Here is a 57,671-nt window from a genome sequence, read left to right as displayed (position 1 = left end):
ACTATTGACCATCAACTTCATCATGCCAACGATTCCGCCTGTATTGCAAACTTATATCAACGCGCATGCCGTCTCGCGATTTAGCAGAGCCTGTTGATTTTACTTGAACACATGCAGACACACTGCTAACCTAACGAATCAAAATTACCCAATTTTTCTAACGCATTGACCATGAAAATCCTAAAGCTTATCACTCTCGCAGCTACAGTGCTGTGCCTAGCCAACGTTGCATCTGCACAAGAAAAGATCGGCGTCATCAAGGCCTTCCTCGTCAAGGGGCAGGTTCAGTTGGTGAATAATGCAACGGGCGCTGTGACACCTCTCAAGCGTGGTCAGGAATTTTCGGAAGGCAACACCGTCGTCACGGGAGACAACTCCACCGCGTTACTGCTCTTCTCCAACGGTGCATCCATCAACGTTACGCCAAATTCTAAGTTCGACGTAACCACCTTCGAGCAAGCATCTTACGACCCTGCCCTTGGTTCTTTCCTCCGCCTGGAAAAAGACCCAAGCCTTTCCACCACCAACACCAGCCTTGGTTATGGTCAAATTATTGGCGAAGTCCGTAAGCTCGATCTCGACGCTGGCTCCAGCTTCACCATCAACACTCCAGTCGCATCGGCCGGTATTCGCGGCACAGTCTGGGTTGTCGAATACAATGCGGAAACAGGCGAATTCTCCAGCACCAACATCACAGGTGATGTCGTTGTAGTCCTTGCTGATGGCACCGTTGTTCCAGTGGCCGAAGGCGAAACTTACACGATCTTGAACATCAATGATCCAGGCAGCAGCGCTCCCGCGAGCCCTGAAGTTCTCGCCAAAGCGAATCAGTTTGTGGCAACTCTGCCAAATGCGCCTGCTATTAGCACCGTGACTAACCACTCCACGATCGTCACCACACCTGAGATGACCATCATTTCGACTGGCACAGGTGTAGATCCCTCCGGCAGCGTGCCGATCGAGACTACTGAGACCACCGAAGAAGAAACTAATGACGGTGGCGTTACAATAACCACTGGTAGCCTTGATTCAATCGGCGCATAACGCCAACTGAACGACTTTTTCCAAACCCCGGCGACTGCCGGGGTTTTTTGTTGTATCTATAAAAAAAGCAAGGCTGTTGACAGGGCCCGTATTCCCTCACAGCCTCCCAACATGAGTGAAAAAGTAGCTCCCTTGCTAATCATTTCCTGCAGCCTGAACCCCGGTAGCCGCAGCCGTATCATGGCGCGTGCAGCCCTGGAAGACCTCCCTGGCGCTGAGCTCATCGACTTAACGGAAAACGAACTGCCGCTCTGCGATGGCGGCGCCGCCTACGGTCACGAAAACGTCTCAGCACTCGCGCAAAAGATCAAGGCAGCCAAGGGCATCCTCATCGCCACGCCGATCTATAATTACGATGTCAACGCCGCCTTGAAGAATATGCTCGAACTCACCGGGCGTCACTGGACAGGCAAAGTCGTCGGCTTTCTCTGCGCAGCGGGGGGCGACGGCAGCTACATGTCAGTCATGGCCGTTGCGAATAGCCTGATGCTCGACTTCCGTGCTGTTATCGTGCCACGCTTCGTTTATGCAACCGGGCGCCACTTCGAGGGCCCCAGCATCGCGGACGCCGATCTGCGCCATCGCATATCAGCCCTTTGCCGCGACATGAGTAACTTCAGCAATGCACTGGATGGATTCACCGAGAAAATGGACGCGTAACGAAAAGTTTGCGTAATGGCCACTAAGCCGATTCATTGAGGGCGACTTCTTTCCCGATGAAACGCGCCATCATATTCAACATACTGGGGATCGTTACAATCCTTGCGGTTACCCTGACTGGCTGTGGCGACAAGCAAACGGCGCCCAAAACTCAGTCCTCCAAACCAACAATTTGGACCTGCTCCATGCACCCGCAAATCCAGCAGGATAAGCCGGGAAATTGTCCGATCTGCGGCATGGATCTCATTCCCATGAAGTCTGGCGATTCCGCAGACCCGCGCGCCCTCTCGCTATCCGATGCGGCGCAAGCGATCGCCGACATCACCACGACCACCGTAAAACGTGAGCCAGTGACCCGAGACATTGATCTCTTTGGCGTCATTGCTCCAGATGACACCCGCGTCGCCACCATCACTGCTCGCTTTCCCGGCCGCATCGAACGGCTCTTCGTTAATTTCGTGGGCACCCAAGTTCGCAAAGGCGAACATTTGGCGGAGATTTATAGCGACGAATTAGTCGAAGCCCAGAGCGAGCTAATTGGCGCACTCCGCTATGACAACGACGCCTCGTCAGCCGAAGGCATTAAGGAGCGATTGCGGCTATGGGACATCCCCGAGGATCAGATAGAGCTGATCGACAGCACCCGCAAACCAGTCTACCAAGTGCGAATCGACTCCCCAACCGGAGGCGTTGTGACCAAGCTGGAGGTGCGGGAAGGCGATTACGCCAGAACGGGTGAACGGATGTTTGAGGTAACCGACCTGAGCAAGCTATGGGTCCACTTCGACGCCTACGAGACTGACCTCCCCTGGTTGCGTTACGGCCAGCAAGTAGAAATTCACGCCAAGGCTTTTCCTGGGGATAAGTTTTCGGGCGCCATTGCATTCATACAACCCATTCTGGACCCCAGCACCCGCACAATCAAGGTTCGCGTAAACGTCGATAACCCCGAGAGTAAACTGCGCCCTGGCATGTTTGTGCGCGGTAAAGTCGAAGCCCATCTCGGTGATGGCGGAAAAGTTGTGGCGCCGGAATTCGCGGGTAAATGGATTGGGCCCATGCACCCCGAAATCGTGTCCGACGAACCAGGACAGTGCCCTATTTGCGGCATGGACCTCGAACCAGCGGAACAACTCGGCTACGCCGCATACAACAGTGGCGAAGCCCCGCTAATCGTTCCAGCTTCCGCAGTCCTGCGCACCGGCAAGCGGGCCGTCGTTTACCTAAAGACAGGGAAAGGTGAATTCACTGGACGCGAAATCGATCTAGGACCACGGGCAGGTGATTACTTTGTGGTGCAAAGTGGCTTAAAAGAAGGCGACATTGTCGTAACCAACGGAGCTTTCCGCCTGGACAGCGAGCTGCAGATCAAAGCCAAGCCTAGCATGATGAACCCAGGCAACGCCGAGCAGGAAGCCAGCTCGCAAGACCACGCACCTGATGCAGCATCAGATGAGCCCGTCGACATTTACTCACTCCATAAAAGCATCCCCCTGCAATTCGACACCGGAGAGCCATTCAACAATGCGCTTAGCTCTGTGATGCAAAGTTACTTTGCGCTAGAAAGTGACTTTGACACGAATAATTACGACGATGCAAAGAGCAAGGCAGCCCAACTGGCGAGCATCATAGAAGCCATGCCAATGAAAGGCTTATCGGCAGAAGCAATGCCAATCTTCATGGAAGATCGGGCCAATGCCCTCAGTAGCGCCCAGACTATCGCACAGAATGCCGAAGCCAACCGCGCCAACAACATCGACATGCTTTCCGAAGCACTCATTGCCTTGGTGCAAACGTTCAAATGGCGTGGCGGTGAACCACTTTACCTGATGCACTGCCCGATGGCTCATGGCGATACCGGCGCACGCTGGCTACAAACTTCACCAGACGTCTCCAATCCCTATTTCGGACCGGACATGCTAACCTGCGGTGAAGTGCTCGCGGTTTGGAACGCCGATGAAGCCCACTGGGATGACTACGAATAACCACCTCCCAGATGATTAACGCACTCATCCACTGGTGTCTTCACAACCGACTCGTTGTGGCGCTGATTGCAATCATGCTGGCAGTTGGCGGCGTCCTCGTCGCTCCGTTTGACTGGAGTATTCCGGGCTTCACACGCTCTCCGGTCGGCGTCGACGCCATCCCCGACATCGGTGAGAATCAACAAATTGTTTTTACGGAATGGTCTGGCCGTTCCCCGCAAGACATTGAAGACCAGATAACCTACCCGCTGACGACTGCCCTCCTCGGCCTGCCAGACGTAAAGGCGATTCGCAGCAACAGCATGTTTGGCTTCTCGACTATCTTCATCATCTTTGATGACTCAGTCGACTTCTACTGGTCGCGCAGCCGCATTCTCGAAAAGCTCAATAGCCTCACTCCAGGCACATTGCCTGACGGCGTGCAGCCTACGCTCGGCCCCGATGCGACCGGGCTGGGCCAAGTGTATTGGTATACGCTGGAGGGTCGCGATCCCAATGGCAAACCGGTGGGCGGCTGGGACCCGCAAGAGCTACGCAGCATTCAAGACTGGATCGTTCGCTACGCCCTGCAAAGCGCACACGGCGTGGCTGAGGTCGCCTCGATTGGCGGCTATGTCAATGAGTATCAGATCGACGTCAACCCGGACGCCATGCGGGCCTATGACATTACCATTGAAGACGTCTTCAATGCCGTCCAAAATTCCAACGACGAAGTTGGCGCCCGCACGATTGAGGTCAACAAAGTCGAATACGTGATTCGTGGCCTTGGCTGGATAAAGTCACTCGACGACCTACGACAAACTGTCGTCAAGGCGCATGCCGGCGCCCCCATCACCCTCGATCAAGTGGCGGAGATCGAACGCGGGCCGGCGCTTCGCCGCGGCGTGCTGGACAAGGATGGCGTCGAAGCAGTGGGCGGCGTAGTCACTGCACGTTACGGCGAAAACCCATTGGGCGTCATCAAAAACGTGCATGATAAAGTGGGCGCCATTTCCCGTAGCCTCCCGAGTAAAACACTCGCAGACGGAACGGTGAGCCAGGTGACGATTGTGCCGTTTTATGATCGCACTGGCCTCATCCTGGAAACGCTCGGCACTTTGGAAGATGCGCTCAGTTTGGAAGTATTGGTGACTGTCCTTGTCATCATCCTGCTGGTCTGGCGATTGCGCAGCGCGTTGATTATTTCGTCCGTCCTGCCACTGGCGGTGCTGATTACTTTCATTGCAATGAAGCTGACGGGCATTGATGCGAACATCGTCGCCTTAGCCGGCATTGCGATCGCAATTGGCACCGTAGTTGACATGGGCATTGTGCTTTGTGGCAACATTCAGGAAAAACTGGATGAAGCCAGCCCCGGTGAATCGCGCAGTCAGATTGTCTGGAGCGCCAGTAGCGAAGTCGGCGGCGCAGTCCTGACAGCGGTCATGACAACAGTGATTGGCTTCCTCCCCGTCTTTTTCATGACCGGAGCAGAGGGCAAAATGTTTCGCCCGCTCGCATTCACCAAAACCTACGCGCTGATCTCCTCAGTCATCGTCAGCCTGACACTGGTGCCTGTCCTCGCTCTGCTCCTCTTACGCGCCAGCAAAAAAAGCGCGGAGCTGGCGCCGACAGAGCGTAAGTTTTTCAAGCGCACGCTCCCCTGGCCGACCTTGCTGCTCAATGGCGCCATCGCGTTCGTCGTGGCGATATTCCTATCGGCAGCATGGAAGCCACTGGGTCCCACTCATACCATTGGCAATGCGCTTTTTGTGATCATTGTGGTCGGAGGCGTGTTATTATTTTTTCGGACGCTGGTATTCTTTTACGTGCCGATCTTACGCATCCTTCTGCGATTTAAGGCGCCATTTCTAGTCAGCGTTTTAGGCGTCATAGGATTAGGCGGCATCTGTTGGATGGGGGGGCCAGGACCGCTGCGCGGCACTTTTCCCGGACTGCAAAAAGAGTTCATGCCAGCGCTTGATGAAGGATCATTCCTCTTCATGCCGACGACCATGCCTCATGCGTCGATCGGCGAAGCCACTGAAATTCTTTCCCTGCAAAACCGCGCGATCAAGGCAATCCCTGAGGTGGAAAGCGTCGTCGGAAAAATTGGACGAGTGGACAGTCCACTGGACCCTGCGCCGATCTCCATGGTCGAAACCATCATCAACTACAAGCCTGAGTACGAGCGAAACCAAGACGGCGAACTCGTTCGATTGTGGCGTGATGAGATCAAGAGCCCGGATGACATTTGGGACGAAATTGCCAGTGTCACACAAATGCCAGGCGTCACCTCTGCGCCCAAGCTACAACCGATTGAGACCCGGCTGGTCATGCTGCAAACTGGCATGCGCGCTCCGATGGGCGTGAAGGTATTCGCCGCAAACCTGAGTGAGCTTGAGGAAGCCGCGCTCACCATCGAAGAGCAGCTCAAAGACATACCCGGCATCCGACCAGCCAGCGTATTCGCCGACCGCGTAGTGGGCAAACCGTATTTAGAGATCACTCCCAGTCGTAGCGAACTCTCGCGCTACGGACTGACCGTCATGGACGTCAACGACATCATCGAAGTCGCCGTCGGTGGCAAAACGATTACGACTACCGTGGAAGGCCGTGAGCGCTATCCTGTCCGGGTTCGCTATCCGCGCGAGTTACGCGATAACGAGGAAAGCTTGGCGGAAATATTGATTCCCACTTCCGATGGCGCGCAGATACCACTGGAGCAGGTTGCCGAAATCGACTACGTCCGCGGACCGCAATCAATCAAGAGCGAAGATTCCTTTCTCACGGCTTATGTGATCTTTGATCACGAGCCAGGCTACAGCGAAGTCGATCTAGCCAAAACGGCACAGGCAATTCTGGAAAAGAAACAGGACGAAGGAGTGTTCACCCTTCCCCGCGGCGCGTATTATAAATTTACTGGAACCTACGAGAACCAAGTCCACGCCATGGAACGCATGCGCCTCGTTCTGCCACTGGCGCTGATGATGATTTTCCTGCTGATTTACATGCAGTTCAAACGCGTCGGCATGAGTTTCCTGGTGTTTAGCGGCGTGTTTGTTGCCTGGTCCGGGGGCTTTATTTTAATTTGGCTGTATAACCAGCCTTGGTTCCTGGATTTCGGCCTGTTTGGTTGGCACATGCGGGAAATTTTCCAAGTGCAACCGATCAGCCTAAGCGTAGCAGTGTGGGTCGGCTTCCTCGCGCTGTTTGGCATCGCCACAGATGATGGCGTGCTGATGGGCACTTACCTCCAGGAACGTTTTCAGAACGAACCTCTGGATAAAGCTGGTGTTCGGGAAGCCGTCTTGGAAGCCGCCAATCGGCGAATTGGCCCGGCATGCATGACCAGCGCAACCACGATTCTTGCGCTGTTGCCCGTCCTAACCTCATCGGGGCGCGGCTCAGACGTCATGATTCCCATGGCGATACCCACCGTTGGCGGCATGCTCGTGGCGCTCATCACCGTGTTCGTCGTGCCAGTCGTCTACAGCGCCATGAAGGAACGTGGTAAATCTTAGCCATCACGCATTTATAAATTCCAAACATACGCTTGCTTGATTCATGTCAGGCGCTGCCCTAAGATCACTCTTTATGTTCCCCTTTCAGTCACTGCGCGTGCTCGCCATTACCTCAATCCTCGTCCCATGGATTGCCGTGTCGCTGCAGGCTCAAGCCGCTGACGAACCACAGCCGGAAGAAGTGATTTTAGTCGGTCCGGGCTACATCACCAAGGGCTATAAGATGATCGTAAACGGACAAGTGGTGCAGACCACGGATGGCCGCACTTACGACACCCCCGACACCAACCCACAACCCGGCACACAGCCTCCCCCCCCGGCGCAACCTCCCCTAGCCCCACAAGGCAACTGGCCCGAAGTTGTGACGGTGATAAATGGCCAGATCGTTGATCCCGACACCCAAACGCCAGTCAACAATTTGCCTCCGGAAATTGAGTTGATACCTCTTGGCCTGCGCAAAATCACAACCCCTGTCACCCGTGAAGATGGTCAAAGCGGGCACACGGAAACCACGGTTCCCTTTTTCCGCGTCAAAGTAAAGTCCCCTGAAGCACTCCCCGCCCCCCCAAATAATACACACCCCGCATCCATGGAGCCGGAAGCGGGCCCTGACTTTTCCGGTTTGCTCGCCGCACAGGAGGAAACCGATACAGCGGAAAGTGAAGAAGCGGATAAAGACGAGGGTGGCGGCCTCTTCGATTTTCTCTTCAAGAAAACCGAAGCAGACGAAGAGGCAAAAAGCGATGAGCTGGTCATTGATTTAAACAAACCACTCACTCAGGCGGAAATGGAAGCCTTGCAACAGAGCCCCGAGTTTCAGCAGTATCTGAGTAAGCAATCCAAAAGCAATACGCGTAATTTTTACTCAAGCAAAAGCCGAGGCCGCAGTGTCAGCACGCCTAAGCCTCCGCAAAAGGTCGTCATCGAGAATTTTAACCCAGAAGACTGGGTAGAAGAAGCACCAGTTAATCCAACGCCCAATATGGCAATCGGAAAGCTTGTGTCGGTGGACCTCAACCGAGAGATCGCGGTGTGCTGGCTACAGACCCGTTACATACGCGCCAACCTGCCCATGGTCACGCGTAATCATGAATTGGAAACCACCAGCGTGCTGATGCCCTCTGGCCAGCAAGACGGACGCGCCGCCGGATTCTGGATCGCCGAAGGCAAGCCCAACCCGGGCGATGAAGTGATTGTGCCTGGCCCCGATTATCAAGGCCTGATCGAGCCATGGGTCGACGTGCTAACCACCAAACAATAGACCTCAGCTTGGGTGCGGCCTTGCCAACTTATTCGCTGTAGACAACGATTAAAGGCAGGCATGAAACCTCTCCGTCTCCTAATCGCACTTCAGCTCCTCCTCTGGCCGACACTTGCATTGGCATATACCTTTACGGACACTCAGGGGCGCACGCTTGAAGCCGAGATCGTGAACTATCAGGGCGGCGACAGCGTTACGATCAAACGCGCCGACGGCCAAGTGTTTGACTTGCCCCTCGAACGGCTCTCTTCTGTAGATCAGGAATACGTGCGGAATTGGTCGCCCGAGGAAACGACCGGCAAAGAAGTATCCAGCGACGAGATTCAACGAATTAATGAACTGGTTGGCGCTGAGCTATTGGCCGATGACAATTTATGGGACGACGCTCCGGGCGATGTCGCCAAGCGGCTAAATTGGCCTCAGGAATCGCAAACCGATACACAAGCAAGCTATCGCATTTACCAGGGACCTCAGGCGAAATTGTTTGGGGCGCGCCCTTACTCATCCGTCCTCTACGCGAAGGATGGGCGAGTGGAAATGATCTCGATCATCTTTGCTAACAAAGGCGATTCCATTGGTTCGACATTCATCAGCCCCAAAGAAGCCGACGACCTGATTTCAACTGCAATCAACACCGATGGCGACGCCATCAGCCAGCGGCTCAGCGTATTGGGAGAGCCAGAGCAGCTCACTACGGCAACCGGGCGAAAAATGAAGGAGCGCCTGAAAATTTGGGAGTGGAATGGCCACGTTTTCAGTCTGGCTGTTCAGGATGGTGAATACGTTGCCCTACGCATTATACCGCCCGAACTCGCCGCTAACCGAGGGCGACCGGAACGCATTGCAAGCTCCACTCTGCGCGAACAAGCCAAAGCGAATGTCGTGACGCGCCCCAATCGCGACGTGGTCATAACCAATATCCCAATGGTCAACCAGGGTCCCAAAGGCTACTGTGTCCCGGCGACTCTAGAGCGCGTGCTACGGTACATGGGAGTGAGCGCCGATATGTATTTGCTAGCCATGGCGGGCCAAACCAACATTGGCGGCGGCACCAGCCTGAACAACCTGATCGAGGGCACCGAAGGCTACCTAAAGAGCGCTGGTCGCGAGATGGAGCGCAAGAAATTTAAGCTGAAAACGAACAATATTGCCAAATACATCGACGAGGGTCAGCCGATCTTATGGACCATGTATTCGACAAGTGAATTCAACACGCTGGCCAACGCCAATACCGTGAAACGGACGCAGATCGAGGACATCAAAGCTTGGAAGGATTCACTGAAGAACACTGTTCGGGAAATTAAGGAGTTGAGGCCCGATTACGAAACTGCACACATCTGCATGATCATCGGCTACAACGCAGAAACTGATGAAGTTGCGATCAGTGATTCTTGGGGACCACAATACCAGGAACGCTGGGCTCCTGCTGAGCTCGCGGAAAACATATCCCAAGGCGGCTTCTACATTGTCGATTTCTAGAGCACCTTTCATCTAGAGATCGGATTCACGGCTGCAGCGTTCAACAATGTGGGACTTGGAGTTGCCAAAACAGGTGAATTGATTTGTCTGCGTTGCCGTTAGGTCCATCGTTAAATCATTGAATCAGAATCCCGACAACGCCGCGACAACGTATCGCTATGATATTTGGCGCGCTCCTTTCCAAGGAGTGTGTGAGTCGACTGCGGCAGTGGCCACACTCATCGCGATCCGTGGTTTTGGCGCCGAAGAAGGCGGCGCCGCTGACACCATCAAAAGCCTGCTCAATGCCGCCCCATTCATTGGTTTGCTCTTAACGACTGTGTTCCTGGCGATTGCCGGGCGCACTGGTTATCGCGCCACCAGCATAGTGGCTTTTTACCTGACGATCTGCGGAGGTTTATTAATTTTATCCTCGATGGCTGGCGGCATCATTGGCTTCACTGCGTGCTTTGTTGGCGCCTACATCATCTTTACCCAGCAGGCGCCCATGATGATTCGCGCCTATTCCAACAACTACACACCATACGAACGTGGACAGCGGGTCTCCACTGTCCTGCTGATCGGTTCGGGCAGCAGTGCGGCGTTTTCATTTCTAGGCTCACGACTACTGGACTGGAAATTTGATTGGTTTCCAGTGATTCTGATCTTTTTAGGCGTAGCCTGCCTGGTGAATGCGGTGCTGGTCAGGAAGATCCCGTCACCGCCCTTAGAACATGCTGAAACAGGGAATCCGCTGCGCAGCATCAAACTCGCCTGGAAAGACCAGCTATTCGGATGGTTGCTGGCGAGTTGGATGCTGATGGGCTTTGCCAACCTGATGACGATCCCAATCCGTGTGGAAATTCTGGCCAATCCCGAATACGGCATCAATGCCAGCAATGAACAAGTCATGCTGGCCACGATGGTTATTCCGCAGATCGCTGGTCTCATCAGCGCAAAGTTCTGGGGCGCGCTCTTTGATCGCATGAATTTCATTTTCTGGCGACTCTGTGTGAACACCTGCTTCTTTGTCGGTATGCTGCTTTACTTCAACGGTCCATCCCTCTGGGTCGTCTACCTGGGCGCGACATTACTCGGCATGGGCATGGGCGGAGGTCGCATAGGCTGGAACTTATGGGTTACCAAAATCGCGCCCCTGAATAAAGTGTCCGCCTACATGAGCATACACACGATGTTGACTGGCGTCCGCGGCGTGTGCGCGCCCTTCATTGGATACGTGGTGCTGACGGCATTCTCGCCTCCAGCAGTAGGCTGGCTCTCAGCTAGCCTTATATTCTTGTCGAGTGCTATGTTTGGCATGTTGCGTCGTAATGAACGCTTCAACAGAGTGCTGTAAAAAAAGCTCCCCGCGACAGCAGGGAGCTTTTTGAGCAAAATAAAACTGGTCTCAGCTTAGGACTGTGGCGTGTGCGCCGTGATGTGCAGGACCATGCGTGCGAGGATGCGGCGCTGCAGTCGCTCACGCTGAGTGAGCTCACTTTCCGGAGTATTGATTAACTCCTCCAGCTTGGTGTCCATCGCAACGAGTGACTGTAGTAGATTTTCATTGAAGTAGTTCACACCCTCACCTCCAGTCGCCTCACGCATACGGATGTCAATTTGAATGGCCATTTCGCCCATCATCTGGCGAGTGAACTCTTCGGCAAACTCCTCACTGTCATGCTGAGCAGCGAACTCCTTTAATTCTTCCTGATTTGAAAGGATGTAGGACTTCACCATATCCGCAAATTCTTCGCTCAGGTAAGGGATATGGTCTTCATACGCCATATCGATTTTTTCCTTACCCGTCTCAGCAAATTGCGGCACGAGCTTTAGAAAGCGGTTACTGACCTGCATGGCGGCCTTCGGCGCATTGTCCGCCAAGGCCATTTCACCATTACGTATCATGTCTGGCACGGCGGCTTCCACTTGCTGACGGACAGCGATTGCCAGGAACTCACCATCGGTCGCCTGCTTCACCATCGTCAGGATAAAGGCCATGTAGCCAGATACCAGCACGGCGGCAATGATGCCAAAGAGGTAAGTCTGCCCTACGCCCTTGCGTGTCCGGGAAATCTCTTCCCGCATAAAATCAATTAGCTTCTTTTCGTTGCTCATCGTTTTTTAATTTCGGGGTTAAGATTCTGCTTCGATTTCGGACGCTTCCTGAATCTCCAGGCCAAGCAGCTCCAACAACAGCCCAAGCGTGAACTTTACATCCGTGGGCTTTAGCGACTCTTCTTCTTCGGCAATCTGGTTGAGCTTGTTGATGATGTCCTGACTCACCTCTAGATTGACCGCAAACTTGCCTTCCATGTATTCCGCCAAATAGTTCTCCAGCGCCTCGTTGTAATAGATGCTGAGATTGGCGAGCTTATCGCGCGGAATGAATTTCGACAGCTCTGCACTGGCAGTTTCCTCCTGCTCGATAACGAGTTTCGCCAAGGCCTCCTCGATCTTGGGCCACGCCGCTTGAGCGTGAAGCTGGAGTCCAATGTATTCGTCGGAAAGCACCTCGTAATAAAGCTCTTCGTTTTCCTCGAACACCTCTACAAACGCCGCCTCATAAGCTGGAGCCAGGCGATTAAAAGCATCGCTTAAGTCCTGCCCAATTTTAGGGGCCATTTGCGAGACTTCATCTCCCAGAGCCAGCGCAAAATCATCCAGCTCTTCCTCCTGAAATTCGTTTACTTCCTGAATGCCCAGGAAAATAAAAATCACCACAACGATCAAGACCAGCGCAGTCATTATATTACGCGCATTACGTCGATCACGTTGAGCAGATTGCAGTTCTTCGATCAGACGATCCACGAGTTCGCCTTCATTCGTACCGTCGCTCATAGTTGAATAGCAGTTGGGATTAAATTAGCAGTCCTAAAACGTAGTCAATCTACCCTAGACTTTTTGTCACAACAAGCAACCTTTAACCTTAAGCCGCCATTAAATATTCTTTTAGCAAATCTCAAAGCACGCTCACCAACGCCTGAATCAGGCATAGCTTGTGAGATTTAGCGTTGCCAAAGGCCGGTTGAGCCCCCTTCCCTATCGGCGTGAAAAGCAAGCGCACCATTCGCATCGGAATCCTGGGTTTTGGCACCGTTGGCCAAGGCGTCTGGAAACACCTGCAAGCCGACCTCTCCGCCCTCGAATATCGACTCGGAGCCAAGCTCGAGCTCGTCAGCGCATCCGCGCGCGACATCAGCAAGCCGCGCGCTGTCCAAACTGCCCCAGGACAATTAACTGACGATAATTTCAGCATCGTTAACGACGATCGCATTGACATTATATGCGAACTAATCGGCGGCGTCACCCTAGCCCGGGAGCTCACGCTCCAAGCATTCAAGAACGGCAAAACCGTCGTCACCGCCAACAAAGCGCTCATCTGCGAGCATGGCGAGGAGCTCTTCAATGCCGCGCGCGATCACAACACGCATTACTTTTTTGAGGCCAGTGTCGCCGGAGGCATCCCGATCATCAAAGCACTGCGCGAAGGCCTCGTGGCGAATCGTTTCTCGCTGATCTATGGCATCCTCAACGGTACGACAAACTACATGCTCACACGTATGGAGCGCGAGGGCATCAGCTACGAGGACGTGCTCGGCCAAGCCCGCGAACTTGGTTATGTCGAGGCCGATGAAAGCCTTGATCTCGATGGATGGGACGCCGCACACAAAGCCGTCATTCTCGCCTACCTCGCTCACGGAAAATGGGTCAAACTTGATGACATGGTCGTCGAAGGCATTCGTGAAATCACCACGGGTGACATCGCTTACGCCAAATCACTGGGCTATAAAATCAAGTTGCTCGCGGTCATACGCCGCGACTTTAAGCAAAACGCCGTATCTGTGCGTCTCCACCCGGCGTTGATTGCCAAAAACGAAATCATTGCACAAGTCGACGAAGTCTTTAACGGCATCAGCCTCACGGGCGATGTCGTTGGCGAGACAATACTGGTCGGCCGTGGCGCGGGCCAAGACGCGACCGCGAGCGCAGTGATCAGTGACATCGCAGACGCCGTAGTCGCGCTCCTCGGCGCCCCACCGCCCGTCATTTCCGAAGAAGACGAAGAGACTTACAAGGCGCTCGCCAACGAAGTGCAATTAGCTGGCCCAGAGTCTGTCAGCAGCCCATACTACATTCGCCTTCGCGTGAAAGATCAGCCTGGGGTTCTCGCCAAGATCGCACAAGTTTTTGCCGACCACAGCATCTCAGTCGCCACCATGATTCAGGAAGAGGAAGCCGGTTCCGCCAGCGCCCGCTTGATTTTCACGACGCACACGGCCAGCGAATCTAATATAGAAACAGCTCTGGAAGTCATCAGCCAGCTCGACATCTCGCTCGACGTTCCCTTCCGACTCCGCGTTTTCAAACCGCTCTAATAGAGCCAACTCACGGGCGTGCTTACGGCAGTGGGTAATCAGTAATGACCCTGAAGTCGATTGGGCTCGCGTGCGAATAAGGCGAATCAGCAACCATAATCAAATAGCGATGGTGCTCCGAGTGTTGCCACTTATTCGTATACAGCGGCTCGACGCCTTCAGGACTGTTGATGACAAACGCCACTGGATACTCGACATTGTCAGTGAAGGGCTGCGGCAGGACGGAAGTTTGCTGAGAGTTTAGCGTCAGCACAATATCTCCCATGCGCGCTTTCAGGTTTTTACTGGTTAGATTATAAAATCGATAGCTGCCAACCGGATACTTCGAAAAACTGTCTTCAATACAGGCGATGCGGTAATTGGCGCCATTTTGAATGAAGAAAAAAAGCGGCTGCTCCACTCCGGGACTCACCCCAACCTGAGCCGCTGGCATGTAAATCGTTTCTCCATCTTGCCCCTTCGCTTTGCGGTAGAACACAACCGGATTTGCCCCCACATAATCCACCTCGCCACTGCGCTTCATATTGTGAATTTTTAATGGAATGTATTCACCTCCGGACTTCACATACAGTTCTTCCTGAATCGGACGCTGCCAGCTAATGCAACGAAACTCCGTGTTCAGTAGCTCCGCATCCTGCGCTCTGCCTTCAGCCACGACGAACATGGCCAAACCAAGAAACGTCAGTAAAATCCTCATACCTCTATATATCATTTTCAGTTAACCAGCGAAAGCCAGTCACCACAAAACGGCGGCCAAAACTTTGGTTCTCACTAGTCAGATTATCAATATCATCCCAAGGCTCGTTTTGCGCTGCATTCACATAATCTGAAACACGCTGAACCTTAACTTCGCACCAAGCCTTTGCGTTCACATCACCGGTTAAAGGGTCCGACACTTCACCATATGAACGAATAATGAAAGTATCGGAACGAGCGGACAAATATGGCGCTAACGGAGTAAGCACATCGGCCTGCGTTAACCATCCAGGGATGCCGGCAGCCGTGTTATCGAGCGTATTTTCATCCAAGAAATCACTGGAAACATCAAAGCCTTCGTAGGCATCGATTCCATGATCTTCGATGGACCCGTTCAGATTTGCCGCATCAATTGCTGACGCCAGTGCGCCGCTTCGTTGCTGATTCGCATCAGGAGATAATGGACGTCGGTTGACGAAATCCGCCAAACTTAAAAAAGGTCCACGCGCCTTCACCTCATCAACCATTGCATTAGCAAGCGCATCAATTTGAGTCTCATTCAGCTCAATGGGAGCATACCAGTCATCTTCAGTTATCGCAGCAGAGGCCACCCCAGAATTGGGTAAAGCATAGCGCGAATATAATACGTTACTAGCAGTAGCCGTATTGATTGAATTGCCATCAAAATAATCAAACTGCCGGCCTAAATGAGCACTGAGAAAAGCTTTCCAGGCAGTAACCGAAGTGGAATTTACGTTGAAGCTACCTTCAGGGGCCCAGTATGCCGCGGTTTTTCGGTAAGCGTCATCAGTCAAGAGTTCGGTAACGATATCCGCTGGCTCATCCTCAAGACCCGTCAGCGTAAAGCGACGATTGGGCAATTGAAACTCATCATCATTGGTTTGGTAAGCTTCCAATTCATTTTGCAAGCGCTCAGCGACATCTGCCTCGTCTGTATACGGCGCCAAGCTCGAAAAGTAAAACGAGTCAAAGAGCGCTTCGTTACTAAAATAGGATATATCGTAGAGCGAAGGTTTGAGTTGCCAATCTCCCACCGCTTCTTGCAAGTCATCGTCGTCAGTCGCAAAATAAGGTGAGGCCTGCGCATTGCCGATCGCATTGCGCGGCAAATAAGCCGAACGCGAGATATTGGCGTGCTGCATGGAACCCAGGGACCACAGCGGGGTCGTCGGAGTTTCCTGCAGAACTGTCTTCGACGAGCCATCAGATACTGAATAACTATAGCCGAAGTATGTGTTCTCCTTCGCGCCATTGAGGGTGATCTCTGGCTTTATTTCGTGATAAGTTCCGCTAAGAGGTTTCACGTAAAGCTGATAACGGTCAGCAGTTTTTCCTCCCCCCTGAAAAGCCGACCCAAGTATGCCGAATGGGTTGGTGTTGCCGAGCATTTCCATCGGGCTTCCCTGAACCGAATTCGCGGGGTTTAGGCTGATTTCCAATGCCATAAATGGATAGACACCATTGGAAAAATGAATGTCAGCAGGCGTAATTTCTAATCCGCGTATCCCACTGTCAAAAGCATCCTGAATGTCTGACGGATGACTGTAAGAAGCACCAATAGAGCGTAACTCATAATCGTCGGATTCACGGTCGCCGCCCTCTGCAATGCTGGCAATATCCGTCAAAAGATAATCAGCCAAACCCGTCCCTTTTTTCGTGCTATTCAAGCGAATCAATTTCTTGTTGTAGAGGCGGTTACCATTATCAGCTACCCAGAATACGTCGTTGATCGTGATCGGGTAGTTGCCAGCAGCATTGGTCGAGTGAGGAAACTCATAGGGAATATTGTCAATCTCAGCCGCTTGCCCTTGATAGGTGTAGCGCTTGGCGGTGTCTGGCTTCCGATACAAGAGCAGCCCCCCATCCGTGTGCCAGCCTTCTTCAAGGAAGAGAGCTTCACCTTGTGTAATGACATCCCCCAAATGCATTTTATCTGACGCGCTAAAAATACGCTGCTCCCCTGGCTCAAGCACGATCGGGTTATTGCCGTCTGGAGGATCGCCTATCATGAATTCAAAGTAGCTAAAGTCATCATTGCGCAGGCTACCATCGGCATTGTGGTTTTGAATAGAGGCGCCGAGCATCATGCCAAGAGTAGCCAAATAGCCTCGGCTTGCTGTTGTGCTATTCAACTCCTCAGGCCAAGAAATATCGAAGGCCAAGAATGGCTTATCCAGAACGACCTTGTAGGCGTTAAAAGAAATTTTGACGTTATACGGATTCCAAACAACCGCCACCGGTTGAATCATCACAGCCGCGATATCGCCAGATCCCGTGGACTCCAAACTCCAGTTATTGCTGCCACTGGACGTAGGCACGCCATTCTCATCCCGATGAATGCGCAACACATCATCGAGGCTGACACGCGCAAAGCTAAAGATAAGGTAGATACGCACGGCTACAGGAGCCACTTCATGCGCGGTCAAGCGGGGCACGTCGACTTCCGAAGCCCAATCCGGCGGCTTCACCCGGGTATTCACGAAATTGTTCCCAGCCAGAGGCTTCCCATTATCACGCCCATTCATGACGTTAACATAGCCGGAGAAACGACCATCAGCGCCAGCGCCATTGACCGCATTGAAATCGATCGTGTTAGGGCGATAGGCGCGTGCGGCAATCTGTGGATCGCCTTCAGCATTATCAATGTCTTTATAGAGCCGATAATAACTCCGCAGGAAGTGCCAGGTAGGCCCTCTCAGATAGGCAGTATCTGGTGTCTCTACCGTCGCTTCCTTTTTAAATAAATAGCTCACTTGAGTTTCAGTATACGCATCTATGTAGCTGTCCCCATCGGTTGGTGGATCATCACTGCGACCCGATGGCGTCCCGCCATAAGGGGTCAATGCGAATTGCTCATCATCCATTTCAAAGAGTAAACTCAGGTCTTTTTTCAAGCCGCCATTGCGAACATCTGTCTGCAAGCCCATGGAGCCTACACTAAAATCATGATAGTTCGCCTGTAGAAATTGATTCCATTGCTGCATGTCGCTGCTATCGGCGATTAATTGCGCATCCGGGAATTCAGATATGCGCCAACGTTTTTCGGCGACACTTAAATCCGTCAGTGGGTATGCGCTCCACTCCTCGAATGCTTGCAAACCAACTTTCTCCGGAGCCATTAAATCTAACCGGGATTGAAAATCGACAAGCTCATCATCGCCAACTCCGGTAGCGGAGAGGTAACGTTCATCAACAAGATTCATTGGGGCCTTCGTCGCCTCATCGGCAATCCAGTAGGCATAGGCGTTTCCAGCGTCTGCTGCAGTACCTAGGTATACCTTGGGAGCCACGATGACATCTTCTGCATTGTTGGCGCCGACCGTCCGAGGCCCTGCCAGTAAAGCCAAACCCGGATCGACTGGCTGTAGTTGGCTATCGAGATCGATGGTGATATCCGGCGACAAGCCAACGTAATTATCCAGTCCTGAAACCAACCACGCTAAATGCTCAGCATTGGGATCCTGCACCCAGTCCATGGCGTGCTCATCACCGTCTTGCTTGTCGGCGGCATTCCACACGCCAACCCAATTTCGACGCGGATCACTGTCTGCAAAAACCGGCTGAGTCGGATCATCCGCAAATTTAAATAGCAAACCAGGCGCCGAAACTCGCTGATCTGGCCCCAACTCTCTCTGCAGTTGGCCAATCGCAACGCTCAGGCCGAGTAGAGCGTTTTGACGCGCCATGTTTTCGGTATTCATGGCTGCGGTGGTCGCCAACTGAACTCGCGTCAAAGTAGATATGCTGAGCAGCAACAGCACAATGAAGCCCATCAGCATAATCGCAATGATCAGGGTAAACGCCTGACGCTTCATCATGTTCAGGGGCACTTTGCTTTGTGTATTTCGAAGGGGCTGCATGATCTCAAAAAATGGGGGGTAACTTACATCAACAAGCCGAGGCGCAACTGCCGGAATTTTATACTTCGAAAGCTTAAGCTTTCCAGTCAAACTTCGCAAACGTCAATTCGCTCCCGACGCCCTGAAGTGGTATGATTATTTGGAGTCCGCATCATTAGAACGAATCATCTGGATTCGATAATCAGCGCGGTCCAAGTAATATAGATTGACCGAACTGGGAGTGGTCGGATCCCCATCACACCAGAACGCATAGAAGTCATCCTGCGCATTGACCGGTCTGCGCACATAAGAATGGTTGCGCAAACTGTTCTCAGTAATCGCCTTAACCAGCTTCCAATTCCTTCCCTGATCAACGCTTTCCCAGACCTCAATTTCCCCACCTTGTCCCCACTGCTGAGGGCCAGTGCCCGTCGGGGCGATGATTCGCCAAAGGTCACCTTCGACATAGAGTGAACCCATGTCGTAATTGTGCGTCGACTGCGTCACCACGCTAAACTCCCAGTCTTTCCCCGTCCAGTGAGCCACTTCCCAATTTCGCGGCGCCCCAGCGGGACCTGCCTGATGACTGGAGCTGGTCAAAATCAATATAATCGGCCTGCCCTGTTCATCGAAATTCAAATCCTTCATGTAGACCAAACGGTCATCCTGAGAGTAGTTTCGCACCCGGGCAGGATGATCCTCTTGCTCGATCGGCAGTGAGATCGTTTGGCCATCCACGGTTTGCCAAGTCGCACCCATATCCGCTGTTTCGACGTAATACAAATCCGTCCGCAAATCGCAATCGCCTCCCGGGTGACGATTAAACGTAGTTGCCAAACGATTTCCGCAAACATCACTGAGCTGATAATGCCCTCCAATTCCAGCAAGCTTTACATCCTTCGACCAGTTTCGACCATCAACACTGCAATTAAAGTAAAGCTCCCGCAGACCTGTGTATTTGGTAAAGAAATGAAAGAACCCCTGCCCGCGAATCCAAATCGGCTGAGGGTAAGTAAATTCGCGACAAGCAGTTTCTTCAAATTCAGAGATATCGTGCGGATAGCGAGAGCGATAGACGTAGCCTGGTCGACTCGCACCACGCCCAGAGACGAAAACCCATACGAAGCCATGTTCATCCAATGCAATCGAGGGGTTATCGTGCGGATCATCCACTCCATTTTTATCATGGACCAACGTAGGCGGGAGAAAGCCGCCCTGCGTGTGATCGAAGGCGCCAATCATGCACAGTAAGTAGCGTTCGCCAGCCGATGGCGCGCCCCCATAGACGAAAAATGTCTTCTTCGCCTCCGAAGAGTAAATGGCCAGTGGCCGATGCTTTGCCGTATATGTCGCCAAGCCGCCCGAATACTTTGATCCGTATTCGTTTGCCTGGCCTAAATCGTACCATATGCCGTTGTAGTCCGTACTAACGACAGTCATGGAATCCGTATCTGCTTTCATACTATTCTTCGTGGAGTAATGGTGCGTGGTGAACGCTAAGCGTCAGAAGAAATGCTTTGCTTCCTGATCTTTAAAAAGCTGGAAAAGGCTCATCAGGGTACTGCTTGTGCCACCAGCGCTGAAGCTGAACGCCTTCGTCTTCGATTAACCCTAAATAAAATAATGATTGCTCGCGCTTCGCGGCTTCGGCGGAACCAAGGAGTGAATTCAATCTCTCGATTGAAATGGCGCGATCATTGTCACGGGACTTGTCCTGCTCATGCTGCAATGAAGTAACCCAGGCTCGCTCAATGCCGATTCTCGGGTTTTCCAAAACCTCAATCATGCTACGTTTGACTTCGTCGTATTCAATATCGCCAACCATGTATGATTTGAAGTTTGTAGACCACGCGGACTTGACCGTTGGCGGCAGACCTTCTTTGCCAAAATCCATCGCAAACCATTGCGGAATGCCATGCGCATGAGGCGCAAAGGCTTTCACGACCTCCGGAGGCTTGGCGCCAACGATCACCGGTAAACGACCAGCCGATTCGTTGTATTTTTCGTTGATTCGGTGAGACGTCAGGAACTTGAGAAAATCGAGCGCCCAGTCAAAGTGTTTGGTTTGCTTGTTAATCGCAAAAGGCACCTGTCCCTTCGTTTCTGCCTCGGAGATCCGCATGGTCACGAATTCCGACCAGCGTTCATCTTCGCCCGGCAATGGCTTTAGCGCAATCTCCACATTAAAACGGTCTTCCGGATTATCACGCTCTGCGATGCCGCCATAAATACTCTGCACATCCCACGCGCCCGTCGTAATGATCGCCGCTTGTCCCAGCACAAAGCGGCGCTGCGCCTGCTCACGGTCCATCCCTAGAAATCCATTCGGATAGAATGTCGCAATCAGTTTGGCGAATTCAAAGTATGCCCGTATGGAAGGCGCATCGAAGTCCCATTTTCCATCCGTATAACCTGACAAGACTTCCATCGAATGAAGCTTGGTGCCTGGCTCAAAATCCAGTTCCTTCCAATAATTGGACAAGAACTCACGCTCGTATTGGCGCATGATTAGATTACCAAAATAGCGACTGCCAGCAATAGGGCTCAGGTATCGCAAGCCCTCTGCATCGGCATAAACCTGAATTGCGCGGCAGTAGAGAATGAACTGCCCCATCGTCTGCGGAACGGAATCGTTGCCCAGCCACTCTAGTCCAGATGCTTCGGATAAATACCCATCCGGATTATCTGGAGTGCGCCACAATTGCGCCAGCCATTCCGGCATTGGTTCCAACTGCGATTGTTTGAAAGCGAATACTTTCACTTTCTCCAAAATATCGAGATTGTAAATGACCCGAAATCCTCCCCATGTCGAAATAGGAATTGCGTAATAATCGCTGAGCATTTCTTCGTATCCACCCTGTAAGTCGTCAAAAAAAGTTTCCTTCCAGGGAGTCGTCTCAAGATACTGTGACTCCTCATCCGATAATCCCTCTCTTTGATACTCGGGCGCGTTATACGGATTCGGCTCATTCACATAGCTGCCGATAGGCGTGTAGAACTTCGCCAACGCATTGCCTTTCACCAATTCGCTGCCCCCCTTGATTGCGATATCCGGCGCGGTCCCGCTGATCAAATGGACGTTCATAAACTGGTTAAACATCCGTTGGGGTATCGGCGCTTGGAGTATCTTGATGTTTTGCTCTTTTACGTGGGGCAATGCCTCGTATTCATCAATCGCCGCTTGCAGGCTTTCACGCACGCCAGGTTCGAGAAGCCAGTGGGCGATGCGAATAATCTTCTGACCGCTGTCCTCCGATTCACTGGAATTCAATCCGTGCGATACATAAAGAAAGCGCCCTGCGCTGAATACATATGCAGCGATCAGAATGGCGACTCCGATCCAATTGCTATTTATCTTCTTCATATCACGTTTTCTGCGGATGCTACCTCAGTGCCTCCGCGTCACTTAGATCAGGAAAAACACGGTCAATCTCGGGATGCTCACTCACCAGTTTGTCGGCGCGCTGCTCCGCCACGGTTCCATAAATGCTACGGGGGAAATCATGCACAATTCGTCGGTAAAGCTCCACGGCCAGCTGATACTCTCCCGCATCTTCAGCCAATAAAGCAAATTGCCAAAGCGACATATCTTCGTCCACCGGACGCGGCAAACCAGCACGAACCGCACGTTCATACGCCTGTAGTCCGTTGGCGGGATCGTCCAAATAGAAGGCGTATAATTGAGCGAGGTATTGGCTCAAAATCCCTACCCACGGACCAGTGGGATCCCGACCGATCTCAGCTTCCAACGAAGCAACCGCCTCCTCTACCTGATCACGCTCAAACGTCTGCGCTTTGCTTTGAGCCAGGTAAAGCGTAGCGCGAGTGGACCACTCTGTGCCCGGGAATTGACTGCGCACTTGCTCGTAATAGCCTCTCGCTGAATCAACGTCAGCAGGATCATCAATGTAGTCTGACACCTCCGCCAAGCGCCCCAGGTCCAACAAAGCGCTAGCGGCGTATGCAGATTCCGGTTTCGTCTCAACAACCTGCCTAAAAAGCGCTTCGGCCTGCTTCAGCGACTCGCCCGTGGGCGGCGCCTTATGCCAAGTCGCCACCCCTAAACTATAAGTAGCCAGAGCCCATTTATCCTGATCGGGAGTCAACAACGGCTGGGCATGCGAAAGCAAATGATAGCCTTCCTCAAAATTGAAAATCGACAGGTACTGAATGCCTTTATCGACCTGCTCCTCCGCTGTCCCTTCGAAACGGCTATCACCAGAACAGCCAACAACCAGCAGCGCTAAGCACACGCCCGCGAACCAGTTGGTCGTCTTAAAAAAAAGGGATGAAGCTACTCTAGGCACTTGGTCTAAAATCAAAAAATTCCTCACTCAATGAATAACAAATATTACGGGCCAGAGCCAGGAAATTGCCAAGCTCTGACTCGCAATTAATAGATCACTTCAGTGTTGAAGACTGCCGAACAGATCATTCTGCCGCCGTTACACTTAATTTTAGAAATAAAGGAGCCTCATTCGTAATTGGCTCTAAGGATTGCAGAATGACTGTTTCAGAGCCATCGCCATGGTCAACCGGCTCTCCAGATAATTCGAAATATCCGCTGCCGCTAGCCCAACTGGAGGCGCCCAAACTCGAGCTAACCAGAAGCTGATAAACAACGCCCCCGACAGAGTAACCATCGACGTCGTCTCCAGCGCCACCAGCCAGACGCCGGTAGGCAAATGCAAAATAACGCTGCCCATCATCCTCGACCGTCACGACCTCAATTGGCTTTTCCCGGGCGCCTGAGGTGGGGTCCGTCATCAAGGCATACTCCAGCAAATTGATGACACCATCTCCATCAGCGTCCGCCAGCATTCCCTGCTCAGCAGCATCAACTCCGCTCAAGTACTCCGTTAACCAACTCTCATAGCCTTCGTAATCAGGCTCTGGGACTTCCGCCAAATATTCGACTTCGAGCTGGCTTAACGCGCGACTGTAAATACGCACCTCGTCAATATCGCCCATAAAGCCGTTCCCATAGTTTGTATTGAGAATGCCCAGCGTGATGGGGCAATCCAGATTTGGAACACTGGTAACATCAAAAGCGCCAGAGTAGATGGCTACGCCGTCCAAATACAGCCACGTATTGTCGCCTGATTCGATGCTTCCATCAAAAACCAACGCTAGATGCCGCCATTCAGTGGATGCCTCTAGAAAATAGTCGGTGTCATCGCGCGCGCTGCCAACATCGATGTAGAGTTCGCCCCGGGCATAAGAGAAAATGCCAAACGCTTTCTGCGTGGACGCCGTCCCTGCCCGCTTTGAGATAATGCCGCGCGGTTGATCATCCACCGACTCGGGACGAATCCACATAGAAACGCTCATAGCCTCGCCGCTGTATTCGTCGCGATGGGGAATTTCGATCCAGTCGTTGTCGCCCGCTAATTGAACTCCCCCTTCAGAAACGCCATCCTGAATTCTCGTGGCATCGCCTGCTAAGGCGCCATCGGCCAACCCCTGTGTGTCAAATACGCTCGATCCTGATTCCTCATCTAACTTCCAGTATGACAACAGACCAATGCCAAGATCCCCCAATGGCTCTGCCGTTGTGACGCTCGTCTGCGCTACGGCTGACTGTCCCACTTCATTCTCTGCTAAAACCCAGAAATAATAAGTTGTGCTCGCACTTAACCCCTCGATAAAGCAGCTCGTCGAATCTGCAGGCAAAGTGATCTGTGGATCAGCAGGTTGAGAATCTGACACGCTATAGTAGACAAGGTAACCTTCTTCATTGTCCGCGAGATCGTCCCAGGATAAGGTCAATGCAGTCGCTCCGACTCCCGTCGCTTGAAGAGATCCTGGAGAAGCTGGAGGCTGCAATTCCAAGGTGGTGAAGGAAATGCTAGCTGGCTCTGATTCCCCGGTGGAATTGAATGCCGTCAGCCAGAATGTGTATTCGGTATCCGGCATTAATCCACTGGCAATGAACGTCGTTTCCGCACTGCCCAGCGAAGCACTTGGCTCACTCGGCATAATGCCATCCGTCGACCAGTATAAATGATAACCAGCCACAACCCCATCAACTGCGTCCCAGATAAGCGCAGCGCCACCTGAGGTTATCGTATCCGTCGAAAAGCCAATGGGAGCTTCCGGCAAATCCACCGGCGTGGCTGCCTCCAGCACTTGCATTTCGTAGATTCGCGCTTCGTGCTCGAACTCAGGCAGGTCCATACGGTTGGCCCGTTGCACATTCACGCGCACATATCGCATCGCTGTTTCTACAAACTTATGCTGCCGGTTAAATTCGTAGTTGTCATCTTCATCAGCGAGTAAAGTCCAGGTTTCTCCATCCAGGCTGCATTCGACTTCATAGGCCGCAATCGTCTGGTTGAGCGTATACCATGTCCCGGTGCTTGTGTCAGTGAAGTCACCATCAATCTCAAACCATCCATCGGGATTGCTCGAACTGGAGCTATTCACCTTACGCACTGTATAGGGGCCGCCATCATAGCCGTCCGTATCTTTAACCCAAATTTGATGAGCGGGAATAGACCCGGAGCCAGAGCGTCTCGCATGATCTGGCGCATAGATGCGTATGCGACCAGAGGTAGAAGAAGCTTCGACCGAGTCTATGGCGCCCGAGGGAGATACGGGCTGCAGAGAGGAGCTAGTCGATGAGCCAAAACGCAAATAGATTTGGTCCACATTTCTCACGGCGCCCAGGTCCAGCATCACCCACTTATTGTTGTAGTCGTCCGTATCCGAGGCCCAAAAAGTACTTTGATTACTCTTTACTCTGCCAGCATCGTAAGAGCCCATTACATCGCCAGCCGTGGCGACGACCTGCGCATCGGTTGCAAAATTCGTTCGGATGACTGGCCCCGACTCCTGCAATGTGTGCTGCAAAAACCACTGATAAAGGTTTGGGTCATGGTAGTAATTGCCTGTGTTGTACGGACGGCTCGATGAATGCCCAACGCCAGCATACATCGTTACCAGATGATCCGCTTCGGGTAAGCGTTCACGCAACTCTCGATTCGACACCAGGATACGCTCTGGCGTATGCTCTGTGGTGTCACTCAAACCACTAAATGCCCAGATCGCCACACGGTGGTTGGCAATGGTGTCATAGCTGCTCGATACGTTGTTCCAACCACATACGGGAGCCGCAGCAGCAAAACGATTTGGCTCGTTTGCAGATTCGCCCAACACGCGCCAAACGCCTGTTCCTCCAAAGCTAAATCCCGTCAAATAGACACGCGTGGAATCAATGCGCACGCTCTCCGAAACTTCGTCTAATAAACCCACAACATCTGACGCATTCCAATGCCCTCGATTGCTGCGAATCTGCGGTGAAATAATAATGAAGTATTCGGTTTCACCGTCAATCTCGGCGCTCATCGGGTAGCCATCTCTCACTAAACGCGGCGGGATAGCGCTGGCGTTTTCCAAAGAGCTCAACTCATCCGTCGTGCCATAAGAGCTCGGCTGGCAACGCTCACCATAACCATGTAAATAAATGATGGTCGGATAGTATTTGTCCGGATTTTCATCATACTCATCGGGCACATGCAGCAGGTAAGGCATACCGCCATCGACCGACGAGACCAGATACTGGTTTTCCGCATGAGCGATTTTCTCCGTCGTCAACAGCATCCCAAGCAGACCGAGAACTAAAGCGATTTGTTTTCTCATAATTCGAAAAAGAGGTGTGGCGGAGCCCTAGCACCCCAGCAGGACTCCGCCACGATTCTACATCAGCAAGCGTTACTACACATTATTTTCCGTAGATAACGATTTCATTGAAGTTTGCGCCTCCCGTGCGAGTGATGCGCAAATACTGCGTTTGGGTGGTCTCTGCATTGTAGACGTATTCCCACCAGGAGTTGTAGCCCGTCATTTGGCTCTCCGTTAACAAGGTCCAGTTGCCTGGCGTCCCGATTTCCATCGTCAGCGGACCGGAATTCGATGCATCGTAGAGGTAGATGCGATCAATGCTGCGAACCTGCCCCAGGTCAATATAGGCGCTATTGGAGCCACTGCCAGGCGACCAGCGAGTCGACGGCGAGCCGCCATTATCTTCGCGTGGGTCTCCGGACAAGGCCTGCTCGTCCACCATCATGGTCGCATCGCCCAGACCTGATTCGTTAGTCACCATCGCTGGCGTCAACGTCAGCTTTTGAGTCAGCTCGAAGTCAGGTTCAGTGTGATCAATCATGACAATGACCGGGCATTCGCTGACATCCACCGAAACACTGCCATTGTTAATCGTGAGTGGTGTCTTAACGCCGTCTGGATCACCATCCGTCAGGGTAACGAGGTCAGCGGTGGTGGGAGCCCCCTGCAATTGCAAGGTATAGCCATTCACCTCCACCTGGTCGGTCGTCGGGCACCACAGAGCGTAAGCCTTGATCTCGTCATTGCCGTCCTTAAAGCGGTAAATCCACACATCGTCATTGCCCGAATCTTGAATGGCTTCAAAGCGCAAACCCTTCAAGCGGTTCTTTAGCGTGTAAACATACCACCACGATGGCTTTGGCTGATAGCCACTCCATTCATCCGACGTCAAACCGCAGGTGCCATACAGGCCGGTTGAAGCAGAGTTGTCGTCCGCCAGACTGTAGACCATTGCACGATCCACACCGCCAGCCGCCATGATCAGGAAGCTACGCACAATCCACTGCGCCTGCACCTCTTCGGCTGTAAACGTGCCAATCGCGGGAGCATGCTGAGGCGAAGTTCCGGCCGTATCGTAGCCAAACTCAGACACCCACAACTCAACACCGGGCAGGTAGCGATCACAGTAGTCACGGAAGACCAACAGCTTTTCACGCAAGTTGTCTTCCTCGGGGCAAATGCCCTGCGCATTCACATGCTGTTCGCCGTCGCGGTCGTTGCTGTAGTGATGCAAATTGATCACATCCCAGGCCGGCTCTCCGTCTATGCGATTGTGGTCACACCAGAACTTCATGGCTTTGATGTAATCGAGGTCCATCTTTACGATGCCGCCCATGACATGCTGCGCATTTGGATCAGCGTTCCACACGCCCTTGTCCGAACCCAACGCGCCTTGGTGTCCATCGGCGTCAGCGCTGGACATGGCGGCGTATTCATAGGGCGTGAAGTATTCCTGGCGCCCATCCCACCAGCGGTTTTGCTCATTCCAATTCTCGTAGTAAGTCACATAATCCAAGCCTGAGTAGCGGGGATTGCTCGCACGCAACTTCAGCAGATTATCCGCAACTGGCTGACTGCCATAACGGGCCACCGTTTGAAACATGTGGTCGGCATGCTCGATATAGGATGCTGGCTCATCGAAAGGACGACCGGAATTCTCCAGCACAGGTTTCACTGCACTGCTCTCGCCAGTGAGCCAGTACACCGAATCCTGAATCGTCATTACCATGTCCAGCCCGACGGTCGCATAACGGGCGTAGATGTTATCGTAATTTCCGTTTGTCCAGGCCGGCGCAAAGCCATTTTCATTATTTGGATAGCCCGGATAGCTCGCATTGCCATGCCCCTCGCAATAGCTCCAATTGCGGTATTGCCGGACGAAGCCCACTGCCTCCAAGCGGTGTAAGGCGTCACGCCCTTGAGCATTCACTCCCAGAAACTGATCGAACGTTGGGAACTGATGCGCTGTCGGTTCCGGCTCAGCTTCACGGGTTCCCATTGGCGAGCCATAAACCAAAATTTCAAACGGCGTCGCCGCCCCTGAATTAACCGATACCTGCAGGTATCGAGTGTTGATATCCACCGGATAAATTTTCCAGGAATTGTAAGAGCCCTGGTTATCGGTGAACAACTCGGTCCAATTAAAGGGAGTGCCGTAGGAAACGGTCATATCGTCAATCCCATTGGCGTCATAGAAAGCCACATGCGTCACCTGGTGATCTGCTCCAAGGTCAATGATCGCTTTCAGTGGATAATACCAGGATGCCGGAATGTCATATTTGGAAGACGGCGAATTGGCGTTCGGTAGGTCATTAACCGGATCTCCAACCAGTTCTTGTTCATCGACAAAGGCCTCCATATTCGTGGCGGCAGTCTCATCAATGATCATCGATGCATCCAAATAAAGCTTCTGACTGACCGAGCCCTCATCAGTTACCTGAGCAACAGCCGTCGCATCCAAGGCAGTATCATAGATGCGCACATCGTCCATGAAACCGGCAAAGGAATGCCCATAGTTGGCGTTCAAGGTCCCGATGCAAAGAGATGCGGTGGTATCGGCAATTTCCGTTGCGTTTGGTTGCGCCTCAAACTCAAGCGCGCCATCAATGTATAACTTCAAGCGGCCTTGCGACAAGCTACTATCAAAGACCACCGCCATATGATGCCAGCGATGAAGGTCTTCGACCACATAACCCGTGGCGAATCGTTCGTAGCCAATATCGATGTAGAGCTGATTCCCATTCCAAATAAAGATGCTGAACGCACGCTGTTGACTAGCGCTTAGGCGTTTCGAAATCAAGCCGCGAGGCTCGGTGTCCAGCGTTCGCGGGCTAAACCAACAGGCCAGCGTTAAGGCATCTCCGCCAAACTCAGCAGCATCGTTGGCTTCAATCCAATCATCGGTTCCGTCAAAAAGCGCCGCACCGCCCTGCTTGCCGCTTTGCGTCCACTCAACGTCACCATAAAGAACGGCGTCATTCAGGTTGGCCGAATCATAAGCCACGACGCCAAGGCCTTCATTTAGATTCCACTGAGCCACTAAACCAGGGGCAGTCGGCGCGGTTGAAACCAAACGTATGGCGTCCGCAATGACGTAGCCACTGGTCCCAGATGTATCGATGAAGACATTGCCCGCCGAACCAGCGGCAAAATCGTAGGAGCCCAAAGGCACCCACTGGCCACCGGCAACCGTTTGGTCTATGTAGAACGAATCAGAGCCGTTCGCATGATTCACCGTGACAGGCAGATTGGTCGGTCGGTTTGAATATGCCGCCCAACGCAAGAAAACTTCATAGTGCCCAGCAGTGGTAATCTCTGGAGAAAAGGTAAAGGTCGTTTGGCCTTTGCCCGAGTTATTATCATGCAGATAATCAGAACCGTAGTAGCCTGCGGTATAACTGGATAAATACCAAACGCCGCTCGATGAGGTATGCGCAGTATCGGTATTATCCACAATGATTTCTACAGCCGTCGCCTGGGCGCCGATCAATAGGCCGCCAGCAAGCAACAACGTGGGGGTATAATCACGGAGTATTCTTAGCATATGGATTAGGGGGTTCGAGGTGAATTCAAGCGCAACAGACTCGACTGGGAGTTCTGCCATCATGAATTAGGAAAAAGAAAACGTAAATGTGAACATTCACAATTTTATCGTCACTATCTGAATTAAAAGAACAAGAGCTACGAGAAACAACAAACCGATCAGTCAACGAGAAAAACAATAACACCTACCATAAATAGGCGTTTATGCTATAAATCTCCAAACCAAAGGCGTTTTCAAGCTCAAATACGCAACGAGAGTCTAAAATGTGAACATTTCCATTTTATACCCAAAATCAGATCACAGCAACACTCTTAATCATATCACAAATCCACCTTAACCAAGGCAGGAAATGCCTATACACGTGCAATCTACAAACACGTACAGCCGAAACCCCGAGGTTAGAGCAGTGATAAAAAACTACGACTTACGCTTAAATGGCCGATCGATAGAACGACGCACAATTAAGTCAGTTTTTAAGTCCACAACAGTCGGCGCCAACTCAGGATTCAACCGCTTCTGATCAAGCAGAGAAATTGCTTCCCTTGCTAAAACTTTCCGGTCGTAACTAATTGAGCTAAGCCCCATTAAGCGCGCCTCAGGTATATCATCATTTCCAATGAGCGACAGGTGCTTAGGAATCGTCAGCCCATCATTATGCACTCCAATCCAAATGCCCGAGGCAATGATGTCATTAAAGGCAAGCACCGCCGTTGGCGGATCAGGCAATGCTTTAAAATAGTCCCACGCCGCAACCCCCGCCTCACGGTTGTTGCCACCAAAGACCATCAAGGATTCATCCAGCTTTAGACCTTCCGCCTTCAGTTCCTTCTTATAGGCCTTGATTGGATTAGCATACATGGCGCCGCTATCTTCAATGCCAACATAACCGATTCGCACATGCCCTAGTCCGATCAGGTGACGCATCCCCAGGCAAAACGATTCCAAGCTATTCTTCCGAATCACCGGAAGCCCTTCGGGCGCATGATACAGGACCAGGAATGGAAAGCGCCGGGCAATCAGGTTTCGATAAAGATCCTGATTTTCATTCCAGGAGACTACATCGGAAATAACGCCATCGGCTTCTCCCGCCGCCCAATGCCGCAAAAAAGCCGACTCGACCTTGGGGTCATAATGCGTCAGCCCAAGGATCAAATGCGTCCCCCGGCTTCGCGCCTCAGCGTCAATGCACTCCACCAACTCCGCATACTCCGGGTTTTCTAAATGCGGCAACAGCAAGCCCCACCGATAGGTGCGCTGCGAGCGAATCATACGCGCGCCGGGGTGCAGGGCAAAGCCCAACTCGTTCGCCACCTTCAGTATCTTCTCCCGCGTCTCGGGCTTAATCGATGCCTCCGGCTTGAAGGCGCGCGAAATAGTTCCCCGCGAAAAACCCGTAATCCGTTCCAAGTCGATAATTGTCGGGCGCTTCACGTGAGGCGCTAAGTGACTTGGCTTATCTTGGAGTTTCTTTTTGGGCATTCGGGAATAACTTCGACCAACAGATTTTTAAAACAGTTCAATATAAGCGAACCACGATCGGCGATACAACGTCCAATCAGTAAAATTTAAAGCAAAAGTGATCCACTTTAGGCAATCTTAAGAATAAAATCCTAGACAACGCATCCCAGACAATAAGATAGCCAGATGTGATCGCCAATACTTCAACCGACATCGACCCATCCTGCCGACTCATCCTGCCGGGCATGCACCCCGATCCGACCATTTGCCGCGTGGGCGATCAATACTTTCTGGCCACCAGCACCTTCGGGCTCTTTCCAGGCATTCCTCTGTACAGAAGCTCAGATTTACGAGACTGGCAATTCGTACGGCACATCATTTCCCGGCCTCAGCAATTACCATTTAAGCCCGAGCACGACATCACCAGCGCCGGCATGTTCGCCCCAACGCTGCGCCATGACGGAAAACGCTTCTACCTCATTTGCACCAACATCGGCAACGGCGGCCATTTCATCGTCTTCGCCGATAACCCGGCTGACGAATGGTCGGACCCAGTCTGGATCGATGCAGACCATCAGGGAGGAATTGATCCCTCCATCACTTTTCTGCAGAGCGGCGAGGCGCTCTTGCAATCCACACCAAGCGAATTACACGGCGAGGCCAGAGGCATCCACCAATTTGAAATCGATCCTCAAACCGGCCAAGGGCTATCACCGCGACAGCATATTTCCACCGGCTACGGCTGGAAATGCGTCGAAGGGCCGCATCTATTTCAGCGAGATGAATTCTGGTATCTGCTTACCGCCGAAGGTGGCACCGAAGCCAACCACCGCGTTGCGATCGGGCGCTCTGAATCACCATGGGGCCCGTGGGAAAGCTGCCCGCACAACCCGATTCTCACCAACGCTGGCTTCGACTCTCCAATCCAAAACATTGGCCATGCCGACTTTTTCGCAGATCCCCAGGACAACTGGTGGGTCGTCTTCCTCGGCGTGCGCACCGTTGGCTACCCCACGGTTCACATCACCGGACGGGAAACGTTTATCGCGCCGGTGAACTGGAGCCATGGCTGGCCGATCGTGAACAATGGCAATCCAATTCAACTCGCCGACACCCAATACTCCAACGACTCACCTCAGCCGTGGACGGACAACTTTACTTCCGCCAAACTTAGTCCCCACTGGGTAACCCTCGGGTGCTCATACCAGACGGTTTATCGCCTGGATGGCGAAGCTGGCTTAGCGCTAACCGCCACCTCAAGCAGCCTGAGCACAGCAGGCCGACAAGCCTTTATCGGAACTCGCCTCAACACGCTCAACGGCTTTTTTGAATGCGATCTCAGCATCACCGATCAAAGCGAAAGTGAAGCCGGACTTGCCGTGCTGATGAATAGAACGGGCTACTACTCTCTGGGAATTGAGCGCAATAGCCAGGGCGCTATACAAGCAGTTTTTAAGCGGCGCGTTCTCGACATGGAAACCATCAAGACGCTCCAACTGGCGCCCGCAAAGCGGTATCGAATCCGCGTAGAACTCAATCCGGACAACGAATTCGTTTTTTCCATCCTAGATCAAAACGAAGCATGGATAACGCTAGGCAGTGGAGCCGCACGCCTGCTGTCCACTGAGGTCATTGGCGGCTTCACCGGTCTCCTTGTCGGCCCCTACTGCATTAGTCGCGAGTCCGGCGCCGAAGCTCGGGTATTCAGTTTTTCCGCAAAACCTGAGTAGTCATTATTTTACCTGAAAGCTCCCCCCGAGCGTGGCCATGCAACTGCCGCCAATCCAAACCTGAAATTCACCCGGCTCGACAACTCTTTTATTCTCCGCGCCAACAAAAGACAACTCGTCGAAGCCGAGTGAAAACTCGACAATAGCCGACTCGCCAGCAGCAAGGGAGATGCGCTTAAAGCCTTTTAATTCCTTGATTGGTCGCGTCGTGCTGGAAACCAGATCTCGGATATAGCACTGCACGATTTCATCGCCCTGCCGTGACCCCTTATTACTCACGCGCACACGCGCGACGACTGACTCGTTTGGCGCAATCACTTTGCGATCCAAAGTAAACTCCGAGTAATCGAATTCGGTGTAGCTTAAGCCAAACCCGAATCGATACAAAGGCGGTCCCTCAACATCCTGGTAGCGCGAGTCGTCGCCATAGTAATCATCCACTGGGCGGCACGTATTTTTATGGTTGTAGTATATCGGCGTCTGTCCCGTTGCGCGTGGGAATGAAATCGGCAACTTGCCACTGGGATTCGCACGGCCAAAGACCAGATCCGCAATCGCCGAACCGCCCTCTGTTCCCGGATGCCAAGCCCAGAGAATCGCATCTACCATTGGTTCAATTTTCGTTAACACCAACGGTCTTCCCGAACAGACAATCAGAACGATTTTTTTGCCGATCGCATGGATCGCGGCGATCAATGCTTCCTGACCCGGCGGCAAGGATAAGTCCGCGATATTCGCATTCTCTCCATTGCGCAAATGATCTTCCCCCACCACAAGGACCACCGTTTCGCAACGCCGCGCCATACGCAAATGCGTATCCGTGGGCGCGGCCGAAGGCTCCGTCCGAATACTGGGCGCCATAGCCTGAAACGCCTCCAGGATACTTACCGTATCCTCAGCACGGCCATCCAAAGTCCAGTTGCCGAGGAGTTCGCGTTTGCGATCCACCAAGGGTCCCAACAGCGCTGTGCTTTCGCAGTTGCCCGCATCCAACGGCAGCACACCGCCCTTATTTTTCAACAACACCGCAGACTGCGTCGCCAACTCGCGTGCACAGTCCCGATGCTCAGGCAGCAAGTGAACTTCTTTAAACAAACCATTGGGCGTATAAGGTCGCTCAAACAAACCGATCCTGAACTTCGCCCTTAAGATACGACTGACCGCGCGATCCAATGTATCCAGCGACACGGCGCCGCCCTCGATCAACTCCTTCAAGTAGCCCGAGTAACAGCAATCCACCATCTCCATATCGACGCCTGCCTGCAAGCCCTTGGCCGCAGCATCGCGGAAATCCGCAGAGGTTCCGTGCTTCACCGTATCTTTAATCGAATCCCAGTCACTGATAACGAACCCTTCAAAGCCCCACTCCTGCCGCAGTACTTCATCCAGCAAGAAACCGTTCGTCGAGCAAGGCTGACCATTGAGGTCATTGAACGCGCACATCACCGTGCCAACGCCTTCATCCACTGCGGCCTGAAATGGCGGCAAGTAGACATTCCGCAAGGTGTTCTCAGAAATCTCAACCGTGTTATAATCGCGCCCTCCTTCAACCGCTCCGTATCCAACAAAATGCTTGGCGCAGGCAAGTATGCGCTCTGGGTCGGCCAGGTTGTCTCCCTGAAATCCACGCACCATAGCGCGGCCTAGCTGACTGCATAACCAGGCGTCTTCGCCACAACCTTCGATCACCCGGCCCCAGCGCGAATCACGAGCAATGTCCAACATGGGCGCAAAAGTCCAATGCACATAATCAGCCGCCGCCTCTTTCGCGGCAATGGATGATGCGCGCTCCACCAAGTCAGGATTCCAACTTGCAGCCTGGCCCAATGGTATAGGAAAAATGGTTAAATGTCCATGAATGACATCACGCCCATATATCAGCGGAATGCCCAGGCGGGACTCTTCTACGGCAACGCGCTGGCACTCGTTCAACGAGTCAAAACCCATCGCTTGCTGATCATCACTGCCGGCGTGCCAGGAAGTCGCCAGAATGCGCGACCCCACTTTCCCATCGCGAATCATCGGGATCAATTTGGCGTCATCTTCCGCCAAGCCAAAGACTTGATTCAACTGGCCGATTTTCTCATCTAGCGTCATTTGACCAAGTAAATCATTTACACGTTCTTCAATCGGCAATTCAGGATTCTGGTAGGGCTTCATAGGTCGGTTATCCGGCAAGTAATATTGTATAGATTGCTGAGCTGACGATGCATCTCGCTGAACAAATCGCTCAAGGTAAATGCAATGCCCGGCGCAAATAACTGATCTACTAATTACCGAAAAATTGATAGATCACTTTAGGTCCGCAGGAGCCGCTAAACACTTTTCAGCAAGCGTGATTAAGAGCACACTTAGCGATAACATCAGGCAGTGTTTTGATCGAGCTTTCCTATGCTCGCAATGGGCGCGCTCCGATCCCGAACCTCCCTGCATACCCAATACCTATCATCAATTAGCATCATGAAACCTAAGCGTCTAAGACAAACCGCGACTTACCTCGTTGGCCTGATGATCGCCACGAGCGCACAGGCGCAAAGTCGTGTATTCCCATCCAATTCAAAGATCGCGAGCCCAGAGGCCAATCAACAGCAAATGCTGCTTTCCGCACTTGAGCTGGATGACCTCGAATCCAAAGAATTCAGCGCCGGAGTCCGCGTCCGCATAGAGCCGAGTGACGAGACAGCCGTCCGCAGCGGCAATTGCGCCTTGAAACTTTCAGCAGACATGGCGCGCATCGACCATCCTGCAATGGCGCGCGTGCTAACCAACCCGGTAGGCCAAATCGATTCGCTTGGCCTGTGGGTCAGCGTAGATTCGGATTCCAATGCAAAAAGAGTCGGGCTCATTCTGGAAGACGCCAATGGCGAGCAATTCTCGAGCATGGTCAACGCCGATTGGCAAAGCTGGGAGTGGGTTGAGCTTGGCATTGATTCCTTTCAGCCAATCTCACCCAAGGACGGCAATATCGACCAACCGCTCAAGCGTATTTTCATAGCGTGGGAGGCAGCTCAGCCCGGCAATAGCATGATCGAGGTCGACGCCTTGACCGCCCTCGCGAGTGAGGTTCACTCGAAATCAAAATTCAAAGTAACGAACATCACACCGCCTTGGGGTGAGCCAGGAACACCATTCACCGGCGCCTTAGTGGTTCATAATTTTCAGGACGAGGAGATGCAGATTCAATTCTCATCGTCACTGCAGACCAACCCGCAATATCTGCAACCCTCCGCGCCCGACCCGATCTACGGCACAGACATTTCCCAAGGCAAAACGAGTTGGGTGGTGTTTCAAGACCAGCGCATCGATGACCTCACTCTAACCGACGGCGAGGACGACACGCTCTACCAACCAACGATGCCCAAGGAGGGACTTCCGGAAATCTTCCAAGTCATCGACCTTGGTCAAGCGACCACCATCACCGGCCTCGAACTCAAGCCGGGCGACGGAAATTGGATTCGAAAAGTTGACATCGCGGCATCAACAGACGGCAAGCATTACGAGGATATTGCAGAGCTTCAAAACATCGACCTCGAGAAAAATTGGAACTTTGTAAACATCGATGTCCCCACCCCATTTCAAGCACGGCTGATCCGCATTCGCCATCACGACAAAGGGGAAAACTTGCCCGGGCTTTTCCGCGCGCTCGCAGCCTCTAAAGTCTATAACGGCGTAGCCGATGAGGCCGTTGAAATTCCAACCGTTGGGGAACTGGTTCAATCAGACGAAGTTTCTGTCAGCATCCCTGCGCGATCCTTCAAGATCGTTAAATTCAAGCCCACCGACGCTCTTCAACCAAACGCCTACCAGTTTGGCTACACTTATGATGGAACCGACGGCCTAAAGATCATCAAGCTTTCAGACTATTTCGTGATGCCAGAAGGATCGGTTAAAATTCGCCCCGAATCGCGCTTTGGCATCAACACCAACAGCCCTCATTTCGTTCCCAAAATTACGCGCATCGGCTTTGGCTGGGTTCGGTTCGAAAACATGAAGTGGCCCTTCTACAATCCCGCGCCCGATGACTTCCGTTTCGATGGCAGCGTCGCCCCGTGGAATGTGCCCTTCGATGAATACTACACGCAGTATAATGAAGCAGGGCTTTCCATTTTGCCTTACATCTTTGAATCTCCCAAATGGGCGACATCCGCTCCGGATAAAGTCACCAAAAACCGCCGTCGCTACCCGCCAACCAATTACGCTGATTACGGCAAAGCCATTTTCCAAGCGGTCGCTCGATATGGCTCCAACCATGTAAGCGACAGCGAACTGCTTTCCAATGACAAGCGCGCAGGCTTGGACTTCATCAAAACCTATGAGCTGTGGAATGAGCCAAACCTAAACGCAGCAAGTTGGGGATTTTTCGTAGGCGAGCTTGAAGAGTTTTATGAGCTCTACCGCGTCGGCGCTGAGGCGCTGAAGAAAGCCGACCCACAGGCGCAAACCAGTAATGGCGGATGGGCCGGCATCAGCATGGACTTCATCGGCACCATGGAATCCTATCACTACGAAGACGGCAAAACGCCGCTCGATTTCACCGACGTCCTGAGCGTGCATTTCTACACCGGCAAACAAGACCCGGAAACCGCAACTCGTGACCCCAACGCCAACCGCTCCGGCAAAAGCGAAGTCGGCTCCAAGATCATCGAGGAGTACCTCATCGACCTTTCGGACTGGCGAAATCAGTGCAAACCCGACATGCCAATTTGGGTCACCGAAATGGGTTACGATGTCGGCGGCCCAATCGGTCGCACCGAACGCCACCAAGGCGCCAAGCTCCCGCGGGCAACCATGATGGCGCTCGCCAATGGGATCGAGAAAGTCATGCTCTACCGCATCGCAGGTTCGACTCCCTCACACCATGGAGGCGCCGGGCTGATTCGCAACGACGGTTCACTACGCGCATCGTTCTTCACCATGGCGAATTTAATACGCCAACTTGATGATGTAACCGATCCCTATGCGCCGCGCCTGCACACCGGAGACGCTAATCTCTGGCTATACTACTGGCGCAAACCAAGCGGCAACATGCTCAGCGCTCACGTGCCCAGTGGCGAGGCGAAGCTCGGGCTCGACTTGGGGCCATGCGTCGTCACCAATGCATTTGGCGGCAAGAGCCAGGTCAACGTAACCAAAGACTTCGTCGTTGGCGAGTATCCGGTTTACATCAGCCAGATATCCAATCAGCAGGTCATCGACGGCTTACTCAACCAGGCCATCGCACAAGAAGTCGCGCGTCGCAAAAAGTTGGAATTCCTGGCCCAAACCTCACCCTACCTGTTCGACTTCGGCTCGCATGAAGACATCGGCAGCATGAAGGTTGGCAAGATCCGCACCTTCACCACGGTCACGAAGCAGGATCTCTATGACAGCGAAAAGGGCCATGGCTTTCTCGACAAAGTCTCGGGCAAAGACATCAACGCTGGCTGGGTTAAGAGCATGCTCGACAAGGACTCCATCCAGCTCCACCGCTCAGCAACCTTCCAGGTAGACGCCGCCCCCGGCCAGTATCTATTCCAATTCAAAGGCTCCAGATACCGCGACAACCAACACCTGATCATTTCGGGCGGTCAGGAAGGCGCAATCGACGTCCCCATTCCATCGGAAACAGATGCGCCCACTGAGCCACTGAAGGTCACGGTGCTACAAGGGCAACCGCTCAAAATCGAGCTGCCGGCAGCCAATGCACAATGGCTAACCCTCACCCCCGTCTACACCAATTGACGCCAATACCTTAACGCTGATACTGAGGCCGTCCTGATTTGGGGCGGCCTCTATCTTCTCTTGCCGGAGCCAGCGAAAGCTCATAACCTGCCGCCCACTCGAATCATGAAACGCCCTGCCAACATGACCGATGTCGCCGAAGCTTTGGGCTGTCACCAATCCACAGTTTCACGCGCGCTGAGGAATGACCCACGCATCTCCACCAAGATGCGCGATCAAATCCTTAAAACCTGCGATGAATTAAGCTATCGGCCCAACCCGCTCGTTTCCGCGCTGATCGCTTCGCGGCGCAAAAAAAGCAACACCCACATACAGGCCCAGTTGGCCTACGTAACGCGTAATCCGCATCCTGGCCCCATACGGTCAGGCTCCTACATGGAGGAAATATTTAAGGCCTGCCAAAAGCGCGCCGAAGAGCTTGGCTACTTATTGCACGAAGTGCCCATCCTCGAAAAAGGCGAGAACCCGCAGCGCATCCAGCGCATGTTTAAAGCGCGCGGCATCTATGGCGCAGTCCTTGGCTCAATGGCGCCCGGCACGGAGCCTTTTGCCTTTCCCTGGGAGCAATACCCACTGGTTGCGATTGGTTACGGGCTAACAAGCCCGGAGATATACCGGGTAGCCACGAATAACTATGAGTCCACCTACCGCGCCATGGAAGAGTGCAGCTCCCGCGATTACCGGCGCATTGGCTTCGTCATTTCGCCGTATGAGAACGCACGCTCACGCGGTTTGGAAATCGGCGGCTACATGGCCTGCCAAATGAATTTTCCACCCGAATGCCGCGTGCCGCTCCTCATCGCCAAAGAGAATGAAACTTCCCGCATTCAGGAATGGGTAGCCCAGGAAAAACCCGACGCGATCATCACCTCGCAACCGATTCAAATGCTCGAAGTTTGCCGAGCCCTTGACATGTCGTGCCCGGTGGACGTCGGCATCATCGCCTTGGGCAATGTGCAGGACCCCTTCTTCACCAAAATGGAGCGCGCGTTCGATATCATCGGGCGGCTTGCCGCCGAACTGGTTATCAGGCGAGTCGAGCGCAATGAAATAGGCATACCGGAACACCCCGGCCAATACCTGATCAGCCCTCGTTGGATCGAGGGAAAAAGCATTCGCGAAAAAGGCGCATAGTCAGCCTGAGAAAAACGGCTGAGCCGATCTCTACCCCACCTGACTCGGCCAATCTAGATGAAAAGTGCTCCAATAAAAAACCCCGCACCAACAAAGGCGCGGGGTTTTCGATATTACTGGCTTAAACAAAATTACTTGTCCTTGAGGCGTCGACGACGAACCAAGAGCAACCCGCCTACGCAGGCCATCGCAACGAGCGCGGTGGCGGACGGCTCAGGGATTTCTGTTCCCGATACTTCAAACGCATCGAACGAAACCGCCGTGGTCGGCGAACCGGCAAGGAAGATGCCAAAGTTCGTGATGTCTCCCGTTGGGAATGCGATTTCGTCGCCAGCCAACGTATTGGCGCTTATCGAAATGGGGTTCCCCGAATTCGCGGTGAAGTCCATTACGTACCAGGAGCTCGTATCCTCGGTGTAGGAGAGAATATGCTGATCCCAGGTTGAGTTGGAAGAATTCGAATACAGGTCGGAAGCAAGCCAGACACCCCCGACTTCAACGACAAACCGAAAGTCACGCGCGGTGCTTTTGGAATACACACTGAAATCCAATGTGCTGTAGTCCGAAAAATCAATCGTGCCGAAGGCCGCTTGCTCGGTTGCGTTCGGGATATACAAATCACCCGGATTGTTGCGCACATAGAAAAAGCCAATGCCGTTCGTCAACGATGCAGCCTCAACCGCGGAATTCACATTCCCCAAGGTCTCGGTGCCCGGAGCGCTGGCATCCGTTCTCAAGGTAGACGAATAGCTACTGCCGTCGCTAAACGTGCTATTGTCACCCTCGTAGGCGCCCCAGTTAACCGGGTTCAGATTGGAGTTTGCGGTGGAATTACCAAAGACTTGCCGGTACAGAACCGTCTGCGCGTCAAGCGTGGTCGTGAAGGCTCCTGATAAAACTAGAGTCAGGGTAGAAACGCCTAAGAAGGCTTTGGGGAAGGAGTATAATGGGAATGTTTTCATCGAGTAAGAATCTGCCCTCATATTTTCTGGTTTTCAACATCGGTTTTGCGCATATCAATGCGCATCGAACGCCCTCCGCCCAAACAACAGCAATAAATCAGCAACTGAGCCTAGCTGAACGCCATCAACCAAAGGCTAATAAGAACATAAATATCTTATAAACATATATTTACAATCACAAAAGGCCGAATCGCCAACCCTACTAACGAAGCTTCAACGCAACGATTCACAGATCCAGACTCTGCAATTTAAAATTCGACGTGATAAGTAAGTTTAAGTCCTACACATGCACCGTCCCAAGCACGCCGGTACAATATTATTGATTTTAATGGTAACATTTCCACAATGGGATTGTCGATTGTATGACCGCTCAAGCGACACCACACCCCACCCGTAGCAATAAAATCCATGGCCAGAACACGCAGCAACCGCATCAAGCAAATCAAGTCGGAGCTCATCGAACGACTGAATTATGGCTTTTGCCGACCTGGTAGTCGGTTCATCTCCAACCGCGAGTTAGCGACTCGCCTCGGCGTTTCTTATCAGACCGCCCACCGCCTCATTAGCGAACTAACCGACGAGGGCCTACTCCACCGCGTGCAATCATCGGGCACCTATGTCGCCACCTCGCCTCCCCCGCAAGGCGTGGCGTTCGTCTTCCACCCCAATACCAAGAAAAACAATTTCGGCGGCATACTCTTAAGTAAGATCCAAGATCGGTTTAGCCAGGAAGACATCCCCTCAGAAATCGCCCAGGGCGTGGTGTTCGATCACTACGTCAACAACCGGTACAACATCCTCTGGGGGCAAAATTACGACGTGCGCCGCATCGACTCCAACTTGAACTATAGCCTCATGATCGACGGCGAACCGGAGGCTGGCGTCAACGCCGCCTTTACGGACTCGATCGAAGTCAACCACTTTGAAGTCGGCCGCCTGTGCGCCAAACTCATGATGGAGCGCTACGGCGCCCGGCGAGTCCTCGTTTTGGCGGGCCCGCACGGCAACGCCCACTACGCCGCGCAGCTCGCTGGGTTTCAGACGCTCTATCCGCGCTGCGTGGTCATTCATCAAACCGACTGGGCCTACTGGAGCGCGGTGGACAGCATCAAGGATCTCTCCCTGCATGACTTCGACGGCGCCTTTGCTGTCTACGACACTGCGGCCAACGCGCTCAAAACCAAATTCGCCGCCCGCATTCCGATCGTCGCCTATGGCGATACAGATCTCTTGAACCAGGCCGAGATCGACGGTGTCGGCATTCCCTGGCAGGGCATCGTTCAGAAATCACTCGAGCTCTACCGCGCGCGTAACGAAGGCAACATCGGGGTCGGCCAACGCGTGGTCATCACCCCCAAACCAATTATCCAACTAGCGGAAAGCTGGAATACCGCCTCCTAGGCGTGTTCGATAACGCAGGAAAGCTATTTCAAAAGATGCAGCCCGGTGTCCCGACCGGCTTCATTGCCATACAGTAAATAGGATGAAGCAGCCCGGTCGTGACACCGGGCTGCACCTTTTGGACGAATCCAACTTCGCTGACTCCACACTAGTTGAATGCTCTTCCCTTGGTTGCAGCGCCCTTGCTTCACGTGCGTAAGTCGTTGATGCCCAGCATGGATTATTAGTAAGAGCCATTCACTAATAAAATGCTCGTGCGTTCACTTTTTGTTTGTGATCGAGCGTGGAAAATTTAGTGTTTTATTGATCACCACACACATCATTGCGCTGCCGTAGCATAGGCGTCCCGCCTGTGCTGTTTCGGTTAGGTGGAGTCGAGGCACAGGCGGGACGCCTATGCTACTCAATTGCGTCACTCCCATAACTCCCGCCCCCCAACCTTACCCACCCTACCCACATTACCAACCCTACTCACCTCCAAACTTTCAAACTTTCAAACCTCCAAACCTCCAAACCCATGAACCTCCCCTCCCCCTACCATCCGCCATAGCGAACACCGCCAAGGTATCCCAGTCGACGCCATGCGGGGCCTTTCGGGCCGCGTGCATTGCGTGACGGGTAAACAGGCTCATTCGCGAACTGACTTGGTGACAGCAATCAGTTTCGCGACGCCCAGCTTTTGCCCGAGCCACTCATTGCACGACGCCCTATGCCAGCCTGGTCAGCGCAGCGACGACGTGTGAGCGACGGAGTGATCCGTCGTCCGGCTGGCAGCCTCTAAGCCGCCTGCACCTCACCTGCGCCTCCTTACGGCGAGCGGGCGGGTAAGGCAGTGTTCTTTGATATCATTTTGCAGCGGGGTTTCCCCCCCCCCTCCTCCCCAGCAGATCATCCGATTTTCGGCGCCCGCTGAGAGGTAATCTTGGCTCCATCTGATGCGACCAAGTGCGATGAAAAATGTTCTCTAGATAAGCCCATGGCTGATCATCGCCTGGGCCACCCGTAGGAAACCAGCGATGTTTGCGCCCGAAATATAATCCTCCGGCTGGGAATATTTCTCCGCACAGTGGGTGCATTGATCAAAAATACGGCCCATAATCCGTTGTAGCTCCTCGTCGACCTGCTGGAACGACCAGCGCTCCAAGCCTGCGTTTTGCTGCATTTCCAAAGCCGAGACCGCGACGCCGCCCGCATTCGCCGCCTTGGCGGGGCCGAACAGCACCCCCGCCTCGCGAAACGCTTCAATGGCGTCTGGCGTACACGGCATATTGGCGCCTTCGCAGATCAATTTCAGACCATTGCCGATGAGCTCTATGGCGTCGTCGCCATTGAGTTCATTCTGCGTGGCGCAGGGGAAAGCCATGTCGCACGGCACGCCCCACACCTTGACTCCCTTGCGAAATGTCGCGTCCCGGTGGTGGTCGCAATAGGCGCTGATGTGCTTCCGCTCCACTTCGGCCAGATGCTTAATCACGCCGACATCGATGCCGTCCTCGTGGTAAAGCGTGCCGGTGATGTCCGAACACGCGACGACTTTGGCGCCAAGCTCGGTCAGCTTCCGCATGGCGTAAGTGGCGACATTGCCAGCGCCGGATACGATGACGCGCTTCCCCGCCACGCTGTCGCCGCGCTTTTTGAGCATCTCCTGCGTGAAGTAAATGACGCCATAGCCGGTGGCTTCCATTCGGGCAAGCGAGCCGCCCCAGGAAACGCTTTTGCCCGTCAGCACGCCCATTTCATAGCGATTCGTCAGCCGCTTGTATTGGCCAAACAAGTAGCCAATCTCCCGGGCGCCAACGCCCATATCGCCAGCAGGCACGTCACGCTGTTCGCCGATATGCCGGTAGAGCTCGCTCATGAAAGCCTGACAAAAACGCATGACTTCGTCGTCGCTCTTACCATAGGGCTCAAACTCCGCGCCTCCCTTGCCGCCACCGATATTCAGGCCAGTCAGGCTGTTTTTAAACACCTGCTCGAAGCCCAGGAACTTCATCACGCCCATATTTACCACGGGCTGGAAGCGCAGGCCGCCCTTGAACGGCCCAAGCACACTGGAAAACTCGATCCGGAACCCGCGCGTGCAATGCACGAGCCCATCGTCCCCCTTCCACACAACCCGGAAGATCAGTTGACGCTCCGGCTCGCACATGCGCTCAAGCAGGTTCAGCTCTTCAATTTCGGGATGCTCGGCCAGAATCGGTTCTAGCGTCGTGATGACTTCGCTGACAGCTTGCAGGAAAATCGGCTCGCTGTGATTGCGTTTTTGGACGGTATCAAGGGTCTTCGCAATATAGGGGTGCATAAGGGATTTATCGCCGGTTTCGGCTCTGATATTAACAATAAAATGGCTGACCGCCAGGAAGCGCAGCCTTCATGGCTTCATCGTCGGGTGGCGCCATGGCCAGAGAAACTGTAATTTTCAGTATTTCGCTCACAAGCAAACCATTAGGTAATCGAGCCTGCCGCCCAAAAGCAATCCCAACCATATTGAGCGCCAGCATTGAACGACCCGCTAAACGGCATTTCCGATTCTGGTCGACACCTTGCGGGCCAAATCTTGCATCAGCATGCCGACGACTGCGAACAAGAGCATTGCTGCCGGAATCACCTCCATAAATATGGTTATGTTCATGCCCAAAGTATGCTCGCATAACTCGGCTACAAAGTAATGGCCCAGGCTGTCTACCCCGAGTGCAGCATAGACCATCAGGATGAGCAAGCCCGCCCAACGATAACCTTTCGACAACACGAATAAACCCAAGGCGCCGACGCAAGTTAAGCCAACCCACGCCATGTAGACGCCGCTTGGCGTCCAAGAACTTGGTAAATTGGGGTAACTTTCGAGGAACTCAGCGTTGTGGATGAAATGGATCAGGCTACCGAACCCGTACACCACCATCAGAATGATTACGATCTTGGGAACTGGGCATGCACTTTTTTTCATTGTCCACAACGTTAGCAGTATGCCCGTCATTCCGCCAATGTTTTTTGACTGGGTTCTGTGTCCGCAAACCGACCTCGATCTCTTCCAGGCTTAGCCCCAGGCTTCATTGAGAGGGCCTTCCCAACGCGACCAGTTCAATCGCCATCGTCCCATAATTGCGATAGGCGCGCAAGGGCAACGCCAGGACCGGATTTTATTGAGTTGGCATAATCAAACGATGTCTCTATCGTTTGATTCAAATTTATCCCTCCTCAAAATGCCCATTAAAGAAGACGCTTTTTCAGTTTCCCCCGACCAGCTAAACCTATTCGCAGGCAAAGACGCCTGGCACTTCCCCGGCATCCCGTCCATGGACATCCCACCGATGCAGGTGGCCGACTGCGGGCATGGGGTGACCCTCGTTGCCCCCCCCTACGGCAGCGCCACCTGCTTCCCGACCTCAGTGGGCATGGCGTCAACCTGGAACCCCGCCCTGATCGAGGAAGTCGGCCAGGCCTTGGGCCGTGAAACTCGCGCCAAAAACTGCCGCATGCTACTGGGCCCAATGGTCAACCTGCACCGTCTGCCCTGCGGTGGGCGCAACTACGAAACCTTTTCCGAGGACCCCGTTCTCGCGGGCAAAATGGCCAGCGCGATCATCCGCGGCATACAGTCCGAAGGCGCCTCAGCCTGCATCAAATCCTTTGCCTGCAACAACCAGCAATTTGAGCAGAAAAAAATGAGCGCCGAGGTCGATCCCCGCACCCTCCGCGAGCTCTATTTGAGGGTATTCGCCATCGCACTGCGGGAAGCCGCCCCCTGGGCCGTCATGACGTGCTACAACCCGATCAATGGCGAATATCCGGGCGACAGCCGGGAGTGGATGCAGGAGGTGCTGCGCGACGAAATGGGCTTTACAGGCTTCATTGTCTCCGATTGGAACGCGCTGCAGGGCGAAGGCGCCATCACCTCCAGCGTCGACATGGAAATGCCTGGCCCTGGCAAGGTCCTCACGCCTGAGCGTCTGCAGGAAGCCCTCGACAGCGGGCTGATCGACGAGGAAGAAATTACCCGCCGTTTCGAACGCCTCGTCAGCCTTTATCAGAAGTGCGAGCCCGCCCGCAAAGACGAGCAATACTCCCCCCCCGAGCTCGATTCTCCACGCCACCGCAACATCGCTCGCCGCACCGCTGAGGAGTCGATCACGTTGCTCAAAAACGACGACGCAGTCCTCCCCTTTGACCGCACGAAAATCAAGCGCCTGGCCGTCATCGGCCCCAACGCCGCCAATGCCCGTCTCGGCGGTGGCGGCAGCGCCTCAGTCAGCCCGTTTTACGCGATTTCGCCGTTGGAGGGCATTCGCGCGCTGCTTGGCGAAGAAGTCGAGGTGCTCTCGGCCGAAGGCTGCTCCATGGGCAGCAACCTGCCCACGGTCCACTCCGATTACCTTTCCCCCGCAGACGGCGAGTTTGGCCAAGGCCTGATGGCGGAATACTTCCAGGTGGAAAATTTCCTCAACGGCAAGCCGCCCTGCGCGACCCAAATCGACGCGCAAATCGACTTTTCCTGGGGCTGGGCCTCCCCCACCACCGGTCTGCCGCGAAATGATTACGTGGTCCGCTGGACGGGTAAACTCCGCCTGACTGAGCCCGGCCAATACCGCTTCTCCATTGCCACTCAGGAGGGCGTTGGCCGCGTCGATTTCGACGGCGAAACCGTCATCGACTGCTGGAGTGATTTTGACGAGACGAACTTCGAAAGCGCCTACGCCAATCGCGCCGGCCAATACAGCCTGGAGATCGCCGAACCGCGCGAAATCGAGCTGCTCATTCTTTACCGCAAAACCAAGACCCGCGGCGGCATACACTTTGGCTGGGCGACGCCTGACCGAAAGGACCCCATCGAGGAAGCAGTCAGCCTCGCCGCCAGTTGTGACGCCGTGGTCATCGCCGCTGGCTTGAGCAACCAGTTTGAAGGCGGTGACTGCGACCGGAAATTTTTCCACCTGCCCGGACGTCAAGATGAGCTGATCCGACGCATCACGGCCGCCAACCCCAACACCGCCGTCGTCCTGAAAAACGGCACGCCGGTCGACTACCGCACTTGGCTCGACAGCACTCCCGCCCTGCTCGAAGCCTACTACCCGGGGCAGGAAGGCGGCGCCGCCATCGCCCGCGTGCTTTTTGGCGAGGTCAACCCGAGCGGCAAACTGCCCGACACCCACCCGATTTGCTGGGACGAAGTGCCCAGCATGCAATTTTACCCGGGCAAGAACGGCAAAGCCGACTATGGCGAGGGACTCATGGTTGGCTACCGTCACTACGATTCGGCCAATCTGGAGCCGGCCTTTGCCTTTGGCTTCGGTCTGTCCTACACGACATTCAAGTTGGGCGCGCCAAGACTCAGCGGCATACTAGCTCAAGACGGCGAAATCGAAATCCACATGCCAGTCACCAACACTGGCGAGCGCGCCGGCCAGGAGGTCGTCCAAGTCTATCTGGAGTGGGTGAATCCACCCGCTGGACGCCCCCCCCGCGCCTTGGTCAACTTCACCAAGCTGTCGCTACAACCCGGCGAAACAAAGACCGCGCGCCTCGCCGTCAACTACCACGATCTGCTGACCTACAACCCCACTCGATCCGCCTGGGAGCTGGAGCATCGCGACTTTAACCTCTGTATCGGCAATTCCTCACGCAACTTTCAGCGCATTGCGCTGACCATCGATTAAAGCGCGTTTACTCGCTTTACTCCCGCAGGGGTAGTCCGCAATCTGTCCGGCATCCGATTACATCGATACATATTTGGGCAACTCCTGCTCTCCTCGTTTATGGCGGTTTCCGTCTTCGTGTTCGTGCTGGTCTTCTTCAAGATTCTGAAGGTCATGGGCGAAGCGTTGGCCAACGGACAGATCAGCGGCGAAATGTTCGCCTACATGCTGGGCATCACGATCCCCGTCATGCTGCCCTACGCGCTGCCGCTGGGTTTGCTGACGGCGATCCTGCTCGTGCTCGGCCGCATGTCCGCGCAAAACGAAATCGTCGCCATGAAGGCCGCCGGGCTAAGCCTGTGGCGCATCACGACGCCCGTCTTTGCCATCGCCTTGATGGGCGTGGGGCTGGTCAGCGTGATCAATGTCTACTATGCTCCAATTGCCGACACGGCTCTGCGCCAGATGATGCAAAACGCCGTGCAAACGGACCCGCTCAGCTTCTTCACGCCGCGCACGTTCGTTAAGGATTTCCCCGGCTACGTGATCTTCGCCGACCGCCGCGAGGGCAACGAACTGAGGGAAATCAACGTGTGGGAACTCAATGAAAAATACCAGGCCAACCGACAGTTGCAGGGCCAGCGCGCCTTGCTTGACTTTGATGAGCAGACCACGGAAATTGTGCTGACCGTCTTCGACGCCAATGGCCAACTGATGGACCCCGACACTCCCGCCAACTTGGCGGACATGCCCATCGTCGAGTTTGAGCGTTCCGAGTTTCGCCTGTCTCTGGCCGAGCTGCTCGGCGAGCAGAAGCAGACCAAGCTGTCCATTAAAACGCTCAATGAGCTCATGGCGTTGCGTCAGGAAGCCATGAACTCCGACGATGAAAACGCCTTTGCCGAGCGCATTGAACTGCAAACCGCCATCCAGAAAAAGTTCTCCTTTTCGTTCTGCGTTTTCTCCCTGGCGCTGCTGGCGATCCCCTTGGGCATCAAGGCCAGCCGCACCGAAACCTACGCCAACCTCGCCATCGCCCTTGGTTTAGCCATTACCTATTTCGTCATTTTCACATTCTGCTCATGGCTTGAAAAATACCCCGCCTGGCGGCCGGACTTGATCATCTGGGCCCCCAATTTCGCCTATCAGGCCCTCGGCGGCCTGCTCTTCTGGCGTGCCAGCAAACGGTAACCAGAACAGCTGTTTCAAAAAAATCCGCCCGCCAGCAACGCCAACGAGCGGATTGAAAATCGGCCGACGCCAACCGATTTAACCGTCGGTCAGCTTAACGAGTGAGAACAGGCGCACGCCATAGTCCTCGATGGGCTGTGGCGAACGAATGATGTAAACGTCGTCGTCTCCATCCGCGACCGGTCCAGAGGCAACCACGCCAGCCGAACCACTGGTCAGCAAGTTGCGTAAATCGGAGCCAAAGACCACGCTCACGTCTACATCGCTCGCATCGCGGCGAATGCGCAGCGTGATCGCCATGTATTCGCGATCATCGCCCGGCAAGCCCAGCGCTTCGCCGGTCATGCGCTCGCCTTGAGGCAGGCGATCCGGCTCAAAGCCCGAGGCCTGCATGCCGAATGTCCAACGCTCGAGGTTGGTGACGCCGTGCCCGCCACGACGAAACGCCAAGTCCCGCTCCGATTCATCCGGAATGTTGTCCGCGAGCCAGTCCTCCACCGTGGGCGCTGGCGGAACCGCGTCAGGGTCATCGCCATTGAGCACGAAGATCCGGGTCGCGGATTCGCCATCGTAGCTGGTGAAATTACCACCCACCCAAATGTGGCCCAGGTCATCGACCTTCAGGCCGTAGACGTTGGAGTTAAAGCCTGTGCCCTGGTCGAATGACTCATCGAAATAGCCATCCTTGTCCGCCCGCACAAGATAGTTCACCGGCTGACTGTCGTAGTTGGTGAAAGTGCCCGAAATGAGGATTTTGCTATCGGGCAGAACAATCATTTTCTCTACGTTGTTTCCGGCCAGGCGACTGGAGTTGTAAGCATTAAACGTCGGGTCCACGGCGCCCGTCATATCCAGACGATACAGGTAGTAGCGCATGCCCAGAAGAACCTTGTTCCCCTGCAGGGCGACGCTGTAAGCAACGTTCGATGTGTTGCCCTGGAAATCAAATGAACTGTCCACCGAGCCATCGCTGTTGAGCAGATGCACCCGATCCGTGAAGTTGCCGCACACCACGATCTTGCCGTTTGATAACACGACAAAATCCCGAACCGTGCTGTTGACCAATGGGTCCGGCGTAAAGGTCTCGTCGATACTGCCATCTTCATTCAGCCGAACAAAATATGCATGTTCGGAGGAGTTGTTGAACTGGCTGAACTGACCCGCGACGTAAAGCTTGTTGTCCGATGTCGCCTCAACCTTAAGCACCACGCTGTTGGGACCAGCGCCAATGTCGAAACCATCGTCAAGCTGCCAACCTTCCTCGGGGTCATCAATGATGCGGAACACGCGTCCCGGGATCGTATAATTGCCCCCGCCATAAACACGTCCACTGGCGTCAACCGACAGCGAGTAAGTATAGCGCACTTCGGGGAAAGTCAGGTCCACGGCGCCATCCTCGTCGAACAGCAGAAGCCCCTGGCGGCTGGCGCTGCCATTAGGGTAACCCACCGAAAAGAAGTCCCCTGCCGCCACGATGCGACCGTCTTCCAGAAACGCGAAGTCGCGCACCAGTTGAGTAAACGTCGGCACGGTGACTCCCGAGAACGGACGCGCTGGATCACGCACGATGTTGATCTCGATCTCGCCGCTTTCGGTCGCGCCCTCCACATTGGTGGCAACCAGCTCGAATGCGCCGCTGAAGCTCGGTATCGGGCTGGTGACCGTCAGCGTATCGGTGTCAAAACCGGTCACGCCATCTTCCTCCGTGAGCGGCTCGCCATCGCGATACCATTGGTAAGTAATCGGCTGAATGCCCCGCACTGAAGCGCGTAGCAGCATCGGCACGCCAAACGGATAATCCCCCGATGCCGGCAGGCTGACAAACTCTGGCTCCGACAGGAAGATAAGCTCGGCCTTGGCGGACTCCACGAAGCCTGACTCGTTGGTCACCTTGACGTAGTATTCACCTGCCGATGCGGCGTTCGTGCTGAGCAAACGCAACGTGCTTGAGGTGGCGCCGCTGATGGAGCCACCGTTGCTCAGCGGCGTGCTGCCTTGATACCATTGGTAGCTAAGCGTCGTTGTGCCAGTTGCGTAGACCTGGAAGGTCGCGGACTCACCCTGCACGACTTCCACGTCGGCCGGATCCACGATGATGTCCAACTCAACGGGATCGCCATTGAGGAACACCAAATTGGCGTAAGCGCCGCTCTCCCCGTTGAAAGTGCTAAACGCGCTGCCGTATGCAATGCGGCCATCGGGCAGTATGTCCAGAGCCGTCGCAGAGTTATTGGTGTTTTGTCCTGGATCAGTCCGGAAGGTGGAGTCGACCGTGCCGTCTTCCTCCAAACGCATGAGACGCTTGTAGAGACGGCCATCAATCGTCAGCCCAAATGAACCGCCGACCACAATGCGGCCATTGCTCTGCACTTCCACTTCAGTAACCGTCGTGCCGATGCTTGCGGCAAAATCTCCGTCGATCGCTCCGGTTTCCAGATCGAAGCGCGTCACGTTACTGCCGGTTCCGATGAGGCCATAGCCATCGGTGTGCACCGCCACGTCATAGACTTGCGAGATCGAGGTGCTGATCGGCGAAACAAAGCCTTCACGAATTGCGCCACTTGGCGAAAGACGCGTCACCCGTGGGCCATTGGCCACCGTGGTAAACGAGCCGCCCACCAGCAAATCGCCATCGGGTAAGATTTCCAAGGCGTTGACCTGCGCGTTGAGCGGGCTGCTAAAGGTGGGGTCCACCGAACCATCGGGCAGCAGCTTGACGAGGTATTTGCTGGGCTGCATCGAGCCGCCTGCATAAATGCTGCCGTCCGGCCCAACCGCGAGCGCATTGATCTCATAGCCCTGCGTGAAGTCTTCCGGATCGAATGATTCGTCGAGCGTCAAGTCGCTGTTCAAGCGCGCAATGCTGTTACGCGGCGCTCCATCCACCGATGCAAATTGACCAGCAATGAGGATTTTGCCATCGGCCTGGCGCACCATGGCTTGCACATCGGCAAACGAACCGATGGCCCCAATCGCCAAACTGCCCGCCACGTTCTGAGTCAAATCGGCATTGAGCGCGAGCAGTGTGTAGCTGGCGAAACGGTCCGACCCGACCAGCACCCGGCCATCCGGCAAAGCCAGAATCGATTGCGGCGGACGGTTCGGGTAGGCATAACCCTCGGTAACCGCCAAGCCCGCGGGCGGCGTAATCACCACGATGGCAACCGACGTCGTTTCAGCGCTGCCAAACGAATTCGTAACGCGCACCATGTAATCGCCACTGCGATCAAGACCGGCGTTAGCGATGGTCAGCGTCTTGGTCGCGGCGCCCGAGACATCGCCACCATCGGCGATCAGATCATCACCCTGATACCACTCGATAGTGTAAGGCGCCGCCGCCGTGAAATCCGTTTCCAGGATCAACGTGTCGTCTTCGACGAGGATTTGCGCAGTCAGCGGCTCCAGCCCCACTGGCTCGTCCAGCACGGTCAGTTGGGCTCCATCGCTGGTGAGCGTGCCCGCGTCGCTGGTCACGTCGACCGTGTAAACGCCCTCGTCCGCTTCTTCCGTATCGAGGACGCTGAGCGTGGCCGTCGTTGTGCCAGTGTAGTCAGCCCCGTCACTGAGCGGCTCGCCGTCTTTATACCATTGGTAAGTCAACGTGGTCGCGCTGTAGGCGATCACGCCAAACTCTGCCGTATCACCCGGGTTCACCGTTGCATCGCGCGGATCGGTGAGGATGTTCAGCAGGATTTCGTTGCCCTGCAGACGAACGTAAGCTGGCACGTTGACGCTGTTAAACTGATTGAATGTCCCCACGAGCCAGATGCTGCCATCCGGCGCAACGGCGACGTCGTTGGTGCGGTTATTCGGTCCAAAGCCAATGCCAGCATTAAACTCCGCATCGGAGGTCCCATCGGCATTTAATCGATGGAAGTAAGGCGAGCTGGAGGCGCGAGCGAGCACCATTTGTCCGTTGGCCTGAGTCGCGACACGACCACCATAGCTGTTGCCGTAGCTCGAAGAGCGAGAACCGTTGTTGAGCAAAATATCTGTGCCGCGTGAATTATTGGAGGCGATGACTTCGCCATTTCCAATCGGGATAATGGACGACTTGTAATTGAACCAGTAATTATAAATAAAGTTCTGCGTCCAACTGGTGTCACGCGAGCCATCGTAGTTGATCCGGGCAAAATAGTTTATGCCCTCGATCGTGAGATTGCCCCCTGCGTAGATGTAATTTTCGTCGCCCGCCACATCGCTCACCGCTGGATTGCCGGACCACGTGAGCACCGGTCGGAAGTCTTCGTTGAACGTGTAGTCGTCGTTCAGCATGGCCAACGCCCGTTGCGAATTCGAGCCCAACATGGTGAAGCCGCCGCCCAGCACCAGATTGCCATTGGGCAGGCGCTTAACGTCAAACACGTAGGAATTCGGCGCTGGGAAATTCGTCGTAAACTCCGTGTCCAACGTGCCGTCCGGATACATGCGGGTCAGGTATGGGTAGGTGTCAAAGCACACCAGGAACGCGTCGCCATCGGGCACGATCCGTTTCACGTAATACGCAATCGTTGCGGGCGCGGTCCAACTGGTGTCCAGCGTGCCGTCCGCGTTGACCTTGATCAGGTAATTTTTGCCACTGCCATTGTAGTTGGTAAACTGCCCGCCCAGCAATGCGCCGTTATCCGGCGTGGCCGCAACCGAGTCAAAGTAAACGCCCGATACGGCGCCGGGGGCAAAGTCCGGGTGGATCTTCGATGGGTCCTCCAAAATCGACAGACCAACCTCGTTGGACTTCGTCGTGCCGCCGCTGTTGGTCAGCTCCACGTAGTATTTGCCCACGTCGCCCAGCGCCACGGGATCGATGGTAAAGGTGCTGCCGGTCTCCCCCGGGATCAACCCGACGCCGACCTTGAACCACTGGTAAGTGAAGTCCGTTTGGCTTTCCCCAACCACGCTAAAGGTGACAGAATTATTCTCCGTGACCGACTGCGGAATCGGCTGCGTTGTGATGATCGGCTTCTGGTCGTCGTCTACCAGCGTGATCACAAAACGGCTCGCGCCGCCCGCTTCCATGCCGACGGGATTGCTGAGCCCGAGCTCGAAATATTCCTGGTTTTCGGAAGCGCTGTCATTGGTGATCGTCACCGTTACAGTCTTCGGCGCGTCATCGCCGGCGGCCCAGGTCAGCGTTTCGGAAACAGCGGTAAAATCGCCGCCAGCCAACGTTGCCGTGCCGTCAATCGAAACCACGTCAATGCTGGCCGCGCCCGATGCGTCGCCAAAGCGAAACACCTGCACATCGACCGTGCCCACGGTTTCCAACACCTCAGTCGAGGGCTCGCCAAAACCAGCGGAACCCGGCCCACTGGCGAGACGCGCCAGGTAATTGACGGGCACGTTATTGAACAGCGTGAAATCACCGCCAATGATCAGGTTGCCCCCATCCTGCACGAGCGCGTTAACCGTATAATTCGCACCAGTCCCGATCAGGAAATCCTCGTTGAGCGAGCCATCCAGATTCAGCCGCGCAACGCGGTAGCTCGTCAGGCCGCCCACGATTTCAAAGTTGCCCACGACCCAGAAAAAGCCATCGAGGTAGAGGCCATCAAGAATCGGCCAATTCACGTATTCCGGCTGAAAGTCTTCGTCGATTTCACCTGCGGAATTCACGATCACGATTCGGTCGACCGACACATCATTGACTTCCGAAAACCCGCCAAAGATCGCAAAGCGATCTCCTGGCATCTCGACGATCCGACTGGCGTACCAGTTCATCGCCAGTGTAAAATCGGTGACCACGTTGCCATTCGCATCCAGTTTCTTCACTGCATACTCAAAAACGGCAGCGCTCTGGTAACCGCGATAGCCAACCAGCACCGAACCGTCATCCAGCGGCAGGATGCTGTAGGTCGTGATGCTGCTATAGGTCGAGAAGTTGCCATTGAAGGAAAAGTCCTGACTGCCGGAGCTCGTGTAGCGCTTCAGCTTATTGTAGTCGTTGAAGCCGATCAAAATTTTATCATCCGCCGTCACCGAAACTTTGTTCGGCACAAAGGAAGCATTCGTCACGGGCGTGAAGGTCGCATCGACCACGCCAGCCTGGCTAATGCGGGCGGCCTTGTTGATCGAGGTTCCGCCCAGGGTGGTAAACTCACCTACGGCGTAAACGTTGCCCGAGCTGTCCACCGCGAGCCCGGTCACGGTCCCATTCGTCGAGAGGCTAAAGAGCGCATTGCCATCGCCATCGACGGCATTCAGGTAGTTGGAGCCTCCGTAGGCAAAGCCGCCACCCGGCAGCGCAACCATCGAAACCACCCGACTCGTCGCACTGGTGTCGAACGCTGTGTCCAGCGAGCCCGCCGGTATGTTTACCACGACTTCCACGTCGTCGCTTTGGGTCGAGCCATTGGCGTTGGTCACCACCGCATGCCACGTTCCCTGGTGCTGGCTCTGGTTGGCGTTCAAGGTCACACGCTGGCCGGTCGCCACCTCGACATCGTCCACATACCAGGTGACCGTAGCTGGCAGCACGCTGTCGAGCTCCAGCGAGATTTGGAACGAATACCCTTGGTTCACCGTGACGCCGGTTGGCTGCACGGTAATCGTCGGCGCGCTGTCGTCATCGCGCACAGTGACCGTGGCAACTTCGCTTTCGCCGAAACCAGCGCCTGATACATTGCTCAAGCTCACGCTAAAAGTGCGGACGCCGTCATCGCTGCTGTTGTCGGTAACGGTGACTTCAAAATACTTCACGCCTGACTCGCCATCGGCCCAGGTCAGCGTGTCGCTCACCGGCGTGAATCCCGGGAATGAAAGCGCCGAGGCGGATACATCCACCGAAACGGCTCCGCTGCCCAACGGATAACGCGCCACCGGAATCGCCAGCGTCACGTCGGACTCGTCAAAGGTGAAAGCGCTCGCGGTCAAGGTGACTTCACTGCCACCGATGTCATCGCCTTCGAAGCGGACGATGTTGTTAATTTCCAGATCCGGATCAGTCACGCGGTCAAACCAACCGCCGACCACGTATTGGCCATTCGGCTGCACCACGACATCATAGAAGTGAGTGCCAAATTCTCCACGAGTCGTCGTGTAGGGCTCGGGTAGGAAATTGGCATCCAGCGTGCCATCCGGGTAGATGCGCGCGATGGAGGCCGTGGGATTGCCATCAATCTCGTTGAAAATACCGCCGACCAGCAGCTTGCCACTGGGCAGTTGCTTGATGAAGCCGCCAACCCAGCCATTTGTTCCGCCCCCGAGATTGGCGTCGAAGCTGGTGTCCAATGCGCCATTGGCGCGGAAGGCCGCCATCCATTCCGTCGACACGCCCACATCGTAGCCGTAAGGATTGCCGCCAACGACCACCCGCCCATCAAACAGGCAGGCCACCGCGTCGATGTCCCCCAGGTAATCATTGATTTCCGGGCTGAACGCGCCATCCAGCGAGCCGTCAGGATTCAGGCGATAGAGGAGGTTCAACGTCGGTTGAGCGAATCCCTGAGAGTAAGCGCCGCCCACGTAAATGTCGCCATCGGCGGCCAGCGCCATGTCATAAATGGCGGCCGAAGACAGCGTTGGCGCGAAAGAAGTGTCAACTGAACCATCCGAGTTGAGCCGGGCAATGTTTTGCCGGGCAACGCCACCCACGCTGGAGAACCCACCCGAAATCAGCACCTTGCCGTCGGCCTGCACTTCGATGTCATTCACATAGCGCAGCGAACCGCCAACCCCGGTCGTTGAGAATGAAGAGTCCAGCGTGCCGTCCGCATTCAACTTCACCAAGCCCGAGCGTGACACACCGTTGTAGCTGCTGAAAGTGCCGCCTACCAGAATGCCATCATCCGGCAGCACATAAATGACATTCACTTCCGGATTTCCAGAGCTGGCGGCCAAGCCGACGTTTCCGGAGTTGAAAGACGTGTCCAAAGTCCCGTCGCTATTGAGGCGACGCAGCGCCTCAGCATCGCCAGCCCCCTGAAAAAGCGACACGTTGCCGCCCGCCAGTATTTTACCATCGGACTGGAGCCCAACTGCGTTAACTGCCCCAGTGCCAAATATTTCTGGATCTGGATAGCCTTCCTTCGTAATGCCAATGCCCACTCCAGTCAGGAAACTGGAGTCAAGATCTACGGGTGCGGCAATAGTGGGTGTTCCTAGGGTGCTGATAATAAGCCCTAAACAGCAAAAAAGGGATTTATTCTTCATAGTAGGAACCGAGATGCATACCACAACCTGGCCTCATACTCCAGCTCAGAGTGAGCCCATCACCCCAAGACACCCCTATATGAATACTTCAATTGAGTAAAATCAGGAGCAGATAGCCATGCCTAAAGCCCCTAGGGATAACGATTCACAGCACGGTCATCGAGTCCTTCCGCCCGCCTGATTCGGCGAAGTTCGATGAAAAAATGTTCTAGAGCACTTTTCATCTAGATTGGCCGATCAGGCCGCAGTGATTTTTCGTGTCCAGCAAGGCGGCTTGAGCGTC

At 54.1% G+C, this 57,671-nt stretch carries 29 protein-coding genes; 14 read left to right on the top strand and 15 right to left on the bottom strand.

What is annotated here, in order from left to right; genetic code table 11:
* Positions 1-171 precede the first annotated feature (171 nt).
* The 7 genes from RBB63_RS17575 to RBB63_RS17545 all read left to right on the top strand — a co-directional run bounded on the left by RBB63_RS17575 (position 172) and on the right by RBB63_RS17545 (position 11,268).
* Positions 172-1,044 (top strand): FecR family protein, encoded by an 873-nt coding sequence (locus RBB63_RS17575; protein WP_309386300.1) that lies wholly within the window; start codon positions 172-174, stop codon positions 1,042-1,044.
* Between the two features lie 111 nt (positions 1,045-1,155).
* Entirely contained in the window at positions 1,156-1,704 is a 549-nt protein-coding gene (locus tag RBB63_RS17570) for an NADPH-dependent FMN reductase (RefSeq protein ID WP_309386299.1), read from the top strand.
* A gap of 56 nt (positions 1,705-1,760) precedes the next feature.
* The gene (locus RBB63_RS17565; RefSeq protein WP_309386298.1) at positions 1,761-3,689 is read left to right on the top strand and encodes a heavy metal-binding domain-containing protein; all 1,929 of its coding nucleotides are present in this window, start codon (positions 1,761-1,763) and stop codon (positions 3,687-3,689) included.
* An 11-nt stretch (positions 3,690-3,700) separates the two neighbouring features.
* Positions 3,701-7,192 (top strand): efflux RND transporter permease subunit, encoded by a 3,492-nt coding sequence (locus tag RBB63_RS17560; RefSeq protein ID WP_309386297.1) that lies wholly within the window; start codon positions 3,701-3,703, stop codon positions 7,190-7,192.
* Positions 7,193-7,265: 73 nt separating this feature from the next.
* Positions 7,266-8,453, top strand: a complete 1,188-nt coding sequence (locus tag RBB63_RS17555; RefSeq protein WP_309386296.1) for a hypothetical protein — start codon at positions 7,266-7,268, stop codon at positions 8,451-8,453.
* Positions 8,454-8,513: 60 nt separating this feature from the next.
* Positions 8,514-9,932, top strand: coding sequence for a C39 family peptidase (locus RBB63_RS17550; protein WP_309386295.1), 1,419 nt, complete (start codon positions 8,514-8,516; stop codon positions 9,930-9,932).
* A gap of 118 nt (positions 9,933-10,050) precedes the next feature.
* Positions 10,051-11,268, top strand: a complete 1,218-nt coding sequence (locus RBB63_RS17545) for an MFS transporter (protein WP_309386294.1) — start codon at positions 10,051-10,053, stop codon at positions 11,266-11,268.
* A 56-nt stretch (positions 11,269-11,324) separates the two neighbouring features.
* On the opposite strand, the gene RBB63_RS17540 is transcribed toward RBB63_RS17545, so the two are convergent.
* The gene (locus RBB63_RS17540) at positions 11,325-12,029 is read right to left on the bottom strand and encodes a hypothetical protein (RefSeq protein WP_309386293.1); all 705 of its coding nucleotides are present in this window, start codon (positions 12,027-12,029) and stop codon (positions 11,325-11,327) included.
* 18 nt (positions 12,030-12,047) lie between these two features.
* The gene (locus RBB63_RS17535) at positions 12,048-12,752 is read right to left on the bottom strand and encodes a hypothetical protein (protein WP_309386292.1); all 705 of its coding nucleotides are present in this window, start codon (positions 12,750-12,752) and stop codon (positions 12,048-12,050) included.
* 209 nt (positions 12,753-12,961) lie between these two features.
* Between RBB63_RS17535 and RBB63_RS17530 the strand changes: the two genes are divergently transcribed.
* Complete coding sequence (locus RBB63_RS17530; protein ID WP_309386291.1) at positions 12,962-14,290, top strand: homoserine dehydrogenase; 1,329 nt, start codon at positions 12,962-12,964, stop codon at positions 14,288-14,290.
* Between the two features lie 22 nt (positions 14,291-14,312).
* Here RBB63_RS17530 and RBB63_RS17525 read toward each other — a convergent pair whose 3' ends face one another.
* The 8 genes from RBB63_RS17525 to RBB63_RS17490 form a co-directional block, all read right to left on the bottom strand.
* Positions 14,313-14,987 (bottom strand): hypothetical protein, encoded by a 675-nt coding sequence (locus RBB63_RS17525; protein WP_309386290.1) that lies wholly within the window; start codon positions 14,985-14,987, stop codon positions 14,313-14,315.
* A 4-nt stretch (positions 14,988-14,991) separates the two neighbouring features.
* A complete protein-coding gene (locus RBB63_RS17520) occupies positions 14,992-18,483 on the bottom strand; it encodes a hypothetical protein (RefSeq protein WP_309386289.1) in 3,492 nt (1,163 codons plus the stop codon).
* A gap of 519 nt (positions 18,484-19,002) precedes the next feature.
* Positions 19,003-20,307 (bottom strand): BNR-4 repeat-containing protein, encoded by a 1,305-nt coding sequence (locus tag RBB63_RS17515; protein ID WP_309386288.1) that lies wholly within the window; start codon positions 20,305-20,307, stop codon positions 19,003-19,005.
* A 70-nt stretch (positions 20,308-20,377) separates the two neighbouring features.
* Complete coding sequence (locus tag RBB63_RS17510) at positions 20,378-22,210, bottom strand: ABC transporter substrate-binding protein (RefSeq protein WP_309386287.1); 1,833 nt, start codon at positions 22,208-22,210, stop codon at positions 20,378-20,380.
* Positions 22,211-22,229: 19 nt separating this feature from the next.
* Positions 22,230-23,099, bottom strand: coding sequence for a tetratricopeptide repeat protein (locus RBB63_RS17505; protein ID WP_309386286.1), 870 nt, complete (start codon positions 23,097-23,099; stop codon positions 22,230-22,232).
* Positions 23,100-23,277: 178 nt separating this feature from the next.
* Complete coding sequence (locus tag RBB63_RS17500) at positions 23,278-26,487, bottom strand: fibronectin type III domain-containing protein (protein WP_309386285.1); 3,210 nt, start codon at positions 26,485-26,487, stop codon at positions 23,278-23,280.
* Positions 26,488-26,569: 82 nt separating this feature from the next.
* Positions 26,570-30,013, bottom strand: coding sequence for a golvesin C-terminal-like domain-containing protein (locus tag RBB63_RS17495; protein ID WP_309386284.1), 3,444 nt, complete (start codon positions 30,011-30,013; stop codon positions 26,570-26,572).
* 417 nt (positions 30,014-30,430) lie between these two features.
* A complete protein-coding gene (locus RBB63_RS17490) occupies positions 30,431-31,492 on the bottom strand; it encodes a LacI family DNA-binding transcriptional regulator (RefSeq protein WP_309386283.1) in 1,062 nt (353 codons plus the stop codon).
* A gap of 167 nt (positions 31,493-31,659) precedes the next feature.
* Here RBB63_RS17490 and RBB63_RS17485 point away from each other — a divergent pair, with 167 nt between their 5' ends.
* Complete coding sequence (locus tag RBB63_RS17485) at positions 31,660-33,201, top strand: glycoside hydrolase family 43 protein (protein ID WP_309386282.1); 1,542 nt, start codon at positions 31,660-31,662, stop codon at positions 33,199-33,201.
* A gap of 3 nt (positions 33,202-33,204) precedes the next feature.
* Here the strand turns inward: RBB63_RS17485 and RBB63_RS17480 are convergent, their stop codons facing one another.
* Positions 33,205-35,361, bottom strand: a complete 2,157-nt coding sequence (locus tag RBB63_RS17480) for a glycoside hydrolase family 3 N-terminal domain-containing protein (protein ID WP_309386281.1) — start codon at positions 35,359-35,361, stop codon at positions 33,205-33,207.
* A gap of 300 nt (positions 35,362-35,661) precedes the next feature.
* Here RBB63_RS17480 and RBB63_RS17475 point away from each other — a divergent pair, with 300 nt between their 5' ends.
* Both RBB63_RS17475 and RBB63_RS17470 read left to right on the top strand, forming a co-directional pair.
* Entirely contained in the window at positions 35,662-38,922 is a 3,261-nt protein-coding gene (locus RBB63_RS17475) for a discoidin domain-containing protein (RefSeq protein ID WP_309386280.1), read from the top strand.
* Between the two features lie 105 nt (positions 38,923-39,027).
* Positions 39,028-40,056 carry a LacI family DNA-binding transcriptional regulator gene (locus RBB63_RS17470; protein ID WP_309386279.1) on the top strand — a complete coding sequence of 343 codons (1,029 nt, stop codon included), beginning with the start codon at positions 39,028-39,030 and terminating at the stop codon, positions 40,054-40,056.
* A gap of 131 nt (positions 40,057-40,187) precedes the next feature.
* On the opposite strand, the gene RBB63_RS17465 is transcribed toward RBB63_RS17470, so the two are convergent.
* On the bottom strand, positions 40,188-41,018 hold the full coding sequence (locus RBB63_RS17465; RefSeq protein ID WP_309386278.1) for a PEP-CTERM sorting domain-containing protein: 831 nt from the start codon (positions 41,016-41,018) through the stop codon (positions 40,188-40,190).
* Positions 41,019-41,426: 408 nt separating this feature from the next.
* Between RBB63_RS17465 and RBB63_RS17460 the strand changes: the two genes are divergently transcribed.
* The gene (locus RBB63_RS17460; protein WP_309386277.1) at positions 41,427-42,419 is read left to right on the top strand and encodes a GntR family transcriptional regulator; all 993 of its coding nucleotides are present in this window, start codon (positions 41,427-41,429) and stop codon (positions 42,417-42,419) included.
* A 964-nt stretch (positions 42,420-43,383) separates the two neighbouring features.
* On the opposite strand, the gene gdhA is transcribed toward RBB63_RS17460, so the two are convergent.
* Positions 43,384-44,721, bottom strand: coding sequence for an NADP-specific glutamate dehydrogenase (gene gdhA / locus RBB63_RS17455; RefSeq protein WP_309386276.1), 1,338 nt, complete (start codon positions 44,719-44,721; stop codon positions 43,384-43,386).
* A gap of 210 nt (positions 44,722-44,931) precedes the next feature.
* Entirely contained in the window at positions 44,932-45,363 is a 432-nt protein-coding gene (locus RBB63_RS17450; protein ID WP_309386273.1) for a hypothetical protein, read from the bottom strand.
* Positions 45,364-45,619: 256 nt separating this feature from the next.
* Here RBB63_RS17450 and RBB63_RS17445 point away from each other — a divergent pair, with 256 nt between their 5' ends.
* Together RBB63_RS17445 and RBB63_RS17440 are read left to right on the top strand one after the other, a co-directional pair.
* Positions 45,620-48,070 (top strand): glycoside hydrolase family 3 C-terminal domain-containing protein, encoded by a 2,451-nt coding sequence (locus RBB63_RS17445; RefSeq protein WP_309386272.1) that lies wholly within the window; start codon positions 45,620-45,622, stop codon positions 48,068-48,070.
* A gap of 42 nt (positions 48,071-48,112) precedes the next feature.
* Positions 48,113-49,240: an LptF/LptG family permease gene (locus RBB63_RS17440; RefSeq protein WP_309386335.1), complete on the top strand. Its 1,128-nt coding sequence runs from the start codon at positions 48,113-48,115 to the stop codon at positions 49,238-49,240.
* 78 nt (positions 49,241-49,318) lie between these two features.
* On the opposite strand, the gene RBB63_RS17435 is transcribed toward RBB63_RS17440, so the two are convergent.
* Positions 49,319-57,388 (bottom strand): immunoglobulin domain-containing protein, encoded by an 8,070-nt coding sequence (locus RBB63_RS17435; protein ID WP_309386271.1) that lies wholly within the window; start codon positions 57,386-57,388, stop codon positions 49,319-49,321.
* Positions 57,389-57,671 lie beyond the last annotated feature (283 nt).

Origin of the sequence: Cerasicoccus frondis (assembly GCA_031296915.1) — a bacterium.
Taxonomy (GTDB): Bacteria; Verrucomicrobiota; Verrucomicrobiia; order Opitutales; family Cerasicoccaceae; genus Cerasicoccus; species Cerasicoccus frondis.
The sequence above is the reverse complement of the archived record's forward strand: the minus strand, read 5'-3'. Positions and strand labels throughout refer to the sequence as shown.

What these genes read in the sequence shown, in the direction of transcription:
- RBB63_RS17575 (WP_309386300.1), top strand. Translation starts at nt 172, where the DNA reads ATGAAAATCCTAAAGCTTATCACTCTCGCAGCTACAGTGCTGTGCCTA.
- RBB63_RS17570 (WP_309386299.1), top strand. Translation starts at nt 1,156, where the DNA reads ATGAGTGAAAAAGTAGCTCCCTTGCTAATCATTTCCTGCAGCCTGAAC.
- RBB63_RS17565 (WP_309386298.1), top strand. Translation starts at nt 1,761, where the DNA reads ATGAAACGCGCCATCATATTCAACATACTGGGGATCGTTACAATCCTT.
- RBB63_RS17560 (WP_309386297.1), top strand. Translation starts at nt 3,701, where the DNA reads ATGATTAACGCACTCATCCACTGGTGTCTTCACAACCGACTCGTTGTG.
- RBB63_RS17555 (WP_309386296.1), top strand. Translation starts at nt 7,266, where the DNA reads ATGTTCCCCTTTCAGTCACTGCGCGTGCTCGCCATTACCTCAATCCTC.
- RBB63_RS17550 (WP_309386295.1), top strand. Translation starts at nt 8,514, where the DNA reads ATGAAACCTCTCCGTCTCCTAATCGCACTTCAGCTCCTCCTCTGGCCG.
- RBB63_RS17540 (WP_309386293.1), bottom strand. Translation starts at nt 12,029, where the DNA reads ATGAGCAACGAAAAGAAGCTAATTGATTTTATGCGGGAAGAGATTTCC.
- RBB63_RS17535 (WP_309386292.1), bottom strand. Translation starts at nt 12,752, where the DNA reads ATGAGCGACGGTACGAATGAAGGCGAACTCGTGGATCGTCTGATCGAA.
- RBB63_RS17525 (WP_309386290.1), bottom strand. Translation starts at nt 14,987, where the DNA reads ATGAGGATTTTACTGACGTTTCTTGGTTTGGCCATGTTCGTCGTGGCT.
- RBB63_RS17520 (WP_309386289.1), bottom strand. Translation starts at nt 18,483, where the DNA reads ATGGACTGGGTGCAGGATCCCAATGCTGAGCATTTAGCGTGGTTGGTT.
- RBB63_RS17515 (WP_309386288.1), bottom strand. Translation starts at nt 20,307, where the DNA reads ATGAAAGCAGATACGGATTCCATGACTGTCGTTAGTACGGACTACAAC.
- RBB63_RS17510 (WP_309386287.1), bottom strand. Translation starts at nt 22,210, where the DNA reads ATGAAGAAGATAAATAGCAATTGGATCGGAGTCGCCATTCTGATCGCT.
- RBB63_RS17500 (WP_309386285.1), bottom strand. Translation starts at nt 26,487, where the DNA reads ATGAGAAAACAAATCGCTTTAGTTCTCGGTCTGCTTGGGATGCTGTTG.
- RBB63_RS17495 (WP_309386284.1), bottom strand. Translation starts at nt 30,013, where the DNA reads ATGCTAAGAATACTCCGTGATTATACCCCCACGTTGTTGCTTGCTGGC.
- RBB63_RS17490 (WP_309386283.1), bottom strand. Translation starts at nt 31,492, where the DNA reads ATGCCCAAAAAGAAACTCCAAGATAAGCCAAGTCACTTAGCGCCTCAC.
- RBB63_RS17480 (WP_309386281.1), bottom strand. Translation starts at nt 35,361, where the DNA reads ATGAAGCCCTACCAGAATCCTGAATTGCCGATTGAAGAACGTGTAAAT.
- RBB63_RS17475 (WP_309386280.1), top strand. Translation starts at nt 35,662, where the DNA reads ATGAAACCTAAGCGTCTAAGACAAACCGCGACTTACCTCGTTGGCCTG.
- RBB63_RS17470 (WP_309386279.1), top strand. Translation starts at nt 39,028, where the DNA reads ATGAAACGCCCTGCCAACATGACCGATGTCGCCGAAGCTTTGGGCTGT.
- RBB63_RS17465 (WP_309386278.1), bottom strand. Translation starts at nt 41,018, where the DNA reads ATGAAAACATTCCCATTATACTCCTTCCCCAAAGCCTTCTTAGGCGTT.
- RBB63_RS17460 (WP_309386277.1), top strand. Translation starts at nt 41,427, where the DNA reads ATGGCCAGAACACGCAGCAACCGCATCAAGCAAATCAAGTCGGAGCTC.
- gdhA (WP_309386276.1), bottom strand. Translation starts at nt 44,721, where the DNA reads ATGCACCCCTATATTGCGAAGACCCTTGATACCGTCCAAAAACGCAAT.
- RBB63_RS17450 (WP_309386273.1), bottom strand. Translation starts at nt 45,363, where the DNA reads ATGAAAAAAAGTGCATGCCCAGTTCCCAAGATCGTAATCATTCTGATG.
- RBB63_RS17445 (WP_309386272.1), top strand. Translation starts at nt 45,620, where the DNA reads ATGCCCATTAAAGAAGACGCTTTTTCAGTTTCCCCCGACCAGCTAAAC.
- RBB63_RS17435 (WP_309386271.1), bottom strand. Translation starts at nt 57,388, where the DNA reads ATGAAGAATAAATCCCTTTTTTGCTGTTTAGGGCTTATTATCAGCACC.